We start from the raw sequence: 55360 nt of genomic DNA on the forward strand, positions 1-55360 counted from the left end.
CTCACCGCCTGCCGCCGGCTGGCCCACGACTACGAGCGCCACCCCGCCGTATCCGAAGCCCTCATCCGCTGGGCCGCCATCGCCGGCATGACACGCCGCATCAGCCGCGGCCAACCCGCACGCCGTCAAGCCCGTCGCACCTTCACCTGGGCCTGATCAACCCCATCTCAAACACGCTCTTAGGTCCGCTCCATTTCGCTGGGAGAGCCGGGCGGGGGCGGATGCGTTCGATGGCGTCGGTGGTACAGGCGATGGTGCGGCCGGGGACTATCGGACGCTGACTGTGATCTTGTCGAAGTCGGGGGCCGCCGAGTCCGGGTTGAACATCTTCAGCGTGTTGGGCCCGGGCCGGAGAGACATCGTCACGACCATCGTGCCGACGCTGCTCCAGCCGCCCGTACCCGGAAAGGTCAGCGTGATCGGCGGCTCGCCGTTCACGCTGATTTTCCCCACCCGTGGGGCCTCACCGTTGACGTAGGCGATCGTCACGGTCGCCGAGCCCCCCGTCCGGGCGGTCACGCCGTTGAACTGCAGCGTCCCCATGTCCCGGCCGATGTTGCCCACCTTCTTGTCGCCCGAGCAGCCGTAGCAGGTGTAGATACGGATGTTCGCCAAGCCGTTCGCCGACGATTCGGCCTCATACGACGTCACGTGCGGCGGTGCGGCCGGGGCGGTGGGCCGCCGGGTGACGGGCGGCGCCGGGGGCGGCGGGGGCGGTGGCGCCGGTCGAGTTTCCGCCGATCCGACGCGCAAATCCTCGGCCGCGCCGCCGGGAGTGGCAGGGGGCGGCACCGGCGTATTGGAAGGGCGGTAGTCCTGCCCCTCCGTCGCCGACGGTCCGGGGACGCCTGTCACAACGCCGGTCCCGGGAGAACGATCGACCGCGGTCGACTGCCCGAGGTCGAGGTCCATTGTGACCGCCGCCAGCACCAGCACGACGATCAGGTAACCGACTCCCACCACCGTCAACAGGCGGAGCGGCCCGATCCGCCACATGCCGTCAGGGGCGACTCCATGACGTGGGCTCACCCTTGTGCTCCCCTTCGCGCCCGGTTGCCCGGCGCGGGGTACCGAAGCCGGGTGAGGTGCCACGCGATTGTATCGGCGTCGGTCACTTCTGACCTCCCGTCACATGGGTGTTTGAGCAGGCATGGAGCGTGTTGGACGGTGTACGACCGTCGACGATCGCGATCTGGTCGACCGGGCGCCGGCGGACCGGTGGAAGTCGTGCCGCCATGCCGTCCACAACAGACCTTCTCAAACACGCTCTAAGAGGCGCGATCCGCTCACCAGCGGGGACGGCGCTAAACACTTGCTCGCGCCCAGTCTGTGGCTGCCACCGTTGATCGCAAGTTGACGACGTTTGACGGTATCTTGTGCCCCCTGTGTGCCCCACACTGCCAGGGGAGCTCCGATGCATAGCGCTGGGCTGCCAAGGTCGTGATCTCGCTGGACGCCACCACTCTCGCCGCCAGTCCTCGTCGATCCCCTGCCCCGAGCTAGCCGACAAACGGCTGGGCCAAACGGATGACGATTGCGGAGAGCATCCGCGATAGCGTGCCACAGTGATCAGACCGTTTGACTTGTGGGGCCAGCGCGGGTGGCGTGGGCAAGAGGTAGCAGGGGAATCTAACTACAGCAAGGAGATCCGCGGGCTTTTCGGGCGGTCCTTCGACTCAGACGGCACCGAGATCACCACACAGGCCCACCTCATCCCCGAGCCCACCAACAAGTACGACCCCAACGCTGTCAAGGTCGTCTGCTCCGGCAACTGCGTCGGCTACCTCCCTAAGGAGGATGCAGCGCGGTATGCACCGGTCCTCACGCAGCTGATCAATCAGGGTTGGGCGCCTCAAGTCCAGGCCGACGTGTGGGGCATGGAGCGGCCGGACTGGGACAACCCTCGCCGCAGCAGGTTCGTCTGCTCCGTCAGAATCGACCTCGCCGAGCCCCACATGATCGTGCCCACGAACATGCCCCCGCCAGAGCTGCACACGGTTCTCCCCACGGGCCGGTTCGTCCAGGTCACCGGCGAGGAGAAACACATGACTCACCTCGCCTCCCTCGTGAGTCCGGCCGGCGAGTCATGGGTCTACGTCACCCTCCACGAGGTTGAAGTCCAGCGAGCCCGCTCCACCCGCACCCTCGTCGAAGTCAGAATTAACGGCGAGGCGGCGGGGACCCTGAGCCCCGCCATGTCTACCGAAACGCTGCCAATACTTGCGCATCTTCGAAGCATGGGGCTGACGGTGGCCGCCCGAGCCGTGCTGAAGGGAAACAGAGTCAAGGCCGATGTCGCCGTCAACATGTGCAAGGCAAGCGAGCTCTCGAACGCCTGGCTGGAGTCGCCTCCGACGGCAAACGGAGTGAAGCCAGCGGCCGAACCCGTGACCACACCGGCGCAGCCGGCCACGCTTGCGCCGCAGTGGCGGTTTGTCACGCCACCAACGTGGCCTCCACCCCCACCCGGCTGGGTGCCGCCGCAGGGCTGGCGTCCGGACCCTTCTTGGCCCCCAGCTCCCGAGGGATGGCAGTTCTGGGTCCAGCACGGCTAGCTCCAAGCGCCCAGTTCACCCACTACAGGTAAGGCGGCTCCGGCCGGCCTGGTCATCGGGCCGGCCACGCTTTGTCACCTGGGCATACGTCGTCACCACTGGTCGTCGTTGGTCGCTCGCCATCGGCCTCCGACGGCCTGGTGACGGCCTGGACCGGGTCCCCGGCGGGGCATCGGTGTGAGCTTCGCTCTGGCAGGGTGGTCCAGATGACCGCCCAGACTCACTGGCAGGCGTGGCATGAACCCTACGCCGACGAAAACTCCCCGCTGTCGCGTCGACTGCGGCTGGTACAGCAGCACATTGCCTCGTGGCTTGATCAGCGTTCCGACGAGCGGCTGACTGTGGTGAGCGTGTGCGCGGGCCAGGGTCATGACCTCATCGGGGTCCTCGCCTCAAGGTCTGATGCTCAACGGGTACACGGGACCCTGCTTGAGTACGACGCGGGCAACGTCGCAGCCGCTCAGGCCGCCGCAAATCAGGCCGGGCTCTCCAATCTCGTGATCAGGCAGGCAGACGCGGGCCAGCTCTCTACGTATGCGGGGGCGGTTCCGGCCGATCTGGTGCTCATGGTCGGGGTCTTCGGCAACATCTCGGACGCCGACGTGGAGCGAACCGTTGCCGCCCTGCCCCGGCTGTGCGCAGAGGGCGCTACCGTGATCTGGACCAGGGCTCGGCGAGCTCCGGACCTGACGCCAGCCGTGCGGGAGTGGCTTCGGGATGCCGGCTTCGTGGAGGAGGCATTCCACGCTCCGGACGACGTGCGATTCTCTGTCGGCGTTCACCGGTTCGAAAGCCCCCCGCAGCCCCTGAACGCCGCGGGAACCGTCTTCACGTTCCTGCCCTGACGCCAGCTGATCGCTTCCCTATATTGGTCAGCCAATTTACCTGGTTGAGTTGAAGCGGAACTAAGAGCCGATCTCTCGCCACCAGCAGGAAGCTGATCGGTGCCTGCTCACACGACGCCTCCGGCTGCCATCGTTGGTTGCCAACACGGCCCTCCGAACTGCCCTAAAGCATCGGCTGAACTGCTGAGACGATCCGACTTCGTCCCGACGCGTCCAGGGGTGTCCGTCGTGATCGTTGCCCAGTTTGTTACTCAGTGGCTCCGGGCCGCCCCGGTTCTGCTTCACCGCCGTTCCTCACGGTGAGGTTGCATCCTGACGGCGGTCCTTATGCTGACCCACCGCCTCGGTGGGTCACAGGCCGGTTCGCCCGTCGATGCACTCGCGCAGGAGGTCGGCGTGGCCAGCGTGCCGCGCATACTCCTCGATCACGTGGACAAGCACGTCGCGCGTGGCGTGGCTGCCACCGTCGACCGGCACCTCGCGGCCCAGGTCGGCCTCCTCGAGGGCGTCGAGCCATTCGTCCGCCTTGGCGATCTCGGCCTTCCAGGTTGCAAAGGCGTCCTTCACCACCGCTGGGTCGGGGACCGCGCCCCCGAAGTCCCAATCTGGGTCGTCCTCGTGCTTGTAAAGGCACGGTGCGTCGGTCCGCCCTTGCAGCACACGCTGGAACCAGTGGTTCTCCATCTGAGCCAAATGGCGGACCAGGCCGAGCAAGCTCAGGGTGCTGGGCGGCACCGAGCGTCGGCCGAGCTGCTCGGCGTCCAGTCCGTCGCACTTCATCTCTATGGTCAGACGGTAGTTGCCGAGGTACTCCCGGTAGGTCGCCTTTTCGCCGACGGGCTGACCGAAGATCCTGGGGTCGTCCTCGGGGGCCGTCCACAGTTTGCTCACGGCGCCACCCAATCGCGGGCGGACCGCACCAGTCAAGTCCAGCTCTGGGAGCCCGCAGGTGCCGACAGCCGCGGACCCGCCTGAGCGCACTGTCAGCTTGGGAATCGTGTTGATCTACACCCTCAGTAGTCGCGTTGCCGCATAGACATGCACGCAGGGTGTGACCGGCATCTGTCGTGGTTCCCCTTGTCTCCCCATCGTGACCGCTGGCAACGGGCACGGCGGTGGCCCGCCTCAGTTACCCGCCGATTGGCCGTGTGCCGCTGGGGGCCGCTTCTCGACGGTGTGTGGCTTTTGCTCCGGCGCCTCCCTCTGACCGACATTGAGGAGGGGGGTCGAATTGGCAGGGCGGCGGACAGGCTCCATCCCCACGGAGACTATATATAGAACGCCTGCAGTAACGATGACTGCAGAAATCGCAAGTGACACGGCGGAGACTACGACCGGGATTTCTGGACGCCGAAAGAGGACAGTATAGGCATAAACCTGGAACAAGACGGGCACGGCGAGGCCGAGCGCGAGTTCTAGGAGTTGTAGAACCCGTCTTGACTTGTAGGCCAGTGGATGCTCACCCCCGTCTAGGTGACTGAGGCTTGGACTTGCAACCAGGGAACCTTGCCAAGGCATTAGCACTTCATCAAGGTCAGACTCATACCAGCGTGGCACATATTTTCTGGTTATTTCGTGGTATATTTGCATGTATTCGCCGTATGCGCGGATGACTAATAATGCTCGCAGAAAAAGGAATGATATGGCGACCGGGATTACAATCAAGAAGAACGAGAAGTCTTGAACCTTGACCCCCACAATCTCGGCTTCCGATAGCCGCGCGCTGGACAGCAGCACGAATAGTGCGGCCAGGGCCATAGCTCTGGCAATGGCAGCAGAAGTTGCCTTGCCGTGCCCGCGCGCTAACTCCAAGAGCTGAGACAGATAGAATCTGACGTCCTCTCTATCGACGGCATCACCCCCGAGGAAATGGTCTACACGTTCCCGAATTGAGACGTCCTTCATCCGGGTCCTCCGTCCACAACTTCCTACGATATGGCGAGTCCCTGAGGCGACACTACGTTCACCGAACCTGGGCGAGCCGTCTGTCAGCGAGACCAGGACGCGTAAGTACTCGCTCCACCAGGGTCGTAGAACCTGTCAAGGGCGGCTTGACGCGCAAGGCGGCGATGAGGCCGTGGTGGGGTTGCGGCGCGTGCACCCCGGGCAGGCCCCTGGCCTGCCGGCAACGCCGGCCCGAGGGGTCGCAGAGGCTCCAGGGTCAAGGGCGGCCCGCAGGGCCGTCGCGCAGCGACGCGAAGCGCCCTTGACCTTGGAGGGGCGGCCCCGCACACTCCGCGCCGCATCCCCACCACGGCCGGCGGTGACTCGCCCTACGGCGCGGCGGTGCGAGGCCGCCGCGCCCCGACCGGGTGCCGGCCCACCACATAGGTCAACGGCCTGTCGTTCTGCGGCGGCCCACCGGGCTCCCGGCTCTCCGCGCCAGCCGCCGGGCATCAGGCGTGACGGTCGCAGAGCGACAGCGGCAGCGGCCGGCGCGCGCCCAGGCGGCGGCGCGTGCGGCCCGTCAAGGGCCGCCTTGAAGACGTACAGAAACTTTGAACAACCCCGCCGGCAGCCGGCCTGTCGTGTCCCGGGTGATGCTTTACACCGGCGTCCCACCAGATGCTTGAGATGACCGGGGCTGGGGCAGCCGGGAGTCAGCTCGGCAGGTTGACCTCGGTAATGCGAGTGCGCAGCTGCTCCTCGGCCGTATCCAACGCCGTCCAGAGGTCGAACCACGCCCGGCTGCGGGCTCGATCGGCCCGGTCGAGACCGACGACTGCGATGCTGTAGACGCCCCACAGGATGTCGTAGCGCCCGGACGGGGAGTCGACCCCGATCCCAAATGATGCGGCTAGCGCGGCACGGGTGACGATCAGACTCTCCGGGTCATCCGGGGCTTGGCGCCCAGCGGTCAGAAACCGCGGCTCGTCGGTGATCTTCATCCATCGCACGGTCGCGCCCGGCACCTGCTGATCGACGATCTCAGCGACCGATTCTCGGACCGCGGTGGCCGGATCGTCGCCGAGCCAGTGGAGGAAGTGATCAGTGCTAACAAGCTTGGTGAAGTCGTCCTGGGGAGGCCCGTACCTCGGGTTGGGTTGGAACTCACCGGTGAGCTGACCGGTGGCGTCGACCTTCCACACGCCTCGAATGGCTTCGGCCGGGATGTACCCGTTCGGATCACTGATCAACGTTTGGTCGATCTCGGCGACTGAACCTCCCGGCTGCCGTGCTGCCTCCTTGACCAGCGCGGCTGGTGGGATCGACTTCCGCTCGGGCTCGTCACCGGGGGCTGTGGGGCTAGTCATGATTGCCAACCTGCCTGTTGCGCCAAATAGTCACCCGCAACCTAGATCATCGGTCAAGCATCTGCTGGGACGGATTCGTCAAGCCTCAGGTGGGTCTCGACACGCGGCAGCCGGCCTGTCCTCCGTCGGCTGACGTGCGACACACGTCCGCCAGGTGACCTGCGACATGCGCGAGTGGCAGCAGATCTGGATACCCAATCGCGGGCAGTGGCCGTGGCGTCAAGCGACGCAAAACTCGTTGCCCTCGGGGTCCTGCATGACGACGTGACCGAGCACGTCGCCGTACCACTCCTCCCGGATTACCGTCGCGCCGGCGGCTACCAACGCGGGGACCTTCTGCTGGATCAGTCGGGCCCGCTCGACCATGTCCCCGGGACCTGGACCGGCCACCCGAAGATCGATGTGCATGCGGTTCTTGCTGGACTTGCCCTCGGGCACCTTCAGGAAGCTGATGGCGGGGCCTCGGCCGTCCGGGTCGACGATGGAGGCGTTGTCGGGCTCGTCGAAGCCAGGTTCCTTGACATAGCCGAGGGCGAGCGCCCAGAAGGCAGCGATCCGCTGCGGATCGTCGGCATCGCATCCCAAGGTCCAAAGAGTCGCCATGACGCCAAGGTACGGGGGCCCGCGACTGGCTGTCATCGGCTAGATCCCCCGGGTCCGGAGGCTCACCGGTCTGCCCTAGCCCCGTCGCTGTGTCGCCCTGTCGCGCCGCAGGATGTCCGGAAGCTGCTGACTGCGAAGCGGCAGGCAGGGCTGTCGGTGCGAATGGTCCAGTACATCCACGCGGTGTTGCGCAACGCCCTGCAGAACGCCGTTCGGGAGGAGCTCGTCGCCCGCAACGTCGCCAGACTGGTCCAGGTCGAGACGCCCGACTACGAAGTCGGCCAGGGCCTAACCATTCTCCAGGCCCAACGGCTCTTGGAGACAGTCAGGCCAACCCGCTGGTACTCGCTCTACGTCCTGGCCCTCATGCTGGGCCTTCGACGCGGTGAGCTGCTTGGCCTGCGCTGGTCGGACGTCGACCTCGATAGAAAGACACTCACCGTCAGACAGAACCTGGTGAGAGCCAGCGGTGAGCTGCGGGTCCAGGCACCCAAGACTCGCCGCTCCCGGCGGACACTCCCGCTGCCACCGCCCGTCGTTGCCGCGCTCCGGAGGCAGCAAGAAGTACAGGCGCGGAAGCGGTCTGCCGCCGGTTCGTCGTGGGCGAGAAACGATCTCGTCTTTACTACCTCGCTCGGTACGCCGATCGAGCCGCGGAACCTGACCCGGCACTTCTATAGCGTTCGCGATCGGGCGGGGCTGCCGGGCATCCGGTTTCACGATCTTCGGCACACGTGCCTGACGCTTCTGCTCAGCCTCGGGACGCCGCCCCACATCGCCCAAGCCATCGCGGGTCACTCACACGTGGATGTCACGATGATGATCTACGCACACAGCGGGATGGCCGAACAGACGGAGGCCCTGCGAAAGCTGGGTGAGGCGTTCAACCCCAGCGACTGATGTCAGGCTTGGATGTAAGGCACTCCGCCCGCCCCGGCAAGTTGTGCAGGTGCGGGCGGATTTTGCCTGGTCAGGTGATGGTGGGCGCGGCAGGTTTCGAACCTGCGACCCCTCGCTTGTAAGGCGAGTGCTCTCCCACTGAGCTACGCGCCCGGAACGCCCGTACGGCGGGCCGGAGCGGCAAGCTTACCTGCCGGCCTCCGACCCGGTCGAACGACGTGCCCGGGTGGGATCAGGCGGCGACGGCCTCGGCCAGGGCCTTGCGCCAGCCCTGCTGGTCCCGGGCCTCACCGGGCATGTTCATCTCGGCGAACCGGACCACGCCGGCCTTGTCGATGACGAAGGTGCCGCGGTTGGCGATGCCCGCGACGTCGTTGAAGACGCCGTACGCCTGGGCCACCGCGCCGTGCGGCCAGAAGTCGGCCAGCAGCGGGAACTGGTAGCCCTCCCGGTCGGCCCAGATCTTGTGGGCGTACACCGAGTCGACGCTGACGGTCAGCACCTGGACGTCGTCGTTGACGTACTCGTTGAGGTTGTCCCGCACCTCGCACAGCTCGCCCTGGCAGATGCCGGTGAAGGCGAGCGGGTAGAAGACCAGCAGCACGGTGCGCCGGCCGCGGAAGTCGGCGAGCCGGACCTCCTGGTTGTTCTGGTCCTTGAGCACGAAGTCCGGCGCCTCGGCGCCAACCTCGATGGGCATGCGAGCTCCTTGGATCGGGTCTGGAGATGATCAGCCTGCCACACCCGGCGACGCCGGCCGCCGGGGTGCGGGCCGGGCCCTACTTCTTGCCCTTGGACCCGCGGCGGAGCACGAGGCGGGCGCCGCTCCAGTCGCGGCCCGCGTTGATGGTGGAGGTCTGCTGGAGGCCGGCGGTCTGCGCGCTCTCCGCGACCTCGCTGGGCTCGACGTGACCGTCGCGGCCGGCCTTGGGGGTCAGGAGCCAGACCACGCCGTTGTCGGCCAGCGGTCCGAGGGCGTCGACGAGGAGCTCGAAGAGGTCGCCGTCGCCGTCGCGGTACCAGACGAGAACCGAGTCGACCACCTCGTCGGTGTCCTCGTCGACCAGCTCTCCACAGCGGTCGGTCAGGGCGTCCCGGAGATCCTGGTCGACGTCGTCGTCGTAGCCCATCTCCATGACGACCATCCCCGGCTCGATCCCGAACCGGTCCGCCAGGCTGCGTACCCCGTCGGCGGCCTGACCAGCGGTCGCGCTCACTGTCGCGTGCCTCCTCATCTCATCCCTGCTCGTGGCGTCGTCCGACGCCGTCGGGCCCAGTCCACACAGTTGTGGCTCGCCGCGCAAGTGGCGCACCGGGTGGAACGGAATTTACCGTGCCAGCAGCGTACGGGCACCCTGGGTGATGGCTTCCTCGGAGACCAGAACCTGACGCGCTGCCGGACCTAATGGTACAAACGAGTCAAGTCCGGCCACCCGGCGCGCCGTGCCCACGTACCCGCCGTCGACCAGCGCGGCGATCACCCCCTCACCCACCCCGCCGGAGCGGCGGGTCTCGTCGACGACCAGCACCCGGCCGGTGGCCGAGGCCTCCCGGATGATGTCCGCCACGGGCAGCGGGGCCAGCCACCGCAGGTCCACCACCCGGCTGCCGATCCCCTCGTCGGCCAGCGTGGCGGCCGCGCGCAGCGACATCCGAACGCCGTTGCCGAAGGTGATGATCGTGAGGTCCTCGGCGGAGCCGACCCCGTACACCCGGGCGCGGCCGATCGGCACGTGGCGGGCGGCCCAGGCGCCGGGCTCGGCGTACCCGGCGAGCCACTCGCCGTCGCCGTCGGTGTAGAGGTCCCGGGTGTGGTAGAGCGCGATCGGCTCCAGGAAGACGCTGACCGCGCCGTCCACCTGGGCGGCGGCCAGGCAGGTACGCAGCATCGGCGCGGCGTCGTCCGGGCGGGCCGGCACCGCGATGACCAGCCCCGGCACGTCGCGGAGCACGGCCACCGAGTTGTCGTTGTGGAAGTGCCCGCCGAACCCCTCCTGGTACGCCAGCCCGGCCACCCGGACCACCATGGGATTGCGGAACGCCCCCCGCGAGAAGAACCGCATGGTCGCGGCCTCGCCCCGGACCTGGTCCTCGGCGTTGTGCAGGTACGCCAGGTACTGGATCTCCGGCACCGGCAGCATCCCGGCCACGCCCGCGCCCAGCGCGAGCCCGAGGATCGAGGTCTCGTCCAGCAGCGTGTCGAAGACCCGTGCCGCCCCGAACCTGTCCCGCAGGCCCTTGGTCACCCCGTACACCCCGCCCTTGGCGGCCACGTCCTCGCCGAAGACGGCCATCCCGGCGTGGTCGAGCATCCCGTCGGCCAACGCCGCGTTGATGCTCTGCGCCAGCGTGAGCGGCCCGGCCAGTTCCGGCAGCTTGCCGCCGAACGCCTCCGCACGGGCACCGGCGGCCGGGCCCGCCGCCCGCGTCCCCGCGTCGGCGACCGCCCGGGAGATGCGGACCGGCCGGCGCGGGGCCAGTTCGGCCACCACGTCGACCGGGGAGGCCAGCTTCGGCTCGTCCAGCACCTCCTCGGCGAGCCGGCGGATCTGCCAGCCGCGCTCGTCGTACCGGGCCAGCAGTTCCTCGCCGGTGGCGTAGCCGGCTTCGACCAGCCGCCGGGCCGTGGCCAGCAGGGGGTCCCGCGCCACGTCCGCGGCGATCTCGGCCGGGCTCCGGTACGCGGTCTCCGCGTCCGCGCCGGCGTGGCCCATCAGCCGCACGGTGCGGAGGTGCAGCACGGCCGGCCGCCGGTGCCGGCGTACCCAGGCCGCCGCCTCCCCCGCCACCCGGTACGCCTCGGCCACGTCCGTGCCGTCGGCGGCGAAGTAGCGGATTCCCGGCTTCGCCCGCAGGGTCGCGGCCACCCAGCCCTGCGGTGACCGCACGCTGATGCCCAGCCCGTTGTCCTCGCAGACGAAGAGGACCGGGATGCGCAGCCCGGTGTGGTCGTACCAGCCGGCGGTGTTGAACGCCGCCGTGGCGGTGGCGTGGTTGACCGAGGCGTCGCCGAACGAGCAGACCACGATGGCGTCCGGCGGCCAGGGCGCCGCGTCGCCGTCGGCCCGCCGGCCGTTACGGCGCAGCCGTTCCAGGGCGAGGCCCATGCCGACCGCCCGGGGCAGGTGCGACGCGATGGTGGAGGTGGTCGGGATGACGGCGAGGTCGGCCCGGCCGAAGACCTTGTGCCGGCCCCCGGCGATCGGCTCCTCCGCGGAGGCCACCATCCCGCGCAACACGTCGCGCGCCGCGGCCGCGTAGGCGTCGTCGGGGTCGGGCAACGGCAGTTCGGGTACGCCGGCCGTCGCCGACCCGGCGGCGTCCACGGCCACACCGACGCCGGCCGGCAGGCTCGCCGCCTCGGCCTCGGCACCGGCCTGGACAGAGCCGCCCGGCACCCCGCCGTCGTCGACCGGCGGTCGTCCCGTCGACGTCGCGCCGCCGGACCCGATCTCCACGTCCGCACCCGGCCCGGCATCGGATGGGCCCGCGCCGGGGTCGGACGGATCAGCACTGGGCTCGGCCCGGGGAACGCCGGGGGCGGACGGATCAGCGTCGGGGTTGTCGGCCCGGGTCTCGGTGACCGCCTCGGGGTCCGGCACACCGGCGTCGAGGGCGCGCTCCGCCTCCGCGCCGTCGTCGCCGGGGGTGCGCGGGTCGGGGATCAGGGCGGCCGGACCGGCGTCGTCCGGGGCCTCCGGGCCGGCCGGGAAGGCGCCCGCCGCCTGGGCGGCGCGCAGGCAGTAGAAGGCCCCGGAGCGGTAGTGCAGCAGGGCGGGATCGGTCGGCCGCAGCGCGGCGGCCACCGCGGCGTTGCCCTCGTGGCCGGCGGAGCCGATCGTGTAGTACCCCTCGCCGAAGCTGCGCAGCCAACGCCCGGCGAGGTCGAGCAGCCGGCTGGTCAGCTGGGCGTCGAACAGGGCCAGCGCCTGCGCCCCGGTCAGCGGCGCGCCACCGGGCAGCGGTTCACCGAGGTCGCGCCGCTGAGCGGGGGCGCCGAGCGCGGTGAGGGCCGCCCGGAACCGGTCGTCGAGATCTTGCGGGGTGCTCACGTCGGACAGCATTACCGACCGGAGCCCACCTCGCCCAGTCGGACACGTTCCGCCCGGCCGGGTTCAGGACTCCCCGCACTGCTCCGGGCAACCGCCGTCGGAGACCTTCCAGACCAGCTCGCGCAGGGTGGCCAGCTCTTCGGTGGTGAGCCCGCCGAGCAGTCGGGAGTCGGACATCACCAGCCGGACCCGTTCCCGGACCCGCCGGCCCTCCGCCGTCACCACCAGCGTCTTCTGCCGCCGGTCGGCCGGATCGACCCGCCGTTCCACCAGCCCGGCCTGCTCCAGCTTGTCGACCAGCGCCGTGACGTTGGAGCGGTCGCAGCGCAACTGCTCGGCGAGGTCGCGGGCCGGCAGCGGGCGGTCGGGGTCCAGCTCGTGCAGGGCGCGGGCGGCCGCCGGGGTGAGGCCCAGGGCGGCGATCTCCTCGTCCTGGTAGTGCCGCATGGCCGAGGCGATGTGCATGATCCGGCGCGCCGCGTCCCCGGCCAGGCCGGAGCGGTCGCCCGCGTCGGAGCCGGCGGTGGGGACGGTGGACTGCGCCATGTCTCCCATGCTACGTGCGGCCCTGGTCACGGCGGCGACCCGACGACCTCGGGACCGCTCGGGACCGGTCGGGTGTCGGGCGCCGGGCGGGTGGCCCGCCGGGCCGCGACGGCGCCGGCCAGCAGCAGGCCGGCGGTCAGCAGCGCCGGGGGCAGGGTGAGCGCCGGGCCGTGCCGGCCGGCCGCGCCCAGGGCGAGGTGCAGGCCGCCGACCAGGGTCACCCCCAGCACGGCGGCGAGCAGGGTGCCGGTGGAGACGGCCGCGGAGAGCGCGGCGGCGGCACCGGCCGGCACGACGGCGGTGAGGCGGGTGACCAGCGGGCTGAACGCCGCCGCGTGCGCCGCCCCGCCGGCCACCAGCAGCACATTGCCCGCCGGCCACGGCCAGCCCGCCGCGGCGAGCCCGGCCAGCGCCACCACGACCGCCGCCAGCACCGGCGGGCCGGCGACCGGCAGCACCGCCCGGGCCCGCTCCGGCAGCCGTGCCACCACCAGGCCGCACAGGGCGAAACCCGAGGCGTACGGGAGGAAGGCCGGTCCCGCCGCCAGCGCCGTGAAGCCCAGCCCGTCCTGGAGCCGCAGGGTGAGCACGAACAGGAAGCCGGCGTAGCAGCCCATCACCACGCAGCAGGCGAGCAGCGCGGCCGGCACCCCGGGGTGGCGCAGCACCGCCACGTCCAGCAGCGGGGCCGCGTCGCGGCGGGCGCGCCGGGCCTCGTACCCGAGGAAGCGGGCGCGGAGAGCCTGGCGGGCCTCGCCGCCGAGCTGGGCTTCGCCGACCAGGCCCACCTGACCCGCACGGTCCGGGCCCAGCTGGGCGACACCCCGGGCCGGCTGCGCCGGCTGCTGGGCTGAGCCGGCGCGACGTTCAGCCGGGCAGGAAGGAGAAGCGGACCTGCCGGCTCGGGTTGTCGCCGTTGGTGTCGACCAGGCAGATCGACTGCCAGGTGCCGAGCTGGATCCGCCCGCCGAGCACCGGCAGGGTGGCGTACGGGGGGACGAAGGCCGGCAGCACGTGGTCCCGGCCGTGCCCGGGCGAGCCGTGCCGGTGCCGCCAGCGGTCGTCGGCGGGGAGCAGGTCGTCGAGCGCCCGCAGCAGGTCGTCGTCCGAGCCGGAGCCGGTCTCGATGATCGCCAGCCCGGCGGTGGCGTGTGGCACGAAGACGTGCAGCAGGCCGTCCCCCTGCCCGGCGACGAACCGCTCGGCCTCGCTGGTGATGTCCCGGACGGTCGGCCGCGACCCGGTCTGGACGGTGATCACCTCACTACGCATAGGGCGCATTCTGCCGCAACCGCTCAGAAACCGCCCCCGCCGCCGCCACAGTCCCCACCCCCGCCGCCGGCCTCGCCACCCGTCGGCCCGCAATCGGACGACGAGCCCGAGCCGGACCAGCCGATGTCCTGCGAGGGGTTGGGCACGTGCGGGACGACGCCGGCCGCGACGACCCGCCGGCGACCGGCGCGGTCCCGGCGCAGGTCACGCAGGAACCCCAGCCCGGCGAGGACCAGCAGCACGCCCAGGGCGGCGGTCCCCAGCCACGTCGGCACGGCATCGAGCCACCGGTCGCCGGCGCGGACGCCGAAGACGACGGCCAGCACCAGGAAGGCCACGCCGGCGGCCATCGCCGCCCATCCCGCAAGCACCGATCGACGCCACACAATGGCAGGCTAGCCCCGGTCCACCAGGATCGCCTCCGCTCAGGAACCGCCGCCGCCGGAGTCCCCGCCGCCGTACGACGGCATCTGGTTGTCGCCGGTCTCCGGGCCGGGTGGGGTGTACGGGAACGGGACGCCGGAGTCCTCGTCCGCCCGGTAGCCGGGCGGGAACCGCCGCCGGTCGCGGACGAGGCCCACGCCGGCGATCACCAGCAGCACACCGCCCCCGACGCCGAACACCGGCTCCGGACCCCATTCCGGGGTGCGGGCGATCTCGCGGACCAGGAGCACGACGCAGACCGCCACGATCAGCACGCCGACGGCCACCAGCGCGCCGCCCACCAGAACCGGTCGTCGCCGCATGGCGGCACGGTAGCCGACCCGGCCCGGCCGGCGCCGGTCCCGCGCCGCCGGGAACACGCAAAGTTACTGGTGAGTACCTGTGTTCAGCGTCGCGTCTGGGGGAGGGAGACGTGACGACGAGCGCCACCAGGGGGCAGGATGGCGCTAGAGACCTATCCCACACAGAACCGAGGGAACGCCTGTGGCTACGGAACGCAAGCGCCCGGTGATCACCGCTGGTCTGCCGAGCCAGCTTCCGGACATCGACCCTGACGAAACCAGCGAATGGGTCGAGTCGCTTGACGGTGTCATCGACGAGCGCGGAACCAAGCGCGCCCGCTACGTCATGCTGCGCCTGCTGGAGCGGGCCCGCGAGCGCCAGGTCGGGGTGCCATCCCTGACCACCACCGACTACATCAACACCATCACGCCGGAGCGCGAGCCCTGGTTCCCGGGTGACGAGCACATCGAGCGGCGGCTCCGGGCCTACATCCGGTGGAACGCCGCCATGCTGGTGCACCGGGCGCAGCGGCCCGAGATCGGCGTGGGCGGCCACATCTCCACCTTCGCCAGCTCGGCGTCCCTCTACGAGGTGGGCTTCAACCACTTCTTCCGGGGCAAGGACCACCCCGGCGGCGGCGACCACATCTTCTACCAGGGCCACGCCTCCCCCGGCATGTACGCGCGGGCGTTCCTGGAGGGGCGGCTCAGCGCCGACCAGCTCGACGGCTTCCGGCAGGAGCTGTCGCACCCGGGCGGCGGCCTCCCGTCGTACCCGCACCCGCGGCTCATGCCGGACTTCTGGGAGTTCCCGACCGTGTCGATGGGCCTCGGGCCGATCAACGCGGTCTACCAGGCGCGGTTCAACCGCTACCTGCACCACCGCGGCATCAAGGACACCTCCCAGCAGCACGTCTGGGCGTTCCTCGGCGACGGCGAGATGGACGAGGTGGAGTCGCTCGGCGCGATCGGCGTGGCCGCCCGCGAGGAGCTGGACAACCTCACCTTCGTGATCAACTGCAACCTGCAGCGGCTGGACGGCCCGGTGCGGGGCAACGGCAAGGTCATGCAGGAGCTGGAGGCGTTCTTCCGGGGCGCCGGCTGGAACGTCATCAAGGTGGTCTGGGGCCGGGAGTGGGACCCGCTGCTCGCGGCGGACACCGACGGCGCCCTGGTCAACCTCATGAACACCACGCCCGACGGTGACTACCAGACCTACAAGGCGGAGTCCGGGGCGTACGTGCGGGAGCACTTCTTCGGGCGCGACCCGCGCACCCGCAAGATGGTCGAGCACCTGAGCGACGACGAGATCTGGAACCTCAAGCGGGGTGGCCACGACTACCGGAAGCTCTACGCGGCCTACAAGGCGGCCATGGAGCACACCGGCCAGCCGACGGTGATCCTGGCCAAGACCATCAAGGGTTGGACGCTGGGCTCGCACTTCGAGGCCCGCAACGCCACCCACCAGATGAAGAAGCTGACGCTGGAGGACCTGAAGCTCTTCCGCGACCGGCTCTACCTGGACATCCCGGACAAGCAGCTGGAGGAGAACCCCTACCTCCCGCCGTACTACCGCCCGGACGAGAAGTCCGACGAGATGGAGTACCTGCACGAGCGGCGCAAGCAGCTCGGCGGTTACCTGCCGTCCCGGCGCACCGAGCACAAGACGCTGCAGATCCCGGGCCCGGAGCGGTTCGCCGACGTCAAGCGCGGCTCGGGCAAGCAGAAGGTCGCCACCACCATGGCCTTCGTCCGCCTGCTCAAGGACGTGATGAAGGACAAGGAGTTCGGCAAGCGCTGGGTGCCGATCATCCCGGACGAGGCCCGCACCTTCGGCATGGACTCGCTCTTCCCGACGGCGAAGATCTACTCGCCGCACGGCCAGCGGTACACCTCGGTGGACCGGGAGCTGTTCCTGTCCTACAAGGAGGCCACCACGGGCCAGATCCTGCACGAGGGCATCAACGAGGCCGGCTCGGTCGCGTCGTTCACCGCGGCCGGCAGCTCGTACGCCACGCACGACGAGCCGATGATCCCGATGTACATCTTCTACTCGATGTTCGGGTTCCAGCGGACCGCCGACGGGCTGTGGGCGGCGGCCGACCAGATGGCGCGGGGCTTCCTGCTCGGCGCGACCGCCGGCCGGACCACGCTCAACGGTGAGGGCCTCCAGCACGAGGACGGCCACTCGCTGCTGATCGCCGCCACGAACCCGGCGGTGGTCGCCTACGACCCGGCGTTCGCGTTCGAGATCGCGCACATCATGGAGAACGGCCTGCACCGGATGTACGGCGAGGGGCAGGAGAACATCTTCTACTACCTCACCGTCTACAACGAGCCGATCTTCCAGCCGGCCGAGCCGCAGGGCGTGGACGTCGAGGGCATCCTCAAGGGCATCTACCGCTACTCGCCGGCGCCGCAGGTCGACGGGGACGCGCCGAAGGCGAACATCCTGGCCTCCGGCACCGGCATGCAGTGGGCCCTCAAGGCCCAGCAGCTGCTCGCCGAGGACTGGGGCGTGGCCGCCGACGTCTGGTCGGTGACCTCCTGGTCCGAGCTGCGCCGGGACGCGGTGGAGTGCGAGGAGCACAACCTGCTCAACCCGGGCGGCGAGCAGCGGGTGCCGTACGTCCAGCGGAAGCTGGCCGACGCCGACGGGCCGAAGGTCGCGGTCAGCGACTGGATGCGCGCGGTGCCGGACCTGATCGCCCGCTGGGTGCCCGGCGACTACACCTCGCTCGGCACCGACGGCTTCGGCATGTCGGACACCCGGCACGCCCTGCGCCGCCACTTCCACGTGGACGCCGAGTCGGTGGCCGTCGCGACGCTGCGCCAGCTCGCCCTGCGCGGCGCGGTGCCGGCCCACGTGCCGGCCGAGGCCGCCAAGAAGTACGCCCTGGACGACGTCAACGCCGCTCCGGTCGGGGAGACCGGCGGCGACAGCTGACCCGTCCGGTACGACAGGGGCCCGGCGCTTCGCGCGCCGGGCCCCTTCGCCGTCTTCTGCCGGCGCTCACGCCGACGCGCGGGCCGGGGTCAGGGCGGTGACGAAGGGCTCGACGGCGGCGCGCCAGCCGGCCGGGTTGTCGTAGTGCAGAACGTGCCCGGCGTCGGGGACCAGCGCGAACCGGCCGTCGGGCAGCAGCGCGGCCATCTCCCGCTGGCGGTCGACCGGCTGGTCGCTCTCCGCCCCGGCCACCACGAGCGCCGGGCACCGGACCGCGCCGAGTTCCGGCCGGTGGTCGCGGCCCGCCCAGTGCGCCAGGGAGGCCAGCACGTGCGCGGGGCGGGCCAGCGGGCGCCAGCCGTCCGGGCCGCCGGCCATCACCTCCACGAAGGACTCCCCCTCGGTGCGCCGAGCGTGGCCGAAGTAGTCACGCACATCGGCCAGGGTGGGGAAGGGCACCGGCCAGTCGGCCAGCCACCGGCGCCAGCGGTCGATCAGGTCGGGCGGGGTCACCGGGTTCATGTCGGCGATCACCACGCCGCGGACCAGGTCCGGCCGGGCGCCGGCGAGCTGCCAGGCGGTGAGGCCGCCCATCGAGTGGCCGACCACCAGGGCCGGGCCGAGGCCGAGCGCCTCGATCACCGCGATGGCGTCGCCGACGTACGCCGCGCGGTCGTACGGGCCGTCGGGCTTGTCGCTGTGGCCGTGGCCGCGGGCGTCGTAGCCCACCACCCGGCCGTGGCGGGTGAGCCAGCGGGCGGTGGCCGTCCAGTTGGCGGCCCGGCCGGTGAGGCCGTGCAGCAGCAGGATGCCGGGGCCGTCGCCCCCGAAGTCGACCACGTTGAGCCCGGTCCCGCCGTGTCCCGTGACGCGCATGCGATTCTCCTGTACCTCGAAACGAGGTACACCGTATCGAGGTATCCGGGCGGCGGGCAAGGCAGAATGCGGGGGTGCTGGAGTTGGCGATCCTGGGGTTCCTCGGCGAGGAACCGCTGCACGGGTACGAGCTGAAGAGCCGCATCACGCGCCTCGCCGGGTACGCCCGGCCGGTGAGCGACGGCAGCCTCTACCCGGCGATCAACCGGTTGGAGCGGGCCGGGCTGGTCGACCGGCAGCGGGAGCCCGGCGCGGCGGCGGCGCCGCGGCACACCCTCTCGCTCACCGCCGCGGGGCGGGAGGAGTTGCGGCGGCGGCTGCGCGATCCGGCGGAGTTGGACGTCACCGACCAGAACCGCTTCTTCACCCTGCTCGCGTTCCTGGGCCAGCTCGCCGACCCGGCCGCGCAGGCGGCGGTGCTCGAACGCCGGCTGGCCTTCCTCGACCAGCCGGCGAGCTTCTTCGCCACCGGCGACCGGCCGCAGCGGGCCGCCGAGCAGGCCGATCCGTTCCGGCGCGGGATGCTGGTGATGGCCAGGGAGATCAGCCGGGCCGAGCGGTCCTGGCTCCGGGAGACCATCGCCGAACTGCGGGCGGGCTGAGCGCCGCGCGGAGGCGACGATGGTCCGGCGTCCCTGGCGGGGACGCCGGACCATCGTCGTCGCGGGTGGCGCCGGGACAGGCTCGGTCAGCCGACGGCGGCCAGGTCGGTGAGCCGGGCCAGCGAGTCCTCCAGATCGGCGCCGACCCGGCGCAGGCCGAGCCGGAGCAGAGCGGCCTTGACGGGCCCGGCGGGCCACCGCACGACGATGAGCCGCACGACCGTCCCGCCCTCCTCCTCGTCCGGGGTCAGCTGTACGTAGATCTCGGTGCGCGCCTCGGCCCGGGCCCCGGCGCCCCTGGCCCGTTCGCGCCACCCGATCAGGGTCGGTTCCTGGTAGGCGATGACCTCGGCCTCGTGTGCCGCGCCGCGCCCGGCCTGGACCAGTTGTCGCCGCCCGAAGCCCTCCCCGGAGAGGACCTCGGCCGCGCGGACACCCGCCAGCCAGGCCGGCAACTGCTCGGCTCGCTGCACGACGTCCCAGACCGCTTCCACCGGCGCCACCACGTGCGCACTGCGTTCCACGAGGATCATGTCTATCTTTCCCCCACTTAAAACACATCCGCGATATTCGGCACTCTATGTGTAAATCGGACTTAAGTGGACGGCTTCGGAAAAGACACGCCGAAAACCCTTGCCTACCTGCGGTTTCGGGCCTATGGCGCGGCGGCCGCCCGGGCCCTAGAGTCGCGAGCACGCTTCGCGTTTCTGGGAGGGCGAATGACGAGCGCGCCGATGCCCGAGTTCCCCGCCGGCTTCCGGTGGGGGGTGTCCACCTCCGCCTACCAGATCGAGGGGGCGGTCACCGCCGACGGCCGCGGGCCGTCCATCTGGGACACCTTCGCCCACTCCCCCGGCCGGATCGTGGACGGCAGCACCGGCGACGAGGCGTGCGACCACTACCACCGCTACGCCGAGGACGTCGGGCTGCTGGCGGGGCTCGGGGTGTCCGCGTACCGGTTCTCCATCGCCTGGCCCCGCGTGCAACCCACCGGCGCGGGGCCGGCCAACCCGGCCGGGCTGGACTTCTACGACCGGCTGGTGGACGCCCTGCTCGCCGCCGGCGTGGACCCGGTCGCCACCCTCTTCCACTGGGACCTGCCGCAGGCCCTGGAGGACGCCGGCGGCTGGCTGAACCGGGACACCGCCGACCGCTTCGCCGAGTACGCCGACCTGGTCGCCGCCCGCCTCGGCGACCGGGTGAAGCTCTGGATCACCCTCAACGAACCGTTCGTCCACATGAGCCTCGGGCACGGGATGGGCGTGCACGCCCCCGGCCGGATGCTGCTCTTCGACGCCTTCCCGGTGGCCCACCACCAGCTCCTCGGGCACGGCCTCGCGGTCTCCGCGCTGCGCGCCCGCGGCACCGCGCCGGTGGCCATCGCCAACAACTACTCCCCGGTGCGGCTGGCCGGGGAGACCGACGCCGACCGGGCCGCCGGGGCGGCGTACGACGCGCTGCACAACCGGCTCTTCACCGACCCGCTGCTCGGGCGCGGCTACCCGGAGGAGGCGGGCTTCGAGCCGGGCGTGATCCGCGCCGGCGACCTCGACGTGATCGCCGCGCCCATCGACGTGCTCGGGGTGAACTACTACAACCCGACCGGCATCCGGGCGCCCGCCGAGGAGGACTCGCCGCTGCCGTTCGAGATCGTGCCGCTGGACGGCTACCCGCGTACCGCCTTCGACTGGCCGGTGGCCCCGGACGGGCTGCGCGAGCTGCTGCTCCAACTCCACAACCGGTACGGCGACGCGCTGCCGACCATCCAGATCACCGAGAGCGGCTGCGCGTACGAGGACGAGCCGGACGCCGACGGCAGGGTGCCCGACCCGGACCGGATCGCGTACCTGGACGGGCACCTGCGGGCGGTGCGCGAGGCGATGGCCGCCGGGGTGCCGGTGACCGGGTACTTCGTCTGGTCGCTGCTGGACAACTGGGAGTGGGCCGAGGGCTTCACCAAGCGGTTCGGCCTCGTGCACGTCGACTACGCCACCCAGCGGCGCACCCCGAAGTCCTCGTACGCCTGGTTCCGGGACCTGGTCCGGCGATGACCACCGTCAACCCCACGCCGGCCTCGCTGCCGGCGGCGCTCGCCGAGCCGACCGTGCCGGTACGCCGGAACTGGATCGCGCTGATCTTCGCGGCCAACCTGGGCGTCTGGATGGCCTTCTTCACCCCGATCCAGGTGCTGCTGCCGCAGCAGGTGGAACGCATCGCGCCGGGCGACAAGGAGGCCATGCTGGCGGTGGTCACCGGCCTCGGCGCGCTCGCCGCGGTGCTGGCCAACCCCCTCGCGGGCGCGTTGTCGGACCGTACCTCGCTGCGGCTGGCCAACCGGCACTTCGGCCGCCGGCACGTCTGGACCGCGTGCGGGGCGGTGGTCGGCGCGTTCGCCCTCGTGGTCCTGGCCCGGCAGGACAGCATCGCCGGGGTGGCGGTCGCGTGGGTCGCCGCCCAGGTCTGCTTCAACGCCATGCTGGCCAGCCTCACCGCCGCCATCCCGGACCGGGTGCCGGTGGCGCAGCGCGGCGGCGTCTCCGGCTGGGTGGGCATCCCGCAGGCGCTCGGCCTGGTGGTCGGCGCGGTGCTGGTCACCGCCGTGGTCACCGGCAACGCCGCCGGCTACGCCGCCATCGCGCTCGCGGTGGTGCTGCTGTCGCTGCCGTTCGCGCTGCTCACCCAGGACGACCCGCTGCCCCGGGAGCACCGGTCGCCGCTGCGGGCGCGGTCGCTGCTCGCCTCGATGTGGATCAGCCCGCGCCGGCACCCCGACTTCGCCTGGGCGTGGTTCACCCGCTTCCTGGTGCAGACCGGCAATGCGCTGGGCACGCTCTACCTGCTCTACTTCCTCACCGACGGGGTGCGGGTGGCCGACCCCGAGGGCGCCCTGCTGGTGCTGATCCTGCTCTACACGCTCGGCATGATGCTCACCGCCGTGGTGGCCGGACGCCTCTCCGACCGCTCGGGCCGGCGCAAGGTCTTCGTTATCGTCTCCGGGCTGATCATGGCGGTGGCGGCGGTGCTGCTCGCCGTGGCCCCGACCTGGCCCATGGCGATCGTCGCCGCGCTGCTGCTCGGCGCCGGCTACGGGGTCTACCTGGCCGTGGACGCCGCGCTCATCACCCAGGTGCTGCCCGCCGCCACCGACCGCGCCAAGGACCTCGGCGTGATCAACATCGCCAACTCGGCGCCGCAGGTGCTCGGCCCGGCGCTCTCCGCCCCGATCGTGGTCCACCTGGGCGGCTACCCCACCCTGTACGCGGTCACCGCGGCGGTCACCCTGGTCGGCAGCGTCCTCGTCCTGAAGATCAGGGCGGTGCCCTGAACCAGCCCCCTGCCGGAATGCGGTCGCGGGCCGCCGTAGGCTGGGGGACGTGACGGTACGTGTACGCTTCGCCCCCTCCCCGACCGGAATGTTCCACGTCGGCGGCGCCCGCTCGGCCCTGCAGAACTGGATCTACGCCAAGCAGCAGGGCGGGGTGTTCGTGCTCCGCATCGAGGACACCGACGCGGCCCGCAACAAGCCCGAATGGACCGAGGGCATCCTCTCCGCGCTGGACTGGATCGGCATCGCCCGGGGCAGCTACGAGGGCCCGTACTTCCAGTCCTCGTACGCGGGTGAGCACCGGGCCGCCGCCCAGCGGCTCTACGAGGGCGGCCGCGCGTACTACTGCGACTGCACCCGCGAGGACGTGCAGGCACGCACCGGCTCCCAGTACCAGGGCTACGACGGTTACCACCGCGACAAGGGCCTCGGCCCCGGCGAGGGCCGGGCACTGCGGTTCCGCACCCCAGACGAGGGCGAGACCGTGGTGGTCGACCTCATCCGCGGCGAGCCGACCTTCGAGAACAAGCTGATCGAGGACTTCGTCATCGCCCGCGGCGACGGCTCGCCCGTCTTCCTGCTGGCCAACGTCGTCGACGACATGACCATGGGGATCACCCACGTGATCCGGGCCGAGGAGCACCTGCCCAACACGCCCAAGCAGCAACTGCTCTGGGACGCGCTCGGGGTCAAGCCGCCGATCTGGGCGCACGTGCCCGTGGTGGTCAACGAGAAGCGGCAGAAGCTGTCCAAGCGGCGGGACAAGGTCGCCCTGGAGGCGTACCGCGACGAGGGCTACCTCGCCGAGGCGATGCGCAACTACCTCATGCTGCTCGGCTGGGCGCCCTCCGGCGACCGGGAGATCGTGCCCTGGTCGGTCATCGAGGAGGAGTTCCGGCTGGAGGAGGTGAACCTCTCCCCCGCGTTCTTCGACGAGAAGAAGCTGCGCGCGTTCAACGGCGACTACATCCGGGCGCTGCCGGTCGAGGAGTTCCTCGCCGCCTGCCAGCCCTGGCTGACCGGCACCGACACGATCGCCCCGCCGCCCTGGCAGCCGGCCGAGTTCGACGCCGCCGCGTTCGCCGCCGTGGCGCCGCTCGCGCAGACCCGGATCGCGGTGCTCAGCGAGATCGTGCCGAACGTCGACTTCCTCTTCCTGGCCGACCCGCTCATCGACGAGGGGGCCTGGGCCAAGGCCATGAAGGAGGGCGCGGCCGACCTGCTGGACGCGGCGATCGCCGCGTTCGAGGCGCTGGAGTCCTGGGACGCCGAGTCGCTGAAGTCCACGCTGGAGGCGGTCGGCGCGGAGCGCGGCCTGAAGCTGGGCAAGGCGCAGGCCCCGGTCCGGGTCGCGGTCACCGGCCGCACCGTCGGGCTGCCGCTGTTCGAGTCGCTGGAGGTGCTCGGCCGCGACCGCACCCTGACCCGGCTGCGGGCCGCCCGGGTGCGCCTGTTCTGACCCCGCATCGGAAGGGGCCCGCCGGTCGTCCGGCGGGCCCCTTTCGCGTACGCGGAGTCAGCCGCGGGCGGACCGACGGCGCAGCAGCAGGCCCGCGCCCAGCGCGACGAGCACCACGGCGGCGCCCACGGCCCACAGCCACCCCGTACCCCCGTCGTCGTCCGCCTCGTCCGCCGCGGGCGTCGGGCTCGCCGCCGAGGTCGCCGGCGCGGCCGTGGGCGTGCCCGGCGCGGCGCTGGTCGGGGCGGCGGTGGTCGGGGCAGCGGTGGTCGACGGCGGGGCGGCGGCCGTGCCGGTGGTCAGGGTGAAGCGGACCTCCCCGCTGACCGGGTGGCCGTCGGCCGAGCCGATCCGGTACGCCACGATGTAGAGGCCCGCCGCGCCCGGGGTGAACGGCACGCTCACCCGGTTGCCGGCGAAGGTCGGCGCGCCGCCCGCGGCGGGCACGTTGTCCGGCCCGGTGACTGTGATCTTCGTCGTGGCGGGCGCCGGCGAGGCGAGGAACCGGAGCTCGATCCGCTTCGGCGCGGTCGCCACCCGCGCCCCGTTCGTCGGATCGCTGCCGGTCAGCGAGTTGTGCGCGGCCGCCGGCGTGGCCGGCAGCAGCACCGGCACCCCGGCCGCCAACCCGAGCACCAACACACCACGCGCCACGCGGGCGACGCTGCCCCCCATGAACCCCTCCATCCGGGTACGATCCGGCCGCCGATCATCGGCCGCTCTGTTGGTCGGTCGCAGATCGCAAATAGTTCCAAATACTCTCCCAGCAGCTGCAACCCAGCGACATCCTGCGGAGTCTTTGAAGGTGGACGCCGGCCCGCGCCCGGCGGCCACCGTCGGCCGATCCAGCGCGATCTGCAGCGGAAGCCACCCATCGAACGGGGCGAGGAGGCGGCGATGGTCCGTAAGGTGAAGCGGCTGCTGGCCGCCGTGGCCGGGGTGGTGGTGGCGACCGCGTGCTCGCTGGCCCTCGCCGGCACCACCGCGGCGCAGGCAGCGCCCAAGCCCAAACTCGCACCGGCCGGTGTGGACATCACCGGCCACCGGCTCGACCAGCCGCTGCAACTGCGCGCCGACACCCGGCCCGCCGAGGTGAACATGGTCGTCGACCAGATCAAGTGGCTGGGCGCCAGCGGCCAGCAGCGCGGCCCGGCGGCCAAGGACCTCGGCCCCAAGTACACCGTCGTGGTGCTCTACGCGGGCTCGCCGACGAAGACCTACGACCTCTACCCGCTCGCCAAGGGCGGCCCCCGGGTCTACCGGCCGGCCAAACAGCCCGACCTGAGCAGGACCCGGGCCGGCTGGTTCTTCGGCCGGCTCAACATGTCCGAGACGCTGCGCACCGTCGGAGTGCCGCTGGATCGGCAGTTCGACACGATCAGCGGCGGCATCGGCGGCGGCGAGCGGGTCATCCCGGAGGAAGCCCTCGACCCGGTGCAGGACATCGACGAGGCGCTCGGCGAACTCCAGCGGCTGCTGCTGCTCAACGTCGGGGTGATCGTCGTCATCACCGCCGGGCTCGCCGGCATCGCGCTGCTGGTGCGCCGCCGCACCCACTGAGCCCTCCCGGCTCAGACCTCCAGCACCACCTTGCCCCGGACGTGTCCCGCCGCCACCAGGCGCTGCGCCTCGGCCGCCTCGGCCAGCGGGAACGTCCGGGCCACGTGCACGGTGAGCCGGTCGGCGTCGACCAGCCCGGCCAGCACGCTCAGGTCGGCCGTCGACGGCTTCACGAAGACGTAGCTGCCGCCGAGCCGGGTGACGTGCTCCGGGTCGGCCGTCGAGACGAGCCGCGCCGGCCGGGCGAGCAGTTCGGCGGAGACGTCCAGCGCGTCGCCGCCGAACAGGTCCAGCGCCACGTCCACCCCGTCGGGCGCGACGGCGCGGACCCGGTCCAGCAGGCCGTCGCCGTAGCTGACCGGCTCCGCCCCCAGCGACCGGACGAAGTCGTGGTTGGCCTCGCTCGCCGTGCCGATCACCCGGCCGGCGCCGAGCGCCCGGGCCAGCTGCACCGCCAGGTGCCCCACCCCGCCCGACGCGCCGTGCACCAGCACCGTGTCGCCCGCGCCGGTGCGGGCCAGCTGCAACGCCTGGTAGGCGGTGAGCCCGGCCAGCGGCAGCCCGCCCGCCTCGGCCCAGGACGCCTGCACCGGCTTGTCCGCCAGGCACCGTTCCGGGGCCGGGACCAGCTCCGCGTACGTGCCGTGCTGCACGTCGTCGCGCCGGACGTAGCCGATCACCTCGTCACCGACGGCGAACCCGGCCACCGCCGGCCCGACCGCCTCGACCACCCCGGCGGCGTCCCAGCCGGGCACCAGCGGGAAGTGGCTCGGCATCAGGGCGGCCAGGTGCCCCTCGCGGATCTTCCCGTCGACCGGGTTCACCCCGGCGGTCCGCACCCGGACCAGGACCGTGTCCGGCCCCACCGGCGGGCTGGGCAACTCGCGCAGGGTGAGTTGGTCGGCCCCGCCGTACGCGTCGATCGCGATCGCCTTCACCCGGCCCACGCTAGTCGCCGGACGGCGACCGCGGGGTCAGCACCAGCGGCGCGGCGGTCGCTCCCGGCGCACCGCACGGCTGCGCGGACGGACCGCGCCGTGCCGGTGGGCGCCCGCCCACCCGGGCAGGTCGCTGCGGCAGCCCTGCGCCGGCTCCGGCTCGGGCGCGGCGGGGGTCGCCGGCTCCGCGGCCCGCTGGCGGGGCACGGGCGGCTCGTCGTCCGCGCGCTCGGGCGGCCAGCCGGCGGCCGGCTCGGCCGCATGGGTCAGGCCCGTCCGGCGCGGGTGCTTCGCGGACGCCTGCTGGTCGTGGTGGCCCGGCCGGCAGGGCTCGCCCTGGGCGCAGCCGTGCTCGGCCTCCCCGTGCGCCATCCCGGTCTCCTCACGCTCGCCATCGCCCGTCGGGCGGTCGTCACCCCGACGTGCTCTGACACCGTACTGGCCGGGCCCGACGGGCTCGTCAGCGCGTACCCGTGGAGATCGTCCGGAGGGGGCCGCGCATCGGCCCGCGCCTGTCGTACGCTTCCGCCCGGTTCCGGCGCGGAAGGGGTGGGGATGGGTCTCCGGAAGGTCGTCGCGCTCCTCCTGGCGCTCGCCACGGGTCCGGTGGCCGGGTGCGGCCTGCTGACCAGCGAAACCGCCTCCGGGTTCATGCCGCAGGCCGGGGTCTGCCATCAGGCTCCGGGCGACAACGCCAGCGGGGAGGCGTACCGGCCGGTCGACTGCATGGAGCGGCACGAGGCCGAGACGTTCCTGGTGAGCCGCTTCGCCGGGCCCGACGCCGAGTCCGACGACCCGCCCGCGACGGGTTCGGACGCGGCGCTGCGGGCCTACTACTCGTGCGCCACTGCGGCGCGGGAGTTCCTCGGCGACGACTGGCCGGTCGGGCGGCTGTCGCTGCGGCTGGTGCTGCCCACCACCGAGGGCTGGGCGGCGGCCGAGCGGTGGTACCGCTGTGACCTGGTGGAGATCGTGGCCCTCGACCTCTACGAGCCGTCCCCCCGGGCCAACAGCCTCAAGGGCGCGCTGGGCTCCCCGTCCTCCCCGCTCCGGCACGGCTGCTACAACGCCGAACTCGACGAGTACCGCGAGCTGAAGTCGCTGCCCCCGGCCTCCTGCACGGGCCCGCACCGGACCGAGTTCGCCGGGATCTGGCGGGCCGACGACGTGCCGTACGGCGAGGAGATCCTGTCCGAGGAGATGATGAACGGCTGCTACGGCGTCATCGCCCGGTACGTCGGCCTCGCCGACGACGGGGAGGTGCGCCGCCGGCTGCTGCCGCTACCCCTGCCGCCGACCGACGACGACCTGGCCGCCGGGGAGACGTCGGTGCTGTGCCTGCTGCACACCGACGGCAAGCCGCTGACCCGGTCCCTCGCCGGCGTCGGCGTGCGGGGGCTGCCGCCACGCCGCTGACGTCAGGGTCGGCGGGCGGCGTCCAGGTCGGCGCGGGTCAGCAGGGCGCGCAGCGCGATGCCGTGGCCGGCGAGGGCCTCCGCGCCGCCCTCGCCCCGGTCGATCACGCACAGCGCGTGCTCGACGGTCGCGCCCAGCTCGCGGAGCTGGCCCGTGGAGATCACCACCTGGCCGCCCGAGGTCACCACGTCCTCGACCACCAGGATTCGCCGCCCGGCGACGTCCGCGCCCTCCGCCAGCCGGGCGGTCCCGTACGCCTTGGCGGCCTTGCGGACGAACGCGCAGGGCAACCCGACGTGCCGGGCCAGCGCGGTGACCACCGGAATGCCGCCCATCTCCAGACCGGCCAGCACCTCGATGCCGGGCGGGACCAGCCCGGCCAGGCCGGCGGCGACCCGGTCCAACAGCACCGGGTCGGCCTCGAACCGGTACTTGTCGAAGTACTCGTCCGCGGTCCGGCCGGAGCGGAGCAGGAAGCGCCCGGTGAGGCGGCAGGTGGCGTCGATGTCGCGGGCGAGGTCGGCGAGGGCGCGCGGGGTGTCGGTCACGGGAGATCATTGTCGCCGCCGGCCGCCGTCGCCCGTCCGGCAGGCGGGCCTCGAAGTGGAGTCGCTGGTCAGGGCGTGTCAGGCTGGTGCCGTGAGCGCGAGGAGTGAGCCGGGGTCGCGAGCCCCGCAGTCGCGAGCCGAGGGGACGCCGTGAGCGCGAGGAGTGAGCCGGGGTTGCGAGCCCCGCAGTCGCGAGCCGAGGGTACGCCGTGAGCGAACCGGGCGGGACCGAACTGTCGGCGACGCTGCGCCGTATCGAGCGGGCGGCGGGCGCGCTGTCCACGGCCAGCGTGGCGCGGATGGACGAGACGCTGCCCTGGTTCCGGGAGCTGCCGGCCGACCAGCGCTCCTGGGTCATGGTGGTCGCCCAGGCGGGTGTCCGGTCGCTGGTGCAGTGGCTGCACCAGGGCGGCGGCGCGACCGACAGCACCCAGGAGGTGTCGGACGAGGTCTTCGCCGCCGCGCCGCAGGCCCTCGCGCGCTCGATCACCCTTCAGCAGACCGTGGCGCTGATCAAGGTGACCATCGAGGTGGTCGAGGAGCAGGTGTCCCACCTCGCCGTGAAGGGCGAGGAGCAGCTGCTGCGGGAGGCGGTGCTGCGCTTCTCCCGGGAGATCGCCTTCGCCGCCGCCCGGGTCTACGCCCGCGCCGCCGAGACCCGCGGCTCCTGGGACGCCCGGTTGCAGGCGCTGCTGGTCGACGCGCTGCTGCGCGGGGACTCGCCGGACGTGCTGGCCAGCCGGGCGGCGGCGCTGGGCTGGTCGGACGCGCCGCCGGTGGCCGTGGCGGTGGGCCGTTCCCCCGGCGGGGAGGTGGCGGCCGTGCTGCACACCGTCTACCGGCAGGCCCGCCGGATCGGGGTCGAGGTGATCGGCGGCGTGCACGGCGACCGGCTGGTCATCGTGCTGGGCGGGGCGGCCGACCCGGTGGCGGCGACGGAGAAGCTGCTCACCGCGTTCGGAAAGGGCCCCGTCGTGGTCGGCCCGGCCGTGCCCAGCCTCGACGAGGCGACCGACTCGGCGCGCGCCGCGCTGGCCGGCTTCCGGGCCGCGCCGGCCTGGCCGACCGCGCCCCGCCCGGTCTCCGCCGCCGACCTGCTGCCCGAGCGGGCCCTGGCGGGGGACGCCGAGGCCCGCCGGCGGCTGCGCCACGACGTGTACGCGCCCCTGGCCCGGGCCGGCGGCGAGCTGCTGGAGACACTGGACGCGTTCTTCGCGGCCGGCGGCACGCTGGAGAGCGCGGCGCGGGCACTCTTCGTGCACCCGAACACGGTGCGTTACCGGCTGAAGCGGGTGGCGGAGGTGGCCGGCTTCTCCCCGCTCACGCCCCGCGACGCGTTCACCCTTCAGGTGGCCCTGACGGTGGGCCGGCTCGACCCGGTGGTCCCGGGTGTCGCACCGGTCCCGAGCCAGACATCCGTCCCAGGTGTCAACAAAACGCCGCAGACAGGGGATGATCGGCGCCGATCTTTGTAGGTATCCTCCAAAGCTTCTAGTGCGGTTTGGTGCCGTGCGTTACAGCGCGACCCGCGAGTATCCGTCAGAGTCGTAGACGTGCTCGCCGTACTCTCACCCGGACAGGGTTCCCAGAAGCCCGGTTTCCTGACCCCCTGGCTCGACCTGCCCGGTGCGGCGGAGCGCCTGCGCTCGTGGTCGGCGCTGGCCGGGGTCGACCTGCTCCACCTCGGCACCGAGGCCGACGCGGACGAGATCAAGGACACCGCCCGCACCCAGCCGCTGCTGGTCGCGGCCACGCTGCTCGCCGGCGAGCACCTGCCCATGGGCGACGTCGCGGTGGTCGCCGGCCACAGCGTCGGCGAGCTGGGCGCCGCGGCCCTGGCCGGGGTCCTCCCCGCCGAGGCGGCCGTGACCCTCGCCGGCGTACGCGGCCGGGAGATGGCCGCCGCCTGCGCGCTGGAGCCGACCGGGATGGCCGCCGTGCTCGGCGGCGACCCCGACGAGGTGCTCGCCGCCCTGGCGGCGCACGGGCTGCACCCGGCCAACCGCAACGGCGCCGGCCAGATCGTCGCCGCCGGCGCGGTGACCGGCCTGGAGAAGCTGGCCGCCGAGCCGCCGGCCCGGGCCCGGGTGATCATGCTGAAGGTGGCCGGCGCCTTCCACACGCCGTACATGGCCCCGGCCGAGGCCGCGCTGGCCGAGGTGGCCGCCGACATCACCCCGGCCGACCCGGCCCGGACCCTGCTCTCCAACCTGGACGGCGGCGCGGTCGCCGACGGCCGGGAGCTGGTGCGGCGGCTGGTCCGCCAGGTCACCGCCCCGGTCCGCTGGGACCTGTGCATGCGCACGCTGGCCGACCTCGGCGTCACCGGCGTGATCGAACTGCCCCCGGCCGGCACCCTGGCCGGCCTGGTCAAGCGCGAACTCAAGGGCGAGGGCGCGCCGGAGATCGTCACCCTGAACACCCCCGACGACCTGCCCGCGGCGCGGGACCTGATCGCCCGCCACGGCGGGCGGGGAACGGAAGGTAACAACTGATGCCCGGCAGCCGGATCGTCGCGATGGGGCACTACCAGCCCTCCCGCGTGGTCACGAACGACGACCTCGCCCAGATGGTCGACACCAACGACGAGTGGATCCGGGACCGGGTCGGCATCGTCACCCGGCGGATCGCCGGGGACGAGACGGTCGCCGACATGGCTGCCGCCGCGGCCGGCAAGGCGCTGGCCAACTCCGGCCTCACGGCCGCCGACATCGACCTCGTCGTGGTGGCCACCTGCACCTCGGTGGACCGCAGCCCCAACGTGGCCTGCCGGGTCGCGGCCAAGCTGGGCATCAGCGCGCCGGGCGCGTACGACATCAACACCGCCTGCTCGGGCTTCGCGTACGCCCTCGGCACCGTGGACCACGCCATCCGGGCCGGGGCGGCGCGCAACGCGATCGTCATCGGCGCGGAGAAGCTCTCCGACTTCACCGACTGGACCGACCGCTCGACCTGCATCATCTTCGGCGACGGCGCCGGCGCGGCCGTGGTGACCGCGGCCGCCGAGGGTGAGCCGGCCGGGGTGGGCCCGGTGGTGTGGGGTTCGGTGCCGGAGAAGAGCGACGCGGTCCGGATCGAGGGCTGGCGGCCGTACATCGCGCAGGAGGGGCAGGCGGTCTTCCGCTGGGCCACCACGGCCCTGGCCCCGCTCGCGCTCCAGGCCTGCGAGAAGGCCGGGGTGGACCCGTCGGAGCTGGCCGCGTTCGTGCCGCACCAGGCCAACGCCCGGATCATCGACGGCATCGCCAAGCGGCTCAACATCCCGAACGCGATCATCGCCAAGGACATCGTCGAGTCCGGCAACACCTCGGCGGCGAGCGTGCCGCTGGCCCTGTCGAAGCTGGTCGAGCGGCGCGAGGTGCCCGCGGGCGCCCCGGTGCTGCTGTTCGGCTTCGGCGGCGGCCTGACCTACGCCGGTCAGGTCGTCCGCTGCCCCTGAAGACCCCCTCGGGCGCGAGCGCGCCGAGGTGCGACGGCCGGCGTCGCCGACCGTCGAGTGAACCCCCGATGAGAGGAACCCACCGCAATGACCCGTGACGAGATCACCGCCGGCCTCGCCGAGATCCTCGAAGAGGTTGCCGGGGTGAACCCGGACGACGTGGCCGAGGGGAAGTCCTTCACCGACGACCTCGACGTCGACTCGCTCTCCATGGTGGAGGTCGTGGTGGCGGCCGAGGAGAAGTTCGGCGTCAAGATCCCGGACAACGAGGTGCAGAACCTCAAGACCGTCGGCGACGCCGTCAGCTACATCGAGGCGCAGTCCTGATCATGAGTCGTCCCGACGTCGTCGTCACCGGGCTCGGCGCGACGACCCCGCTCGGCGGGGACGTCGCGTCGACCTGGGACGCCATGCTCGCGGGCCGCTCCGGGGTGAGTGCGCTCACCCAGGAGTGGGCCGCGCAACTGCCCGTCCGGATCGCCGCACAGCTCGCCGTCGAACCGTCGACGGTGCTGGACCGGGTCAAGCTGCGCCGGCTCGACCGGTCCGAGGCGATCGCCATCGTGGCGGCGCAGCAGGCCTGGGCGGACGCCGGCCTGGCCGACTCCGGGCTCGACCCGGAGCGGCTGGCGGTCAGCGTCGGCTCCGGCATCGGCGGCGCCACCACCCTGCTCGCCCAGGACGACATCCTGGAGGCGTCCGGCCCGCGGCGGGTCTCCCCGCACACCGTGCCGATGCTGATGCCGAACGGTCCGGCCGCCTGGGTCGGGCTGGAACTCGGCGCCAAGGCCGGCGTGCACTCGGTGGCCAGCGCCTGCGCGACCGGCGCGGAGGCGATCGCGCTGGGGCTGGACATCATCCGCTCCGGCCGGGCCGACGTGGTGGTGGCCGGCGGCACCGAGGCGGTCATCCACCCGCTGCCGATCGCCGGCTTCGCCTCGATGCGGGCCATGTCGACCCGCAACGACGAGCCGGAGAAGGCGTCCCGCCCGTGGGACAAGGGCCGCGACGGCTTCGTCCTCGGTGAGGGCGCGGGCGTGGTGGTCCTGGAGCGCGCCGAGCACGCCGCCGCCCGCGGCGCCCGGGTCTACGCGCGCCTCGCCGGCGCCGGGATCACCTCGGACGCGTACGACATCGTGCAACCGCACGCCGAGGGCGAGGGCGCCATCCGGGCCATCGCCAAGGCGGTCGCCGACGCGGACGTCGCGAAGACCGACATCAGGCACGTCAACGCGCACGCCACCTCCACGCCGGTCGGTGACATGCTGGAGATCGGCGCGCTGCACAAGGCCGTGGGCGACCACCCGCTGCTGACGGCCACCAAGTCGATGACCGGGCACCTGCTCGGCGCGGCCGGCGCGCTGGAGTCGATCGCCACCATCCTGGCCATCCGGGACGGGGTCGTACCCCCGACGATCAACCTGGACGACCCGGACGAGGGCCTCTCCCTGGAGGTGGCCGCGCACAAGGCCCGCCACCTGGAGATCCCCGCGGCGCTGAACAACGCGTTCGGCTTCGGCGGGCACAACGTGGCCCTGGTGTTCACCCGGGCCTGAGCACGGCGTACCCGTTCGGGGCCCGCGTCCGCACCGGACGCGGGCCCCGAGCGCGTCCCGGCCGGTTAGGGTGAGGGCCGCCGAGCCGTCGAGGAGCACCGCGCGTGGAAGCGACCGAGATCCGCAAGCTCGCCGCGCTGGAGGACACCCACTGGTGGTACCGGGAGCGGCGGGTCCTGCTGGGCCGGGCGCTGCGGCGGCTGGCCGCCGGAGGCACCCGCCCGGGCCGGGCGCTGGACGTCGGCGCGGCCGGTGGCGGCAACACCCGGGTGCTGCGGGCGCATGGCTGGCGGCCGCTCGCCCTGGAGTACAGCGCGGAGGGCGCCGGGGTGGCCCGGGAGCGGGGCCTGGACGTGATCCGGGCCGACGCCCGGCACCTGCCGCTCGCCTCGGCGGGCCTCGACCTGGTGGTGGCCTTCGACATCCTGGAGCACTTCGACGAGGACCACCTCGCGGCCGCCGAGATCCGGCGGGTGCTGCGCCCCGGCGGTACGGCGCTGATCGCGGTGCCGGCCGACATGCGGCTCTGGTCGGCGCACGACGTGGCGGTCGGGCACGTGCGCCGCTACGACCGCGCCGGGCTGCGGGCGGTGGTGGAGAAGGCCGGGCTGGTGCTCGACGAGCTGTGGAGCTGGAACGTGGTGCTCCGCCCGGTCGCGGCCTGGCGGCGCCGGAAGTCGACCGGCAGTGACCTGGACGACCTGCACCCGGTGGTCAACCTCGGGCTGCGCACCGTCATCACCGCCGAGCGGTACCTGCCGGTGAAGGCGCTGCCCGGTGTCTCGCTGATGCTGCGGGCGCATCGTCCGGCGTGACCCGGACACCAGGAACGACCAAGATCTACTAATATCCCCGGACCGCCGTCGAGCACGACGGCACGGAACGCAGGAGGACGGGGATGCTGCGACGTACCGCGACGGCCGTGCTGGCCGCGCTGACCCTGGCCGGAATCGCCGGCTGCTCCGACGAGCAGCCGCGGGCCACCGCGAGCCCGTCGACGTCGCCCAGCCCAACCGCCTCGCCGGTGGTCGCCGGCCCGCCCTGGTACGACGAGGTCGCCCCGGCCGCGGCGGCCGGTGAGCTCGGCGACAAGGCGAGCCCGTGCCCGATGGAGCTCATCTTTTCGGTACCGGCGAAGTGGCGGGCGAAGGCGGTGAAGAACGGCCGGGACGCCGCGATCGGCGGCGCCGTGCCGGTCTGCGAGATCGACGCCAAGCCCGCCGGTCACCTCGGCTTCCTCCGGGCCTGGAAGGCGGACGCGCCCGGCAACCAGCAAGAGGTCATGGACAAGTTCCTCGACGCGTACGGCGAGGTCACCGACCGGCAGTACCGCCGGACGAAGGCCGGCCCGCTCGACTCCTTCGAGGCGACCTTCGTCGCGGAGTCCGGCACCCACGAGCGGGCGATCCTGGTGTCGACCATCTGGGGGCGCTTCCTGCTGACCCTCGGCGGGGCCGACGACGCGGAGCACCAAGCCATGCTGCCGGCGTACCAGCTGGCCAAGCAGACCGCGAAGAACAACCGGAACTGGGAGTAGCGCTCAGCGGAGCCGGTAGACGGCCATCCGGCCGGTGTCATGGCGCAGGTCGGCCAACGTGCGCAGGGTCGGCGACTCGAGTCCGATCTCGCGGTCGACCACCAGCCAGCGCACGCCGTACCGGTCGCGCAGGACGGCCAGCCCGGCGGCGGTGGGGGCGGTGAAGGCCGCGTCGTTGGCGCGCTGCCGGCCGGCGTCCCAGAACGGCGCGTACGGGCCCTCCGGCCGGCCGACCATCCGGGGCGCGAACGCCCACCCCTCGACCAGCACCGACCGCTCGGCGTAGCCGCTGAGCCAGAACGAGCGGGCGTCGCACCAGCCGTCCACCACCTCCCGGCAGTGCGCGTTGGTGGCGAGCACGTCGTCCGGGGCGCTGTGCGCCCGCACCCAGCGGGCCGCCTCGACCCGGTAGGCGGGCATCGCCACCACCGGGTACGCCCCGCCGTTCGGGTAGACCCGGGTGGCCGCGGCGTCCATGACCAGCCCCGGCGCCCCGGCGGCCAGCACGGCGGTGAGCAGCACCAGCCCGCCCCGGCCGGCCAGCCCCGGCCAGCGCCCCACGAGGGCCGGCCAGCACAGGGCCGCCAGCACCACCGGCACGGCCAGCACGGCGGCCCAGAGGAGCAGCGGCAGCACCGGAGCGTACGCGGGAACGGCGGGCGTGCTGACCGCGGAGTCGAGCTGCACCGCGGTGAGCAGCACGGCGAGCCCGGCGGCGCCCGCGCCGAGCAGCCACCGGCCCCGGACGGCGAGGGCGGCCCGGTCGGCCACCTCGGCCCAGCCCCAGGCGGAGAGGAGCACGCCGAAGGCGAACCCGGTGCGGGTGAAGTACTGGTTGCTGCTGCCGGGATGCCCGACGAGCAGGTAGATGGCCGGGCCGGCGAGCGCGCCGCCGAGCAGGAACACCTGCACCGGTTCGAGCCGCCACCGGCGCAGCTTGAGCAGGGCCAGGGCGCCGGCCACCCGGAGCTGGAGGTTGAGCAGGAACGCCACCGCCACCAGCACCCAGCACAGCGCCGTCACCCCGGCCGGCCGGTCGGTCGGCACGTACGGGCGTAGCCCGAAGAACGGGTCCAGGACCACCCCGTGGCTCTCGAAGGCGAACAGCACCGCGGTGGCGAAGAACTGCGCGGCCAGCGCCAGACCGGCGGCGACCAGCACGCCCCGGGGCAGCCGGCGGCGGGCCAGCAGGGTGGCCGCGGCGGTGAGCCCGAGCGCGGCCAGCACCACCGGCAGGGTGCTGGCCTTCGCGCCGGTCGACGCGGCCAGGAACAGGAGCGCCAGCGGCCAGGCGCCGCGGCCCAGCGCGGGCACGGTCACCCCGCGGGCCCGGCCGACGATCTCGCCGAGCACGGCGATCAGCGGCAGCAGCAGCACCCAGCTGTACGTCATCGACGGGCTGCCCCAGACGATGAAGGTGGCCTGGCTGCCGAAGAGCTGCCGCCAGCCGTTCTCGAAGCCGAACTCGCCCACGGTGAACAGCAGCGCGGCGGCCACCACCCCGGCGTACGGGCGGCCGGTGATCCGCCAGCCGACCACGGCGACCAGCACGGCGGCGAGCGCGCAGAGCGCGGGCACGGCGAGCCGGAACAGCACCGTGGGCAGGTCGACGCCGCTGACCAGGCTGGTGGCGGCCAGGTGGGCGAAGCCGAACCAGTGGTAGTGCAGCGGCTCCCCGGCGACCTGCGGCACCTCGGGCGGCACCTGATGGGTGGCCGCCCCCGCGATGGAGAGCTGGAAGGCCAGGTCGATGTACTGTGCCTGCCCCTCGTCGGAGGGCAGCACCGGGTTGACGGCGAGGAACGAGCCGTACAGGTAGAGGGTGAAGCCGACCACCACCCCCGCCAGCGACCAGGCCCACCCCACCGGGACGGCGGTGGGGTGGCGGACCCGCCAGTGCCGGCGCAGCCGGGGCACGGCGGCGAACGGCGCCACCACGGCCAGCGGCCAGAGCCGCAGCCACCCGGGCAGCCCGAGGGCGGTGAACCCGGCCCACGCGACCAGCTCCAGCACCAGGCCGACGGCCGCGCCCATGGCCAGGTCCTCGACCAGGGTGTGCGGCCGGCGGCGCAGCGCGCGGAACACCAGCGTGCCGGGGAGCAGCACGGCGAGCGCCGCGTACGCCGTCCAGCGGGCGATCGCGGCGGCCGGGGTGTCGACGGCGAGCAGCACGGCGACCACGGCGACGTAGGCGGCGACGGCCGGGGCCCAGCGCAGGGCGGCGGGACGGCGGCGCGGGTCGACGGCCGCCGGGGCGGCGCCGGCGGCGAGGGCGGTCACCGCAGGCTGTCGGCCAGCTCGGCCGGGTCCGGACGGTCCGGCCCGGCGTCGGCGCTGTCGCCGGACACCAGGTACGCGGGCCGGCCCTGCACGGCGGTGTAGATCCGGGCCACGTACTCGCCGAGCAGGCCGAGGCAGAGCAGCTGCACCGCGCCGAGGAAGAGGATCGCCACGTAGAGCGAGGGCCAGCCGCTGACCGTGGCGCCGGCGAACCAGGCCAGCACGGCCACCACGACGAGCACCCCGCAGACCGCCACCCCGACCAGCCCCAGCCAGGTGGCCACCCGCAGCGGGGCGGCGGAGAAGCTGGTGACGCTCTCGGCGGCCAGCCCGGCCATCCGGGACAGCGGGTACTTGGTCCGGCCGGCGGCGCGCTCCTGCCGCTCGTACGTCACCTCGCCGCTCGGGAAGCCGAGCCAGGGCACCACGAGCCGGAGCACCGGGTTGCGCTCGGGCAGCTGCCGCAGCGCCTCCACGACGGCCCGGCTGACCAGCCGGAAGTCGCCGGCCTGGGCGGGGACCTGCTCGCCCACCAGCCGCCGGACCAGCCGGTAGTAGCCGCCCGCGGTCCACCGCTTGAACCGGGTGTCCCGGCTGCGGTCGGCCCGCACGGCGTAGACCACGTCGAGGTCGTCGGCGCGCGCCCGGCGGAGCAGTTCGAGGATCACCTCGGGCGGGTCCTGGAGGTCGGCGTCGATGCTGGCCACGTACGTGCCCCGGGCACGGAGCAGGCCGGCGTGCAGGGCGGCCTGGTGGCCGCTGTTGCGGCGCAGCCGGAGCACCCGCAGCTCCGGCCAGCCGACCCGGAGCGCGGCCAGCGCCGCCGCGGTGCCGTCGGTGCTGCCGTCGTCGACGGCCACCACCTCGTACGTCTCGCCGAGCCCGTCCAGCACGCCGCGCAGCCGGACGGCGAGCAGCGGGAGGACGGCCTCCTCGTTGAACATCGGCACCACCACGGACAGGGCCGGCTGCGGCGCGGTCACGGCACTCGACCCCCCGGTTCCCTGGCGGCGGCGGACGGGCCGACGCTACCAGCCGGGCAGGTCGGAGCCGGGTGGGTCACCGGGCGCCGACCCGGTCAGGTGCCGCAGGTGGTGGCCGGCAGGCCGGACACCGGCACCGGGGAACGGCCGGTCGGGCGGGCCTTGCCGGCGAGCACCGCGGCCAGCGCGGTCATCGACGCCCGGGTGGACGAGTAGGTGGCCAGCAGGGTCGGCGACTTCGCCCCGGCCAGCACGTACGGGGTGTCCATGGCCACCGTCACGGTGGCGTCGGCACGCAGGTCCTTGCTGCCGTCGCCGTACCCGACGAGGTGCACGACCGTGCCACCGCTCGGCACCACCTTCACCCCGGCGGCGGTGAGCGCCTCGGTCAGCGCGGCCCGGGTGCGGTCCCGCCCACCGGAGGAGGTGACGGTGACGGGGCCGGCCACCGGGCTGCCACAGCGGCCGCGCAGCATGGTCACGGCCGCGGCGGCCAGGTCGGCGGCGGCCTTGCGGTGCGCGGCGCTGTCCAGCGTCGACAGCGCGGGCGCCGGCCGGTCGGCCAGCTTGAACTTCATGGTCAGCACCCGGGTGACCGCCTCGACCAGGCGGGTCCGGGGCAGCGAGCCGTCCTTGAGCGCGGCCCGCATCCCCTCGTACGCCTGGCCCACGTTCGGGGTCATGAGGATGAGGTCGTTGCCGGCGTTCAGAGCCCGGACCGCGGCCTCCCCCGGCGACCACCGCTTGGCCGGCGCCATGTTCATCCCGTCGGTGATCACCACGCCCTGGAAGCCGAGCTGGCCGCGGAGCACGTCGGTGAGGAGCTTGCGGGAGAAGGTGGCCGGGGTGCCCGGGTCGACCGCCTTGACGTCGAGGTGGGCCGACATGACCGCCATGGCCCCGGCGTCGATCCCGGCGTGGAACGGCGGGAACGCGGTGCGGTCGAGCACGGCGCGGGACTGCCCGACCACCGGCAGGTCGGTGTGCGAGTCGGCGGCGGTCAGCCCGTGGCCGGGGAAGTGCTTGACGGCGGCACCGACCCCCTCGGCCTGGAGGCCACGGACCGCGCCGGCCACCTGCGCCGAGGCGATCTTCGGGTCGGCGCCGAAGGAGCGGGAACCGATCACCGTGCTGCGGGTGGCCAGCACGTCGGCGACCGGGGCGAAGTCGAGGTTGACGCCCATGGCGGCCAGCTCGGCGCCGGCGGCCCGCCAGGCGGCCTCGGTCAGCGCCGGGTTGCCGGCGGCCCCGGCGGCCAGCGGGCTGGGCAGCAGGGTGACGCCGTCGGTGATCCGGGTGACCACGCCGTACTCCTGGTCGGTGCCGATCAGGAACGGGGCGGGGCCGGCGGGCAGCCGGCCGGCGGCCTCGCGCAGCCCGTCGGTCAGCGCGCGGACCTGCTTCGGGTTGTCGACGTTGGTGGTCTCCTGGTTGCCCGAGGTGGGGTCGTCGGCGCTGAAGCCGACCAGGATGAGCCCGCCGAGGCGGTACTTCGCGACCATCTCGGCGGGGGTGTCGACCCCGGCCAGGGCGCGGTTGCCGGCCGCCGACCCGGGCGAGACCTTGGTGGCCGAACTCCCGTACGCGTACGGCATCAGCACCTGGCCGACCAGGTCCTCGTCGGAGAGCGTCGCCACCAGGGCGGCCGCCCGGGCGGCCGGGTCGGCGCCGGTCGGCGAGGGGGCGGCCGACGACGGGGCCGGCGCCGGGCTCGACGGGGTCGGTCGGGGTCGTTCCGGCTCACCCGAGCACCCGGAGACGAGCAGCGCGGTCAGTGCGGCGAGCGCGACGCCGGCGCGACGCGGGGAAATCGACACGCGCCCCACCGTATCGGGGCAACTTGACCTTCCGTCACCCCACCCGGGTGAGCAGCGTCACGGGGGCGCCGTCCCCGGCGTAGCGGTAGGGCTCCAGCTCGGCGTCCCAGGCGGTGCCGAGGGCCTTGTCGAGGGCGTGCGCGAGGGCCTCCGGGGCCCGGGCGGACGCCATGATGCTGCGCAGCCGGTCCTCGCCGAGCTGGATGTCCCCGGCCGCGCCGACGGTGGCCCGGAACAGGCCGCGCCCCGGGACGTACATGAAGCGCTCGCCGTCGGCTCCCGGGCTGGGCTCCTCGGTCACCTCGAAACGGATCATGGGCCACTGCCGGAGGGCAGCAGCCAGTTCGGCGCCCGTCCCCGGGCTGCCGGTCCACCCGCACTCGGCGCGACGCGCCCCGGGATCGACGGGCTGGGCCGTCCAGTGCAGGTTGACCGGCGCGGCGAGGACGCGCGCGATCGCCCACTCGACGTGCGAGGACACGGCGAGCGGGGTCGAGTGGACGTATACGACGCCACGCGTTGGCACGGTGACCTCCCGGTGAGCCGAGGTGCGTCTTCCCCTACGACCTCGTCCACCCGAGTGGCCTCTGCAACACATGATGACCCGAGTGACGGATGGTGCGCCAGCGAATCGGAAAATTCGCCGGCCCCGGTGACCGGGAAATACCCGGGCGGCTGACCCCGTTGTGCTCCCTGACGGCGCGACGACCAGCCAGGCGTCGAGGTCGTGTACAGTTCTCTGGGCGGTTCTGTGCCGCCGCACGTCTTCGCGGGCTGACGCTCACCCCGGGCGTCAAACCGCACATCAGCCCCCGGACGTTTTCCGTCCTCCCGTACGTCTGCAAGGAGTACCTCCGTGGCGAGCAACACCTCTAAGACCGCGCGCGCGTCAGTCCGGGCCGGCCAGGCTGGCCAGGGTGGCGCCCTCAGCGTGCTGGGCGAGTTCAAGTACCTGATCCCGCTCAACGGCGGCAAGCACGCCTACGTGCGCAACCTGACCAACGGCAAGACCGCGCACCTGCGCACCGACTCCGAGGCCTTCGTCGAGGAGCTGCGCGTGCTGGCCGCCGCCGGCCACGCCGCCAAGCTGCGCGCCGAGATCAACGCGCTGGCCGCCTCCCACCCGGACCACGGCTGGGACAAGACCGAGAAGCGTCTCGTCGAGGCCGGCGTCTTCGAGGGCTGAGCGCCCTCACCCGCGACACCACGAACCGCCCGCCGGGGTCACCCCGGCGGGCGGTTGTCGTCTGTTCACTCCTCCGGCAGCAGCGCCACCTCACCGGTGGCCAGGTCGTAGAGGGCGCCGACCACGGCGACCTCCCCCGCCCCGACCGGGCCGGCCAGCAGGTCGTCGGCGCGCAGGGTGGCCACCGTGCGCCGGACGTGCCGGCGGATGGCGAGGGGATGTGCGTCCGGGTCGTCCGCGCCCACCTCGTGGACCGCCGGCGCGATCCGGTCCACCACGTAGCCCAGCGAGCCCTCCGGCAGCCGCCCGCTGCGCAGCGCCTCGACCGCCGAGCCCACCGCGCCGCAGCGCTCGTGCCCCAGCACCATCACCAGGCGTACGCCGAGCTGCCCCACCACGTACTCGATCGAGCCGCAGACCGCCCGGTCGAGCACGTGCGCGCCGGTGCGGATCACGCAGATCGAGCCGAACGTCTGGTCGAAGATCGCCTCCAGCGGAACCCGCGAGTCGATGCAGCCCAGCAGGACCGCGTACGGCTGCTGGTCGCCGGAGGCCACCGCGGCGGCGGCGGTGACGTCGTGGCCGTGCACCGGCTGCCCGCTGAGGAAGCGCCGGTTGCCGGCGAGCAGCTCGGCGAGGGCGGCCCGCGGCGTGCGGGCGGCGGGGGTGGGCGGCATGCCTCCAGCCTGGTCACCGATCCGACGTCGCGAAGCCGGGTTGGGAATCTTCTCACCACCCGGTTGCCGTGTTGTCATGACGGGTACGCCGGTGTTACCGCCGGGTCACTCCGGTGTGACAGACACCGGTCGGCCCGGGGGAGGTGGACTCATGCCGGAGCACCTGGAGGTGCGGCTACCCGACGGCGTACGCCTGCACGTGGCGGCGACCGGGCCGGTCGACGCCGAGGTCACCGCGATCCTGCTGCACGGCTGGACGCTGGACGGGCGCAGCTGGCACCGCCAGCTCGCCGACCTGCGCGACCGCTTCGGCGAGCGGGTCCGGGTGGTGACCTACGACGCCCGCGGGCACGGCCGGTCGAGCTGCATGGCGCTGCGTACCGCCACCCTGGCCCAGCTCGGCGACGACCTGGCGGCCGTGGTCGACCAGGTCGTCCCGTCCGGGCGGATCGTGCTGGTGGGGCACTCGATGGGCGGGATGACCGTGATGGAGTACGCCCACCGCCACCCCGAGCACTTCGCCGGCCGCACCGCCGGCCTGGTCTTCGTCTCGACGACGGCGGAGGGGCACACGCACACCGCCTACGGGCTGTCGCCCCGGATCGCCCGGTTGATCCGGCTCGCCGAGACGACCGGCGCCGGGGTGCTGGCCCGCTGCGGCGCCTGGCGTCCGCCGCACGCGCTGCTGCGCGCGCTGCGCCCGAGCATCCGCTGGATGCTGTTCGGCGACCGCTGCGACCCGGCCGACATCCGGCTGGTCACCTCGGCGGTGGCGCACGCCTCCCTGCGCTCGATCGGCGGTTTCCGCGCCTCGATCGGGGCCCAGCACCGGCTGGACACCCTCGCGGCGCTGGGCCGGCTGCCGGCCGCCGCGCTGGTCGGCGACCGGGACCGGCTCACCCCGCCGCCGTGCGCCGAGTCGATCGCCGCGGCGCTGCCCACCACCGAGCTGACCGTCTGCCCCGGCGCCGGCCACATGCTCATGATGGAACGCCCCGACGACGTGAACGCGGCCGTCGCCGGGGTGCTGCACCAGGTGCTCACGGGGACGGACGCGGGAACGTCCGGGCAGCGGGTGGGAACGTCCGGATAACGGGCAACCCGCACCGGCGGGCAGCGGGCAACGGCATGGCCCCGACAGCGGCCTGGTCGGCGGCCCGTACCCTCATTCAGCCCGCCGTCTGACCACAGGAGCCCCCGCGTTGAGCGACCAGACCACCCTGGAACGGGAGATGGCCGTCGAACAACGGCATCTCGACCGGGTGTACGCCCGGCTGGCCGAACTACGTCGGTCGGCCGCCGACGCCGAACGGGAGGGCTACCGGCTGGCCCGGGTCGGCAACTTCGGGGCGCTGGTCGAGCGGGACGCCATGGTCTTCCACGCGGCGCAGCGCCGCCACGTGCTGGACGCCGAGCACGAGGGTCTGGTCTTCGGGCGGCTGGACCTGCGCACCGGGCAGGTGCTGCACGTGGGCCGGCTCGGGGTGCGCGGGGAGAAGGCCGAGACCCTGGTGGTGGACTGGCGGGCGCCGGCCGCCGCCGCGTTCTACCAGGCCACCCCGGCCGAGCCGCGCGGCGTGGTGCGGCGGCGCACGATCCAGTCGTCGGCGGAGCGGGTCACCCGGATCGAGGACGACCTGCTGGACCCGGAGTCGGCGCCGCCGGACATGGCGGTGGTCGGCGACGGCGCGCTGCTGGCCACCCTCTCCCGGGCCACCGGGCACGGCATGCGGGACATCGTGAGCACCATCCAGCGGGAGCAGGACGAGGCGATCCGCTCCCCCGGCAACAGCGTCACGATCGTCTCCGGCGGCCCGGGCACCGGCAAGACGGCGGTGGCCCTGCACCGGGCCGCGTACCTGCTCTACTCCGACCGGGCCCGGTACGCCGGCGGCGGCATCCTGGTGGTCGGCCCGTCGAGCGTGTTCGTCCAGTACATCGCCTCGGTGCTCCCGTCGCTCGGCGAGGAGACCGCCACCCTGCACTCGCTGGGCTCGCTCTTCCCCGGCCTGTCGGCGACCCGGACCGACCCGCCCGAGGTGGCCGCCGTGAAGGGGTCGCTGCGGATGCGCCGGGTGCTGGAGCGCGCGGTCCGGGACGCGGTGCCCGACTCTCCCACCGAGCTGCGCCTGCTCTACCGGGGCGAGCTGCTCCGGCTGGAGCGGCCCGAGCTGGACGCGATCCGGGACCGGACGCTGTCCCGGGGCGCGCGCCGCAACGAGGTGCGCCGGGCCGCCTTCGACGCGGTCCTCGGCGCGCTCTGGGCGCAGGCCCGCGCGCTGCGGATCGGCGGGCTGCCGGAGCAGCCCGCGTTCGAGGACGAGATCATCGAGCGGCCGGAGTTCCGCGAGTTCCTGAAGGCCTGGTGGCCCCGGCTGCACCCGCGGCACGTGCTGGACTGGCTGGCCCGCCCCGAGCGGCTGCGCCGGTACGCCGGCGGCGTCCTGTCCGGGGCCGAGATCCGGCTGTTGACGCAGGCGTACCGGAGCCTGGACGCCGAGGGGCTCACCATCGCCGACGTGGCGCTGCTGGACGAGCTGGACGCGCTGCTCGGCAGGCCGGTGCAGCGGGCGAGGCCGAAGCGGGACCCGTACCAGCTGGCCGGCGGCGTACGCGAGCTGAGCACGGCCGCCGACCGGCAGCGGGCCGCCCGGGCCGCCGCCCGGGAGCGCCCGGAGGACTACCGCGACTACGCGCACGTGGTGGTCGACGAGTCGCAGGACGTCTCGCCGATGCAGTGGCGGATGATCGGCCGGCGCGGCCGGCTGGCCTCCTGGACGGTGGTGGGCGACCCGGCGCAGACCGCCTGGACCGGCGACCCGCAGGAGCTCGCCCGGGCCCGGGACCAGGCGCTGGGCCGGCGCCGCCGGTACCGCTACGAGCTCACCACCAACTACCGCAACTCGGCGGAGATCTTCGCCGTGGCGGCAGCGGAGATCCGCCGCGTCCACCCGGATCTCGCGCTGCCCACCGCCGTCCGCTCCACCGGCGTGGCACCGGTCGAGCGGACGGTGCCCGCCGCCGAACTGCCCGCCGCCACCGCGGCGGCGGCCCGTGCGCTGCTGGCCGAGGTCGAGGGCACGGTGGGCGTGATCACGCCGGTGCCGCGCCGGGACGAGGTGGCCGGCTGGGTGGGCGACCTCGGCGGCCGGCTCCAGGTGGTGACCAGCCTCCAGGCCAAGGGCATGGAGTACGACGGGGTGGTGCTGGTCGCTCCGAGCGAGATCCGGGCCGACCCGGGGTCGGGCGTGCGCACCCTCTACGTGGCGCTCTCCCGGGCCACCCAGCGCCTCACCACGCTCGACCCGGTCGGCTGACGAAGGCGCCCCGTCCCGACGTTCAGTTGCACATATAGCGATGTGAGCATAGATTGAGCTCGGCCGGGGCGACGGACGGAGGGTGTGGGCGTGGGCGCAGGTCATGACCACAGCGGCGCGGTGGCCAACGCCGCGCACCGTCACCGTGGTCGGCTCTGGGCCGCGTTCGGTCTGCTCACCGCCCTGATGGCGGTCGAGGCGGTGGCCGCGTTCGCCACCGGCTCGCTGGCCCTGCTCTCCGACGCCGGGCACATGTTCACCGACGTCCTCGGCATCGGCATGGCCCTCGCCGCGATCAGCGCCACCCGGCGGGCCGACACCGATCCGCAGCGCACCTTCGGGCTCTACCGGCTGGAGGTGCTGGCCGCGCTGGCCAACGCGGTGCTGCTCGGCGCCGTGGCGGTCTACGTCCTGATCGAGGCGGTACGCCGGTTCGGCGAGCCGCCGGAGGTGCTGGCCGGGCCGATGCTCGCCGTGGCGGTGCTCGGCCTGCTCGCCAACATCGCCGCGTTCGCGCTGCTGCGCGCCGGCGCCGAGGAGAGCATCAACCTGCGCGGGGCGTACCTGGAGGTGCTGGGCGACCTGCTCGGCTCGCTCGGGGTGATCGGCGCCGCCGTGATCATCGCGCTCACCGACTGGTGGTGGGCCGACCCGCTGGTCGCCGTGGCGATCGGGCTGTTCATCCTGCCGCGCACCTGGCGGCTCGGCCGGGCCGCCGTCCGCATCCTGGTGCAGGCCGCCCCGGAGCACCTCCAGGTGACCGCCGTGCACGACCGGCTGGCCGCCGTGCCCGGCGTCGCGGAGGTGCACGACCTGCACGTCTGGACGCTCACCTCGGGCATGGAGGTGGCCTCGGCGCACCTCACCATGGTCCCGGGCGCCGAGGTGGGCGACGTGCTGGCCGCGGCCCGCACCGCCCTGCACGAGGACTTCTCGATCGATCACGCCACGTTGCAGATCGAACCCGGAGCGTCTCCCGGGGCCTGCGGTGCAGTCGAGTGGTAATTAGGACAATCTTAAATCCAAGTGGTTATTGTGCACTTATGCCGGTTTTGACCGGGTCGCCGGCTCCCACCTGCGGAGCCGGCCCGGAGCAGCGCCGGTAGGCTCGACCGCGGCCACCGCCGGGCGGCGCCCACCGGCGCCTGCGGCGGCCAGCGCCTAATCGCCCGCAGGGGCGAGCCGGGGAACCACGTTCGTGGGGTGCATCCGCGTCAGCGGTAGGGATCTTCCGTCCCGAACCCGTCAGCTAACCCGGTCGGCGGTTGACGGAAGGACACGTGAATGCCCCCAGTGGCACCTGTACGACGGACGGCCGCCCGGTTGGCGGCCCTGCTCATCGCGACGCTCACCCTCGGCGTCGTGGCCGAGCCGGCCCTCCCCGCATCGGCGGCCCCGGCGACCGGCCTGCTCGCCGCCGCACCCGGCGACGACGAGGGCGGCACGCCGGCGCTGCGCGCCCAACTCGATGCGGCCAGCAAGGGCTGGCTCGAGGCGCGGGCCGCGTTGAACCGCTCGGTGACCCGGCAGCAACAGCTCACCGCCCAGCTCAAGACGGTCAACGCCGAGTTGACCGTGCGCGACGCCAAGGTCGGCGAGATCGCCGGGGTGGCGTACCGGGCCGGGCGGATGGGCACGGCCGCGGCGCTGCTCGGCAGCAGCAGCCCGGAGGGCTTCATGGACCGCGCGGCGGCCCTGGAGCAGGTGGCCGCGCACGAGGACCGGGCCCTGCGCGACCTCATCGAGACCCGGGACGAGGCCACCCGCACGCAGGCCGCGCTCACCGGCGAGATCCAGGAGCAACGCAAGCAGGTCACCGTGATGGCCAAGCGCAAGGAGCAGGCCGAACGCGCCCTGGAGGTCGCCAACGACCGCGCGTCCCGCAGCAGCGGCGGCGGCAGCGTGCAGGGCACCTCGTCGGCGAACGCGAAGCCGGCCCCGCGCAACGCCGACGGCTCCTGGCCGCCCGAGTCGTGCAGCGTCGACGACCCGACGCCGGCCGACGGCTGCATCACCCCGCGTACGCTGCACGCGCTCCAGCAGGCCAAGGCGGCCGGCTTCACCCGGTACGTCTCCTGCCACCGGCCCAGCGGCTCCGGTGAACACCCCAAGGGGCGGGCCTGCGACTTCGCCGCGCAGAAGGACGGCTTCGGCGGCGTGGCCACCGGCGGCGACAAGACGTACGGCAACAACCTGGCCGCCTACTTCATCCGCAACGCCGACCCGCTCGCCGTGCTCTACGTGATCTGGTACAAGCAGATCTGGCTGCCCAGCAGCGGCTGGAAGGCGTACAGCGGCGGCAACGGCGACCCGTCCAGCGACCACACCAACCACGTGCACCTGTCGGTGTACTGACCCGCCCCGGCGGCACCCGGCCTACGCCCCACGACGTACGCCGGGTGTCGCCGCGCGGCCCACGACGCGGCGCCCGCGACGGCCGAGCATCGGGGGCATGACTCGACTCTCCCCCACCGGACGCAAGGCCCTGCTCACCCTGCACGTGGTCACGTCGGTGGGCTGGCTCGGCGCCGACCTGGTGCTGCTCACCCTCGGCGTGGCCGGGCTGCGCGGGGCCGACCCCGAGGTGGTCTACCCGGCGGCCGCGCTGCTGGTCACCTGGCTGTTCGCCCCGCTGAGCGTGGTGGTCTGGCTGGTCGGGCTGGCCAGCGCGCTGCTCACCCCGTGGGGGCTGCTGCGCTGGCGCTGGGTGCTGGTGAAGTTCGCCGTGACGACCGTGGTGCTCACGCTGGTGCTGCTCCTGCTCACCCCGCGGGTCCGGCACCTCGGCGAGCTGGCCGGGGCGGCCACCACCCACCTGCGCGTCGACCTGGTGGTCGCGCCGACCGTCTCCAGCACGCTGCTGCTCGTGGTCACGGTGCTGTCCACGTACAAGCCGTGGGGGCGGCTGCGGCCGGCCCGCCCGGCGGCCCGGCGACCGGCGCCGGCCGGGCGGCGCGGCTGAGTCAGGCCGCCCGCCCCTCCAGGGTGGCGCCGAGCCGGCTGGCCAGGCCGAGGTGGGCCGCCCGGGCCTGCCGGAAGGCGTAGCCGAACAGCGGCGCGGGGGCGGAGAGGGTGATCTCCACGTCGATCCGCACCACCCCGTCGGGCTCGTCACGCAGCCGGGTGTGGTTGCGCACCGTGGTGGCCGGCTGCTGCCGGGCCACGGTGACCACCTCGTCCTCGTTGGCGATCAGCACGTCGGCCTGGTAGGTGACCGGGAAGTGCAGCGGGCCGAGCTCCAGCCGGTCGGTGATCGCGTAGCTGGCCAGCGCACCCGGGCGGGGCGGCAGTTGGCGGACCCGCACGATCAGCGGATGCAGCTCGCCCTGCCGGCTCAGGTCGCCGAGCAGGGCCACCGCGTCCGCCCGGGTGCAACGGGCCTGCACGGTGTAGCTGAAGCTGTCGCTGCTGAGCAAGCGGTACCCCCTCGCCGTCGTGGGTCCGCACGATCGTCCCGTACCGGAGCCGGGCTGGCAACGGGTCGGAAGTCCCTGTCCACCGGGCGGGGGGTGGGCGCCGTTCAGGCGCCGGGGAGCACCTCACGGGTGCTGTCGGCGAACCAGGGCTCGGGCGCGCCGAAGAGGCCGAGCAGGCCGGTCACCCAGAGCTGCCGGTGCACGAAGCGGCTCGGCTCGGTGACCACGAGCTTGACGCCGCTCACCTCGCAGGTCTGGAAACCGGCGACCATGGCGCTGATGCCGACGGAGTCGATGAAGGTGACGAGCCGCATGTTGAGCTCGATCCGGGAGGGGCGGCCCTTGGCGAGCACCTCGGCGATCGCTTCCCGCACCTCGTACGCGGTGTCGACGTCGATCTCGCCCCGCGGGGCGATCTGGACCACACCACCCGACAGCATCGACTTCACGATCGACAGGCTCACGCGAGCACCTCCACTCGCCCAATGGGCGCCTCATCAGTACGCGGGCCGCGACCGAGAGTATTCCTCCGACGGCCTCGGTCGCCACCCCTCGGGATGAGCAATTCGCGGACTGGGCACACCTGGGCACCCTGATCCGGACCTTCCGGCTCCGGTTTTGCCCGCGGCGCGGGTCCCACCGGTCGATCGACCGGGGCGGGCCCGGCCGATCCGCCGACCCAGGGTAGCGGGCCGCCGCACGTCCCGGTGGCAACCCGACCCCCCGGCGCGTCCGGGTGGTCTGTCCGATGCCGCGCCGACGCGCCCCGCCGGGGTGGTTTGCGCCGGGTCGGGTCGGGGCACTGGGCACGGGGAGCGAACCGTCACGCGCCGGACGACATCCGGAGTCCGAACCGGCCACCGGACTTCGGCACCCCGAGGAGGTAACACCCATGTTCGGATCCACCCTGCTGGACCGCCGCAGCAAGCCCGAGCGGGTCGCCGACCAGGCGTGGCAGCACCTGCTCGCCGCCGCCGGCTCCGCCGGCGACAGTGTGCGGGACGCCGCCCGCTCGGCCCGCCGCAACTCCTCCGGCCTCGCCGACGACGCCACCGTCCTGGTCGGCTCCGCCGCCGAGGAGGCCCGCCGCCGGGCCAGCCTCGCCTTCGACGCGCTCGCCGGCCGGCGGCCGGCGCTGCCCTGGACGCTGCTGATCGCCGCGGCGCTCGCCGGCGCGGCGATCGGCTGGGCCGCCGGCACCGCCGCGCGGGCGGCCGGCAGCCGCGAGCGGGACGTCGACGAGATCGAGTTCGTCGACGTCGACCGCCCCAACTCCCCCGCCGGCCTCGACGGCTGAGCCGGACACTACGGTGGCCGCCCCCGGCGTCGGGGGCGGCCACCGTCGTGTGTGCCGGTGGTTCCCACCCGGATCGGGTGAGGGCAGGTCACCCGGGGCTCGCGCAGGATCGGAGTTGCGGGACTCCGTGCCGGCGGCGGAGTCCGACGAACCGCGAACCGACCCGGGAGGGAGCCAGCATGGCCACCGCCACGACCACCCGTACCGACCAGGAGATCCAGACCGCCGTCCTCGACGAACTGACCTGGGAGCCCCGGGTACGGCCCAACGAGATCGGGGTGACCGTCACGGAGGGCATCGTGACGCTGAGCGGCTCGGTGGACAGCTACGCCAAGAAGTGGGCCGCCGAGCGGGCCGCCCACCGGGTGCCCCGCGTCCGGGCGGTCGCCAACGACGTCGCCGTCCGGATCGCCACCTCCGCCGAGAAGAGCGACCCGGAGATCGCCACGGCGGTCAGCCGCGCGCTGGAGTGGGACGCGTTCGTGCCGATCGAGGCGCTCGACGTGACCGTCGCCGACGGCTGGGTCACCCTGCACGGCGAGGTCGAGTGGGAGTACCAGCGCCGTGCCGCCGAACGCTCGGTCGCCCGGCTCACCGGCGTACGCGGGGTGAGCAACGGCATCACCGTGCGGCCGAGCATCCGCGCCGACGGGCGCGACCTGGCCGAGCGGATCGTGGACGCGCTGGCCCGCAACGCCGCCACCGAGGCGGAGGGGATCAGCGTCCGGGTGCACGGCGACACCGTGCTGCTGGAAGGGGTGGTCCACTCGGCGCCGGAGCGCGCGGAGATCGAGCGGGTGGTGTGGAACGCGCCCGGCATCCGTGAGGTGCACAACCACGTGACCGTGGCGCGGTGAGCCGGACCACCCGGGCCGGGTGATCCCGGCTCACCCCGTCGTGGGCGAGGGTGGGAACCATGACCACGCCTCTCCAGGTCACCACCGCCCGCCTGCACGTCCCGGTTACCGCGGCGGACCACGCCCGCGGCCCGGCCGACGCGCCGGTGACCCTCGTCGAGTACGGCGACTTCCAGTGCCGGTTCTGCGGCGCCGCGTACACCAACCTGGCCGAGGTGCTGCGCCAGCGCGTCGACACGGTCCGGCTGGTCTACCGGCACTTCCCCATCGCCAACGTCCACCCGTACGCGGAGAGCGCGGCCGAGGCCGCCGAGGCGGCCGGCCGGCGGGGACGGTTCTGGGAGATGCACGACTGGCTCTACGAGCACCAGGACCAACTCGACCCCGTGCACCTGTCGCTCGGCATCGAGCAGCTCGGGCTGCCACCCGACGAGGTCGGCGCGGAGGTGGGGCGGCAGGCCCACGCCGACCGGGTCCGGCAGGACTTCGTCGGCGGCATCCGCAGCGGGGTCGACGGGACCCCGACGCTCTTCGTCAACGAGGTGCGCCACGACGGCGGCTACGACCTGGCCGACCTGCTGGCCGCCGTGGACGCCGCCGCGAACCCCTGAGCCCCGGCCCGGTCAGATCAGCCGGAGCTCCCGCGCCCGCCGGACGGCCTCCCGCCGGCGGGTCGCGTCCAGCTTGCGGTAGATGTTGCGCACGTGGGTCTTCACCGTGTTGACCGACAGCGACAGCTCGCTGGCGATCTCCACGTTGGACAGGATGCTCTGCAGGTAGCGCAGGATGGTCAGCTCCCGCTCGGTCAGCGGCTCGTCCAGGGTCCGCTCCGGTCCGGCCGGGCGCTCCGGCGGCTCGTCGGCCCGGCGCTCGTCGGCCCCGCGGACCAGGTCGCTCACCGTGGGCCAGTGCGCGGTGCCGGAGTCCAGGTGCGCGGCGAGCAGGTCGCGGACCCCCGGCTCGGCGCGGGTGAAGACGCGCCGGCAGCCCTCCGGCTCGGCCAGGTCCAGCACCTGCTCCAGGATCCGTCCGGCCCGACGGCCGTCACCGCCCGCGCCGGTCAGCACCGCGTCGAGCAGCCCGGCGGAGAGCCGCACGGACAGCGGCCAGGCCGCCGCGTCCGGCCCGGTCCAGTCGGGCAGCGCCCGCCCGGCCTCGCGCGGGTCGCCGGACCGCAGCCGCACCCGGGCCAGCGCCACGTCGAGGGCTGCTCGTCCGCCGCCGTCTGCCCGGCCCGGCTCCGGGCCGGCCGGCCCCGCGCCCGTCGCGTGTGACGGATCGGCTGCGGTCGCGGCGTCCGTCGCTCCGGCCCCCGCGTCGGCGAGCAGGGCCCGGGCGCTCTCCACGTCGCCCACGGCGGCGCGCAGCTGGGCCTCGTCGGCGGCCAGCCAGGCGCCCAGCTCAGGGCCGGGCGCCGTCTCCCGGGCCGCCACGAGGGCGCGCAGCGCCGCCGCCGGCTCCCCGCCGGCCGCCAGCAGCCCGGCCCGGCAGAGCGCCGCCAGCGCCGCCGCGCCCGGCTCCGCCGTCGCCGGCCCGGCCAGGGTCAGGTGCGCCGCGGCCTCCGCCGGCTCGTCCCGGTCCCAGGCCACCAGGGCCAGCGCGAGGTACGCGTACCCGCAGTCCAACCGGGACGACCAGCCCTGGCAGGACGGCAGGGCCAGCGCCTCCCGGGCGTGCCGTTCGGCGGCCCGCAGCGCCCCGTGCGCCGCGTCGAGCAGCGCCGAGCGGCTGGCGCAGACCAGTTCGGTACGCGGCCGGCCCGCCCGTCGCGCCGCCGCGAGGGCCTCGGCGAAGCGCGCGGCGGCCTCGGGGAGCTTTCCCTCGGCCAGCGACACGAGCCCGAGCGCGGTGCCGGCGACCGCCCGCACGTCGGCGTCCTCCGCCGCACCGGCCCGCGGGTCGTCGACCGGGCCGTCCGGGGCGCCGGTGGCGAGCAGCCGGCCGGCGGCACGGCGTACCTCGTCGTGGTCACCGGCGAGCCGGGCCAGGGTCAGCTCGACCGCGACGGCCAGCCGCCGGAACCGGTCCCGACGCGGGGCGGGCAGGTCACGGGCGTGCTCGACGGCCCGTCGCAGCTGTCCCGCGGCCGCCTCGGCGTCCCCCGCGTACGCCCGCTCGGCCGCGCCGGCCAGCGCCAGCTCGGGATCCCGGCGCACCGCCTCGGCCGGCGGCTCGGGTGGGACCGGGACGGCGGGCCGGTCCCGCTCGTACGGCGCCAGCTCGGGCCAGCGGGCGATGAGCAGCTCGGTGGCGGTGTCCCACTCGCCCCCGGCCAGCGCGTGCCGCAGCGCCTCGGCCGGCCGGTCGTGGCCCGTGTACCAGCCGGCGGCCCGCCGGTGCAGCTCGCCCAGCTCGTCGGCGGGGAGCCGGTCCAGCTCGTCGCGGAGCAGGTCGGCCAGCAGCGGCTGGCACCGGTACCAGGACGGGCTACTCCCGTCCCGCTGGACGAAGCCGCCCTCGCGGGCCAGGTCGGCCAGCACCTGACCGGCGTCCGGCCGCCCGGTCACCGCCTCGGCCAGGTCGGCGCAGACCGCGGCGGCCACCGCGCTGCGGCGCAGCACGTCCCGGGCGGCCGGGTCCAGCGGCGCGAGCACCTCGTCACGCAGGTACCCGGCGACGTCCGGCTGGTCACCGGTGAACCGGTCGACCGCCCGGGCCGGGTCCGCCTGGGCGCGCAGCGCCAGCGCGGCGAAGCGCAGGCCGGCGGGCCAGCCCCCGGTCCGTTCGGCCAGCCGCGGCACCGCCGCGGCCGGCAGCGGCACCCCGTGCGCGACCAGCAGGTCGGCCACCTCGTCGGGGGTGAACGCCAGCTCGGCCGGGCCGATCTCGGTCAGCTCGCCGGCCAGCCGCCACCGGTGCAGGGCCAGCGGCGGATCGGTCCGCGCGCCGGCCACCACCCGCAGCCGCCCCTCGGTGTGCCGGAGCAGGAACTCCAGCCCGGCCAGCGCGGCCGGATCGGTCACCCGGTGCAGGTCGTCCAGGACCAGCAGCACCGGGCGGTCCCGGGCGGCGAGCGCGGCGGCGAGCAGTTCGAGCTGGTCCGGCCGGGGCGGGCCGTCCGGCACCGGCGGCTGCGGTCCCTCGCCCGGCACCCCGTCGGCGGCGGCCCGCAGCGCCGCAGCCAGGTACGCCCAGAGCCGCTCCCCGGTGTCCCCCGCCTCCACCGTCACCCAGGCCGGCGGCGGCTCGCCCCGCACGGCCCGGGCCCAGCCGGCGAGCAGCGTCGTCTTGCCCCAGCCGGCCGGCGCGAGCACCAGGGTGACCGGCCCGGCGACGCCCCGGTCGAGCCGGTCCAGCAGCCGGGGCCGGACCAGCACCGGCTCGGGCAGCGCGGCCGGCGAGAGCCGGGACGCCAGCAGCGGCGGGCCGACCACCCCGAGGCCCCCCGCCGACCCACCCCAGCCCGGCGTCACGTCGGTCGCCGTGGTGACGTCGGTCGGCGACGCGGTGACCTCGACGCGGTCAGCCTCATCCGGCATGCGGCCCCTCCCCCGGTCGGTGCGGGCAGCGGTTACCCGGCCCGGGCCGGTTCACCCCTTCGGGGCGAACCCCGCTCACCCCGGCCGGCCGCACCCTGGAGGCACGCGGGCGGCCGGCCGTGCGGACCCGGCCGCCCGGTGACCCGCGACGACGGGAGGGGCAGGTGGCACGGATGGGACGGCTGGCCGGCGGTGGGCTCGCCCTCGTGCTGGCGGGCGGGGCCCTGGCCCGCGTACGCCGGCACCGACGCCGCCCGCCCACGGCCGCGCCCGACCCGCGGCCCGGCCGCTGGCAGGTGGTGACGGTGGCCGGGCGGCCCGAGGAGGTGCTGCCGCCGGGGCGCTGGCCGGAACCGCTGCGCCGGCTCGACGGCGCGGTCGAGCTGGCGGCCCGCCCGGCTCCCGGAGGCCGGGGCACCGAACTGGCGGTCCGCCCCCTCGGCGGCCAGCCCACGCTGCCGGGGCTCGCCGCCCACCTGGTCGGCGACGATCCCGGCCGGTTCCTGCGGCAGGCGCTGCGGGAGGCGAAGCAGCTCGTGGAGACCGGGGACGTGCTGCGGGCGGACCGCTCGCGGCTGGACCGTCCGGGGACGGCTGGATGAGGGCGCTCTGCTGGGAGAGCGCCGACACGCTGGCGGTCCGGCAGGTGCCCGACCCGGAGCTGCGCAACGCCCAGGACATGATCGTGCGGGTACGCCGGAGCGTGACCTGCGGCGCCGACCTGCCGCTGCTGGCCGGAGGGGTCCCCCACCTGGCCGCCGGGGAGGTGCTCGGGCACGAGTTCCTGGGCGAGGTGGTCGAGGTCGGGCCGGAGGTACGCCGGCACCGGGTCGCCGACCGGGTGGTGGTCTGCGCGGGGATCTCCTGCGGGGCCTGCTGGTTCTGCCGGCAGGGCCTCTTCGCCTGCTGCGACAACGGGACGACCGGCGCGGCCGGGGCCGAGCCGGAGTGGGGGCAGCCCACCGGCGGCTGCTACGGGCGACCGGCCCTGCTCGGCGGCTTCGCCGGCAGCCACGCCGAGTTCGTCCGGGTGCCGTACGCGGACGTCGGCGCGTTCACCGTGCCCGAGGGGGTCAGCGACGACCGGGCCGTCTTC

At 73.6% G+C, this 55360-nt stretch carries 57 protein-coding genes, 1 tRNA gene and 1 riboswitch (2 of these 59 only partly in view); of the genes, 30 read left to right on the plus strand and 28 right to left on the minus strand.

From position 1 onward, the window contains the following. On the plus strand, positions 1 to 156 hold the final stretch of the coding sequence (locus FXF50_RS16040; protein ID WP_370464115.1) for an IS5 family transposase. 699 nt of this gene lie to the left of the window's left edge; 156 of the gene's 855 nt are visible here — the last part of the coding sequence; the start codon falls outside the window, past its left edge; it ends in the stop codon at positions 154 to 156. 111 nt (positions 157 to 267) lie between these two features. On the opposite strand, the gene FXF50_RS16045 is transcribed toward FXF50_RS16040, so the two are convergent. After that, positions 268 to 996 carry a hypothetical protein gene (locus FXF50_RS16045; RefSeq protein ID WP_148428596.1) on the minus strand — a complete coding sequence of 243 codons (729 nt, stop codon included), beginning with the start codon at positions 994 to 996 and terminating at the stop codon, positions 268 to 270. Between the two features lie 569 nt (positions 997 to 1565). On the opposite strand from FXF50_RS16045, the gene FXF50_RS16050 reads away from it, so the two are divergent. Then, positions 1566 to 2555 (plus strand): HIRAN domain-containing protein, encoded by a 990-nt coding sequence (locus FXF50_RS16050; protein WP_148428598.1) that lies wholly within the window; start codon positions 1566 to 1568, stop codon positions 2553 to 2555. A gap of 206 nt (positions 2556 to 2761) precedes the next feature. Then, positions 2762 to 3400, plus strand: coding sequence for a class I SAM-dependent methyltransferase family protein (locus tag FXF50_RS16055; RefSeq protein ID WP_148428600.1), 639 nt, complete (start codon positions 2762 to 2764; stop codon positions 3398 to 3400). A 351-nt stretch (positions 3401 to 3751) separates the two neighbouring features. Here the strand turns inward: FXF50_RS16055 and FXF50_RS16060 are convergent, their stop codons facing one another. The 4 genes from FXF50_RS16060 to FXF50_RS16075 all read right to left on the minus strand — a co-directional run bounded on the left by FXF50_RS16060 (position 3752) and on the right by FXF50_RS16075 (position 7257). Further along, the gene (locus FXF50_RS16060) at positions 3752 to 4291 is read right to left on the minus strand and encodes a DinB family protein (protein WP_255510054.1); all 540 of its coding nucleotides are present in this window, start codon (positions 4289 to 4291) and stop codon (positions 3752 to 3754) included. A gap of 234 nt (positions 4292 to 4525) precedes the next feature. Continuing rightward, positions 4526 to 5305, minus strand: coding sequence for a hypothetical protein (locus FXF50_RS16065; RefSeq protein ID WP_148428602.1), 780 nt, complete (start codon positions 5303 to 5305; stop codon positions 4526 to 4528). Between the two features lie 695 nt (positions 5306 to 6000). Beyond that, positions 6001 to 6654, minus strand: a complete 654-nt coding sequence (locus tag FXF50_RS16070; RefSeq protein ID WP_148428604.1) for a hypothetical protein — start codon at positions 6652 to 6654, stop codon at positions 6001 to 6003. A 219-nt stretch (positions 6655 to 6873) separates the two neighbouring features. Next, positions 6874 to 7257, minus strand: coding sequence for a VOC family protein (locus tag FXF50_RS16075; protein ID WP_148428605.1), 384 nt, complete (start codon positions 7255 to 7257; stop codon positions 6874 to 6876). Positions 7258 to 7419: 162 nt separating this feature from the next. Between FXF50_RS16075 and FXF50_RS16080 the strand changes: the two genes are divergently transcribed. Next, complete coding sequence (locus FXF50_RS16080) at positions 7420 to 8157, plus strand: site-specific integrase (protein WP_148428607.1); 738 nt, start codon at positions 7420 to 7422, stop codon at positions 8155 to 8157. 78 nt (positions 8158 to 8235) lie between these two features. Here the strand turns inward: FXF50_RS16080 and FXF50_RS16085 are convergent. The 6 genes from FXF50_RS16085 to FXF50_RS16110 form a co-directional block, all read right to left on the minus strand. Beyond that, positions 8236 to 8310: transfer RNA gene (locus tag FXF50_RS16085), tRNA-Val, on the minus strand. Between the two features lie 79 nt (positions 8311 to 8389). Beyond that, entirely contained in the window at positions 8390 to 8857 is a 468-nt protein-coding gene (locus FXF50_RS16090; protein ID WP_091269137.1) for a peroxiredoxin, read from the minus strand. 79 nt (positions 8858 to 8936) lie between these two features. Then, entirely contained in the window at positions 8937 to 9374 is a 438-nt protein-coding gene (locus FXF50_RS16095; RefSeq protein WP_091319704.1) for a DUF3052 domain-containing protein, read from the minus strand. Positions 9375 to 9485: 111 nt separating this feature from the next. Continuing rightward, entirely contained in the window at positions 9486 to 12221 is a 2736-nt protein-coding gene (locus tag FXF50_RS16100; RefSeq protein WP_148428609.1) for a thiamine pyrophosphate-dependent enzyme, read from the minus strand. 51 nt (positions 12222 to 12272) lie between these two features. Beyond that, positions 12273 to 12755, minus strand: coding sequence for a MarR family winged helix-turn-helix transcriptional regulator (locus FXF50_RS16105; protein WP_148428611.1), 483 nt, complete (start codon positions 12753 to 12755; stop codon positions 12273 to 12275). A gap of 26 nt (positions 12756 to 12781) precedes the next feature. Continuing rightward, complete coding sequence (locus tag FXF50_RS16110) at positions 12782 to 13429, minus strand: MFS transporter (protein WP_148428613.1); 648 nt, start codon at positions 13427 to 13429, stop codon at positions 12782 to 12784. Between FXF50_RS16110 and FXF50_RS29560 the strand changes: the two genes are divergently transcribed. Continuing rightward, positions 13412 to 13609, plus strand: a complete 198-nt coding sequence (locus tag FXF50_RS29560) for a helix-turn-helix domain-containing protein (protein WP_222866061.1) — start codon at positions 13412 to 13414, stop codon at positions 13607 to 13609. The two genes, FXF50_RS16110 and FXF50_RS29560, sit on opposite strands and share 18 nt — an antisense overlap. Before the next feature lie 13 nt (positions 13610 to 13622). On the opposite strand, the gene FXF50_RS16120 is transcribed toward FXF50_RS29560, so the two are convergent. Genes FXF50_RS16120 through FXF50_RS16130 form a run of 3 tightly spaced genes read right to left on the minus strand, consistent with a single transcriptional unit; the run spans position 13623 to position 14773 of the window. Beyond that, on the minus strand, positions 13623 to 14027 hold the full coding sequence (locus FXF50_RS16120; protein WP_187399697.1) for a secondary thiamine-phosphate synthase enzyme YjbQ: 405 nt from the start codon (positions 14025 to 14027) through the stop codon (positions 13623 to 13625). Positions 14028 to 14050: 23 nt separating this feature from the next. Beyond that, complete coding sequence (locus tag FXF50_RS29565; RefSeq protein ID WP_222866066.1) at positions 14051 to 14398, minus strand: hypothetical protein; 348 nt, start codon at positions 14396 to 14398, stop codon at positions 14051 to 14053. Between the two features lie 54 nt (positions 14399 to 14452). Then, positions 14453 to 14773 carry a hypothetical protein gene (locus FXF50_RS16130; RefSeq protein WP_148428617.1) on the minus strand — a complete coding sequence of 107 codons (321 nt, stop codon included), beginning with the start codon at positions 14771 to 14773 and terminating at the stop codon, positions 14453 to 14455. A 181-nt stretch (positions 14774 to 14954) separates the two neighbouring features. On the opposite strand from FXF50_RS16130, the gene aceE reads away from it, so the two are divergent. Further along, on the plus strand, positions 14955 to 17699 hold the full coding sequence (gene aceE / locus FXF50_RS16135; RefSeq protein ID WP_148428619.1) for a pyruvate dehydrogenase (acetyl-transferring), homodimeric type: 2745 nt from the start codon (positions 14955 to 14957) through the stop codon (positions 17697 to 17699). Positions 17700 to 17765: 66 nt separating this feature from the next. On the opposite strand, the gene FXF50_RS16140 is transcribed toward aceE, so the two are convergent. Then, complete coding sequence (locus FXF50_RS16140) at positions 17766 to 18575, minus strand: alpha/beta fold hydrolase (RefSeq protein ID WP_148428621.1); 810 nt, start codon at positions 18573 to 18575, stop codon at positions 17766 to 17768. Between the two features lie 74 nt (positions 18576 to 18649). On the opposite strand from FXF50_RS16140, the gene FXF50_RS16145 reads away from it, so the two are divergent. Beyond that, the gene (locus FXF50_RS16145) at positions 18650 to 19177 is read left to right on the plus strand and encodes a PadR family transcriptional regulator (protein WP_148428623.1); all 528 of its coding nucleotides are present in this window, start codon (positions 18650 to 18652) and stop codon (positions 19175 to 19177) included. A gap of 86 nt (positions 19178 to 19263) precedes the next feature. Here the strand turns inward: FXF50_RS16145 and FXF50_RS16150 are convergent, their stop codons facing one another. After that, positions 19264 to 19710 (minus strand): SRPBCC family protein, encoded by a 447-nt coding sequence (locus tag FXF50_RS16150; RefSeq protein WP_091319671.1) that lies wholly within the window; start codon positions 19708 to 19710, stop codon positions 19264 to 19266. 186 nt (positions 19711 to 19896) lie between these two features. Between FXF50_RS16150 and FXF50_RS16155 the strand changes: the two genes are divergently transcribed. Genes FXF50_RS16155 through gltX form a run of 3 tightly spaced genes read left to right on the plus strand, consistent with a single transcriptional unit; the run spans position 19897 to position 23961 of the window. Then, complete coding sequence (locus tag FXF50_RS16155; RefSeq protein WP_148428625.1) at positions 19897 to 21228, plus strand: GH1 family beta-glucosidase; 1332 nt, start codon at positions 19897 to 19899, stop codon at positions 21226 to 21228. Further along, complete coding sequence (locus FXF50_RS16160) at positions 21225 to 22502, plus strand: MFS transporter (protein WP_148428627.1); 1278 nt, start codon at positions 21225 to 21227, stop codon at positions 22500 to 22502. Before FXF50_RS16155 ends, FXF50_RS16160 begins: the two co-directional genes overlap by 4 nt. Positions 22503 to 22551: 49 nt before the next feature. Beyond that, positions 22552 to 23961 carry a glutamate--tRNA ligase gene (gene gltX / locus FXF50_RS16165; protein WP_148428629.1) on the plus strand — a complete coding sequence of 470 codons (1410 nt, stop codon included), beginning with the start codon at positions 22552 to 22554 and terminating at the stop codon, positions 23959 to 23961. A 57-nt stretch (positions 23962 to 24018) separates the two neighbouring features. Here the strand turns inward: gltX and FXF50_RS16170 are convergent, their stop codons facing one another. Then, the gene (locus FXF50_RS16170; RefSeq protein WP_255510055.1) at positions 24019 to 24615 is read right to left on the minus strand and encodes a copper resistance CopC family protein; all 597 of its coding nucleotides are present in this window, start codon (positions 24613 to 24615) and stop codon (positions 24019 to 24021) included. A 243-nt stretch (positions 24616 to 24858) separates the two neighbouring features. Between FXF50_RS16170 and FXF50_RS16175 the strand changes: the two genes are divergently transcribed. Beyond that, positions 24859 to 25521, plus strand: a complete 663-nt coding sequence (locus FXF50_RS16175; RefSeq protein ID WP_148428633.1) for a hypothetical protein — start codon at positions 24859 to 24861, stop codon at positions 25519 to 25521. A gap of 11 nt (positions 25522 to 25532) precedes the next feature. Here FXF50_RS16175 and FXF50_RS16180 read toward each other — a convergent pair whose 3' ends face one another. Further along, entirely contained in the window at positions 25533 to 26459 is a 927-nt protein-coding gene (locus tag FXF50_RS16180; RefSeq protein ID WP_148428635.1) for an NADP-dependent oxidoreductase, read from the minus strand. 36 nt (positions 26460 to 26495) lie between these two features. Then, a complete protein-coding gene (locus FXF50_RS16185) occupies positions 26496 to 26831 on the minus strand; it encodes a hypothetical protein (RefSeq protein WP_148428637.1) in 336 nt (111 codons plus the stop codon). A gap of 183 nt (positions 26832 to 27014) precedes the next feature. Here FXF50_RS16185 and FXF50_RS16190 point away from each other — a divergent pair, with 183 nt between their 5' ends. Next, entirely contained in the window at positions 27015 to 27875 is an 861-nt protein-coding gene (locus tag FXF50_RS16190; RefSeq protein WP_148428639.1) for a septum formation family protein, read from the plus strand. 2 nt (positions 27876 to 27877) lie between these two features. On the opposite strand, the gene FXF50_RS16195 is transcribed toward FXF50_RS16190, so the two are convergent. Further along, positions 27878 to 28423 carry an orotate phosphoribosyltransferase gene (locus tag FXF50_RS16195; RefSeq protein WP_148428641.1) on the minus strand — a complete coding sequence of 182 codons (546 nt, stop codon included), beginning with the start codon at positions 28421 to 28423 and terminating at the stop codon, positions 27878 to 27880. A 209-nt stretch (positions 28424 to 28632) separates the two neighbouring features. On the opposite strand from FXF50_RS16195, the gene FXF50_RS16200 reads away from it, so the two are divergent. The 7 genes from FXF50_RS16200 (at position 28633) to FXF50_RS16230 (ending at position 34955) form a co-directional block, all read left to right on the plus strand. Continuing rightward, positions 28633 to 29898, plus strand: a complete 1266-nt coding sequence (locus FXF50_RS16200) for a CdaR family transcriptional regulator (RefSeq protein ID WP_148428643.1) — start codon at positions 28633 to 28635, stop codon at positions 29896 to 29898. A gap of 78 nt (positions 29899 to 29976) precedes the next feature. Beyond that, entirely contained in the window at positions 29977 to 30918 is a 942-nt protein-coding gene (locus tag FXF50_RS16205) for an ACP S-malonyltransferase (RefSeq protein ID WP_148428645.1), read from the plus strand. Further along, on the plus strand, positions 30918 to 31862 hold the full coding sequence (locus FXF50_RS16210; protein ID WP_148428647.1) for a beta-ketoacyl-ACP synthase III: 945 nt from the start codon (positions 30918 to 30920) through the stop codon (positions 31860 to 31862). Before FXF50_RS16205 ends, FXF50_RS16210 begins: the two co-directional genes overlap by 1 nt. A gap of 87 nt (positions 31863 to 31949) precedes the next feature. Then, positions 31950 to 32189, plus strand: a complete 240-nt coding sequence (locus FXF50_RS16215) for an acyl carrier protein (RefSeq protein ID WP_007072348.1) — start codon at positions 31950 to 31952, stop codon at positions 32187 to 32189. 2 nt (positions 32190 to 32191) lie between these two features. Further along, the gene (fabF, locus tag FXF50_RS16220) at positions 32192 to 33418 is read left to right on the plus strand and encodes a beta-ketoacyl-ACP synthase II (RefSeq protein ID WP_148428649.1); all 1227 of its coding nucleotides are present in this window, start codon (positions 32192 to 32194) and stop codon (positions 33416 to 33418) included. Positions 33419 to 33522: 104 nt separating this feature from the next. Further along, on the plus strand, positions 33523 to 34233 hold the full coding sequence (locus tag FXF50_RS16225; RefSeq protein ID WP_148428651.1) for a bifunctional 2-polyprenyl-6-hydroxyphenol methylase/3-demethylubiquinol 3-O-methyltransferase UbiG: 711 nt from the start codon (positions 33523 to 33525) through the stop codon (positions 34231 to 34233). An 83-nt stretch (positions 34234 to 34316) separates the two neighbouring features. Beyond that, complete coding sequence (locus tag FXF50_RS16230) at positions 34317 to 34955, plus strand: lipoprotein (RefSeq protein ID WP_148428654.1); 639 nt, start codon at positions 34317 to 34319, stop codon at positions 34953 to 34955. 3 nt (positions 34956 to 34958) lie between these two features. On the opposite strand, the gene FXF50_RS16235 is transcribed toward FXF50_RS16230, so the two are convergent. The 4 genes from FXF50_RS16235 to FXF50_RS16250 form a co-directional block, all read right to left on the minus strand. Next, on the minus strand, positions 34959 to 37235 hold the full coding sequence (locus FXF50_RS16235; RefSeq protein WP_148428656.1) for a DUF2298 domain-containing protein: 2277 nt from the start codon (positions 37233 to 37235) through the stop codon (positions 34959 to 34961). After that, positions 37232 to 38218, minus strand: coding sequence for a glycosyltransferase family 2 protein (locus tag FXF50_RS16240; RefSeq protein ID WP_255510056.1), 987 nt, complete (start codon positions 38216 to 38218; stop codon positions 37232 to 37234). The genes FXF50_RS16235 and FXF50_RS16240 overlap by 4 nt, the downstream gene beginning before the upstream one ends. Before the next feature lie 95 nt (positions 38219 to 38313). Further along, a complete protein-coding gene (locus FXF50_RS16245) occupies positions 38314 to 40044 on the minus strand; it encodes a glycoside hydrolase family 3 protein (protein ID WP_255510057.1) in 1731 nt (576 codons plus the stop codon). A 25-nt stretch (positions 40045 to 40069) separates the two neighbouring features. Continuing rightward, positions 40070 to 40561: a DUF3145 domain-containing protein gene (locus tag FXF50_RS16250; RefSeq protein ID WP_091319620.1), complete on the minus strand. Its 492-nt coding sequence runs from the start codon at positions 40559 to 40561 to the stop codon at positions 40070 to 40072. A 330-nt stretch (positions 40562 to 40891) separates the two neighbouring features. On the opposite strand from FXF50_RS16250, the gene FXF50_RS16255 reads away from it, so the two are divergent. Next, positions 40892 to 41221, plus strand: coding sequence for a hypothetical protein (locus tag FXF50_RS16255; protein WP_148428660.1), 330 nt, complete (start codon positions 40892 to 40894; stop codon positions 41219 to 41221). Between the two features lie 65 nt (positions 41222 to 41286). Here the strand turns inward: FXF50_RS16255 and FXF50_RS16260 are convergent, their stop codons facing one another. Continuing rightward, positions 41287 to 41898: a carbonic anhydrase gene (locus FXF50_RS16260; protein WP_148428662.1), complete on the minus strand. Its 612-nt coding sequence runs from the start codon at positions 41896 to 41898 to the stop codon at positions 41287 to 41289. 151 nt (positions 41899 to 42049) lie between these two features. Between FXF50_RS16260 and FXF50_RS16265 the strand changes: the two genes are divergently transcribed. The 5 genes from FXF50_RS16265 to FXF50_RS16285 all read left to right on the plus strand — a co-directional run bounded on the left by FXF50_RS16265 (position 42050) and on the right by FXF50_RS16285 (position 48177). Then, positions 42050 to 42991 carry an alpha/beta fold hydrolase gene (locus FXF50_RS16265; protein WP_148428664.1) on the plus strand — a complete coding sequence of 314 codons (942 nt, stop codon included), beginning with the start codon at positions 42050 to 42052 and terminating at the stop codon, positions 42989 to 42991. 109 nt (positions 42992 to 43100) lie between these two features. Continuing rightward, entirely contained in the window at positions 43101 to 45215 is a 2115-nt protein-coding gene (locus FXF50_RS16270) for an AAA family ATPase (RefSeq protein ID WP_148428666.1), read from the plus strand. Positions 45216 to 45305: 90 nt separating this feature from the next. Next, positions 45306 to 46220, plus strand: a complete 915-nt coding sequence (locus tag FXF50_RS16275) for a cation diffusion facilitator family transporter (RefSeq protein ID WP_148428668.1) — start codon at positions 45306 to 45308, stop codon at positions 46218 to 46220. 143 nt (positions 46221 to 46363) lie between these two features. After that, a riboswitch (cyclic di-AMP (ydaO/yuaA leader) is annotated at positions 46364 to 46495 on the plus strand. Positions 46496 to 46499: 4 nt separating this feature from the next. Next, positions 46500 to 47570: a hypothetical protein gene (locus FXF50_RS16280; RefSeq protein ID WP_148428670.1), complete on the plus strand. Its 1071-nt coding sequence runs from the start codon at positions 46500 to 46502 to the stop codon at positions 47568 to 47570. Positions 47571 to 47667: 97 nt separating this feature from the next. After that, a complete protein-coding gene (locus FXF50_RS16285; RefSeq protein ID WP_148428672.1) occupies positions 47668 to 48177 on the plus strand; it encodes a hypothetical protein in 510 nt (169 codons plus the stop codon). A 1-nt stretch (position 48178) separates the two neighbouring features. Here FXF50_RS16285 and FXF50_RS16290 read toward each other — a convergent pair whose 3' ends face one another. Together FXF50_RS16290 and FXF50_RS16295 are read right to left on the minus strand one after the other, a co-directional pair. Continuing rightward, positions 48179 to 48631 carry an SRPBCC family protein gene (locus tag FXF50_RS16290; protein WP_091319597.1) on the minus strand — a complete coding sequence of 151 codons (453 nt, stop codon included), beginning with the start codon at positions 48629 to 48631 and terminating at the stop codon, positions 48179 to 48181. A gap of 104 nt (positions 48632 to 48735) precedes the next feature. Next, positions 48736 to 49095, minus strand: a complete 360-nt coding sequence (locus FXF50_RS16295) for an STAS domain-containing protein (protein WP_148428674.1) — start codon at positions 49093 to 49095, stop codon at positions 48736 to 48738. Positions 49096 to 49523: 428 nt separating this feature from the next. On the opposite strand from FXF50_RS16295, the gene FXF50_RS16300 reads away from it, so the two are divergent. From FXF50_RS16300 to FXF50_RS16310, 3 genes are all read left to right on the plus strand, one after another. Then, the gene (locus FXF50_RS16300; RefSeq protein WP_148428676.1) at positions 49524 to 49928 is read left to right on the plus strand and encodes a hypothetical protein; all 405 of its coding nucleotides are present in this window, start codon (positions 49524 to 49526) and stop codon (positions 49926 to 49928) included. A gap of 179 nt (positions 49929 to 50107) precedes the next feature. Then, the gene (locus tag FXF50_RS16305; RefSeq protein ID WP_148428678.1) at positions 50108 to 50785 is read left to right on the plus strand and encodes a BON domain-containing protein; all 678 of its coding nucleotides are present in this window, start codon (positions 50108 to 50110) and stop codon (positions 50783 to 50785) included. Between the two features lie 59 nt (positions 50786 to 50844). Then, positions 50845 to 51396: a thioredoxin domain-containing protein gene (locus tag FXF50_RS16310; RefSeq protein ID WP_148428680.1), complete on the plus strand. Its 552-nt coding sequence runs from the start codon at positions 50845 to 50847 to the stop codon at positions 51394 to 51396. A gap of 12 nt (positions 51397 to 51408) precedes the next feature. On the opposite strand, the gene FXF50_RS16315 is transcribed toward FXF50_RS16310, so the two are convergent. Then, the gene (locus FXF50_RS16315; protein WP_148428682.1) at positions 51409 to 54264 is read right to left on the minus strand and encodes a LuxR C-terminal-related transcriptional regulator; all 2856 of its coding nucleotides are present in this window, start codon (positions 54262 to 54264) and stop codon (positions 51409 to 51411) included. A 173-nt stretch (positions 54265 to 54437) separates the two neighbouring features. On the opposite strand from FXF50_RS16315, the gene FXF50_RS16320 reads away from it, so the two are divergent. Next, positions 54438 to 54866 (plus strand): hypothetical protein, encoded by a 429-nt coding sequence (locus FXF50_RS16320; protein ID WP_370464120.1) that lies wholly within the window; start codon positions 54438 to 54440, stop codon positions 54864 to 54866. Next, positions 54863 to 55360 carry the 5' end (the start) of an alcohol dehydrogenase catalytic domain-containing protein gene (locus FXF50_RS16325; protein WP_148428686.1) on the plus strand. The gene runs 654 nt beyond the window's last position, so 498 of the gene's 1152 nt are visible here — the first part of the coding sequence; its start codon is at positions 54863 to 54865; the stop codon falls past the right edge of the window. Before FXF50_RS16320 ends, FXF50_RS16325 begins: the two co-directional genes overlap by 4 nt.

The organism is Micromonospora sp. AP08 (genome assembly GCF_008085935.1).
GTDB lineage: Bacteria > Actinomycetota > Actinomycetes > Mycobacteriales > Micromonosporaceae > Micromonospora > Micromonospora chersina.

Coding starts and splice junctions, on each gene's coding strand:
- FXF50_RS16105 (WP_148428611.1), bottom strand. CDS start 12,755: ATGGCGCAGTCCACCGTCCCCACCGCCGGCTCCGACGCGGGCGACCGC.
- FXF50_RS16175 (WP_148428633.1), top strand. CDS start 24,859: ATGGTCCGTAAGGTGAAGCGGCTGCTGGCCGCCGTGGCCGGGGTGGTG.
- fabF (WP_148428649.1), top strand. CDS start 32,192: ATGAGTCGTCCCGACGTCGTCGTCACCGGGCTCGGCGCGACGACCCCG.
- FXF50_RS16185 (WP_148428637.1), bottom strand. CDS start 26,831: ATGGCGCACGGGGAGGCCGAGCACGGCTGCGCCCAGGGCGAGCCCTGC.
- FXF50_RS16285 (WP_148428672.1), top strand. CDS start 47,668: ATGACTCGACTCTCCCCCACCGGACGCAAGGCCCTGCTCACCCTGCAC.
- FXF50_RS16120 (WP_187399697.1), bottom strand. CDS start 14,027: ATGCGTAGTGAGGTGATCACCGTCCAGACCGGGTCGCGGCCGACCGTC.
- FXF50_RS16055 (WP_148428600.1), top strand. CDS start 2,762: ATGACCGCCCAGACTCACTGGCAGGCGTGGCATGAACCCTACGCCGAC.
- FXF50_RS16230 (WP_148428654.1), top strand. CDS start 34,317: ATGCTGCGACGTACCGCGACGGCCGTGCTGGCCGCGCTGACCCTGGCC.
- FXF50_RS16070 (WP_148428604.1), bottom strand. CDS start 6,654: ATGACTAGCCCCACAGCCCCCGGTGACGAGCCCGAGCGGAAGTCGATC.
- FXF50_RS16280 (WP_148428670.1), top strand. CDS start 46,500: ATGCCCCCAGTGGCACCTGTACGACGGACGGCCGCCCGGTTGGCGGCC.
- FXF50_RS16320 (WP_370464120.1), top strand. CDS start 54,438: ATGGGACGGCTGGCCGGCGGTGGGCTCGCCCTCGTGCTGGCGGGCGGG.
- FXF50_RS16150 (WP_091319671.1), bottom strand. CDS start 19,710: ATGATCCTCGTGGAACGCAGTGCGCACGTGGTGGCGCCGGTGGAAGCG.
- FXF50_RS16065 (WP_148428602.1), bottom strand. CDS start 5,305: ATGAAGGACGTCTCAATTCGGGAACGTGTAGACCATTTCCTCGGGGGT.
- FXF50_RS16300 (WP_148428676.1), top strand. CDS start 49,524: ATGTTCGGATCCACCCTGCTGGACCGCCGCAGCAAGCCCGAGCGGGTC.
- FXF50_RS16265 (WP_148428664.1), top strand. CDS start 42,050: ATGCCGGAGCACCTGGAGGTGCGGCTACCCGACGGCGTACGCCTGCAC.
- FXF50_RS16080 (WP_148428607.1), top strand. CDS start 7,420: ATGGTCCAGTACATCCACGCGGTGTTGCGCAACGCCCTGCAGAACGCC.
- FXF50_RS16305 (WP_148428678.1), top strand. CDS start 50,108: ATGGCCACCGCCACGACCACCCGTACCGACCAGGAGATCCAGACCGCC.
- FXF50_RS16045 (WP_148428596.1), bottom strand. CDS start 996: ATGTGGCGGATCGGGCCGCTCCGCCTGTTGACGGTGGTGGGAGTCGGT.
- FXF50_RS16260 (WP_148428662.1), bottom strand. CDS start 41,898: ATGCCGCCCACCCCCGCCGCCCGCACGCCGCGGGCCGCCCTCGCCGAG.
- FXF50_RS16210 (WP_148428647.1), top strand. CDS start 30,918: ATGCCCGGCAGCCGGATCGTCGCGATGGGGCACTACCAGCCCTCCCGC.
- FXF50_RS16140 (WP_148428621.1), bottom strand. CDS start 18,575: ATGCGCGTCACGGGACACGGCGGGACCGGGCTCAACGTGGTCGACTTC.
- FXF50_RS16130 (WP_148428617.1), bottom strand. CDS start 14,773: ATGCGGCGACGACCGGTTCTGGTGGGCGGCGCGCTGGTGGCCGTCGGC.
- FXF50_RS16100 (WP_148428609.1), bottom strand. CDS start 12,221: ATGCTGTCCGACGTGAGCACCCCGCAAGATCTCGACGACCGGTTCCGG.
- FXF50_RS16075 (WP_148428605.1), bottom strand. CDS start 7,257: ATGGCGACTCTTTGGACCTTGGGATGCGATGCCGACGATCCGCAGCGG.
- FXF50_RS16310 (WP_148428680.1), top strand. CDS start 50,845: ATGACCACGCCTCTCCAGGTCACCACCGCCCGCCTGCACGTCCCGGTT.
- FXF50_RS16190 (WP_148428639.1), top strand. CDS start 27,015: ATGGGTCTCCGGAAGGTCGTCGCGCTCCTCCTGGCGCTCGCCACGGGT.
- FXF50_RS16160 (WP_148428627.1), top strand. CDS start 21,225: ATGACCACCGTCAACCCCACGCCGGCCTCGCTGCCGGCGGCGCTCGCC.
- FXF50_RS16215 (WP_007072348.1), top strand. CDS start 31,950: ATGACCCGTGACGAGATCACCGCCGGCCTCGCCGAGATCCTCGAAGAG.
- FXF50_RS16315 (WP_148428682.1), bottom strand. CDS start 54,264: ATGCCGGATGAGGCTGACCGCGTCGAGGTCACCGCGTCGCCGACCGAC.
- FXF50_RS16155 (WP_148428625.1), top strand. CDS start 19,897: ATGACGAGCGCGCCGATGCCCGAGTTCCCCGCCGGCTTCCGGTGGGGG.
- FXF50_RS16090 (WP_091269137.1), bottom strand. CDS start 8,857: ATGCCCATCGAGGTTGGCGCCGAGGCGCCGGACTTCGTGCTCAAGGAC.